General features: G+C 67.0%; 52 protein-coding genes, 1 tRNA gene, 1 other RNA gene and 1 riboswitch. Of the genes, 31 read left to right on the top strand and 23 right to left on the bottom strand.

Annotation, left to right across the window (positions count from 1 at the left end):
• The 9 genes from ACV22V_RS29895 to ACV22V_RS29855 form a co-directional block, all read left to right on the top strand.
• A partial coding sequence (locus ACV22V_RS29895; RefSeq protein ID WP_448016327.1) for a hypothetical protein occupies positions 1–288 on the top strand: 288 nt, incomplete at its 5' end.
• Positions 289–377: 89 nt separating this feature from the next.
• Entirely contained in the window at positions 378–593 is a 216-nt protein-coding gene (locus ACV22V_RS29890; RefSeq protein WP_448016326.1) for a hypothetical protein, read from the top strand.
• Between the two features lie 556 nt (positions 594–1149).
• Positions 1150–1203 carry a hypothetical protein gene (locus tag ACV22V_RS29885; RefSeq protein WP_448016328.1) on the top strand — a complete coding sequence of 18 codons (54 nt, stop codon included), beginning with the start codon at positions 1150–1152 and terminating at the stop codon, positions 1201–1203.
• Between the two features lie 338 nt (positions 1204–1541).
• Positions 1542–2090, top strand: a complete 549-nt coding sequence (locus tag ACV22V_RS29880; RefSeq protein WP_448016325.1) for a virion core protein, T7 gp14 family — start codon at positions 1542–1544, stop codon at positions 2088–2090.
• Positions 2091–2129: 39 nt separating this feature from the next.
• A complete protein-coding gene (locus ACV22V_RS29875) occupies positions 2130–4097 on the top strand; it encodes a hypothetical protein (RefSeq protein WP_448016324.1) in 1968 nt (655 codons plus the stop codon).
• The gene (locus tag ACV22V_RS29870) at positions 4019–5071 is read left to right on the top strand and encodes a hypothetical protein (RefSeq protein ID WP_448016323.1); all 1053 of its coding nucleotides are present in this window, start codon (positions 4019–4021) and stop codon (positions 5069–5071) included. Before ACV22V_RS29875 ends, ACV22V_RS29870 begins: the two co-directional genes overlap by 79 nt.
• A 79-nt stretch (positions 5072–5150) precedes the next feature.
• Positions 5151–5555 carry a hypothetical protein gene (locus ACV22V_RS29865; protein WP_448016322.1) on the top strand — a complete coding sequence of 135 codons (405 nt, stop codon included), beginning with the start codon at positions 5151–5153 and terminating at the stop codon, positions 5553–5555.
• A gap of 146 nt (positions 5556–5701) precedes the next feature.
• Positions 5702–6208: a hypothetical protein gene (locus tag ACV22V_RS29860; protein WP_448016321.1), complete on the top strand. Its 507-nt coding sequence runs from the start codon at positions 5702–5704 to the stop codon at positions 6206–6208.
• 50 nt (positions 6209–6258) lie between these two features.
• Positions 6259–7212, top strand: coding sequence for a hypothetical protein (locus tag ACV22V_RS29855; RefSeq protein ID WP_448016320.1), 954 nt, complete (start codon positions 6259–6261; stop codon positions 7210–7212).
• Between the two features lie 80 nt (positions 7213–7292).
• On the opposite strand, the gene ACV22V_RS29850 is transcribed toward ACV22V_RS29855, so the two are convergent.
• The 5 genes from ACV22V_RS29850 to ACV22V_RS29830 all read right to left on the bottom strand — a co-directional run bounded on the left by ACV22V_RS29850 (position 7293) and on the right by ACV22V_RS29830 (position 12571).
• Positions 7293–8324, bottom strand: coding sequence for a site-specific integrase (locus tag ACV22V_RS29850; RefSeq protein ID WP_448016319.1), 1032 nt, complete (start codon positions 8322–8324; stop codon positions 7293–7295).
• Positions 8325–8760: 436 nt separating this feature from the next.
• The gene (locus ACV22V_RS29845) at positions 8761–10143 is read right to left on the bottom strand and encodes a DUF6538 domain-containing protein (protein ID WP_448016317.1); all 1383 of its coding nucleotides are present in this window, start codon (positions 10141–10143) and stop codon (positions 8761–8763) included.
• Between the two features lie 84 nt (positions 10144–10227).
• Positions 10228–10312 (bottom strand) — tRNA-Leu (locus tag ACV22V_RS29840).
• A gap of 95 nt (positions 10313–10407) precedes the next feature.
• Positions 10408–11565 carry an ABC transporter substrate-binding protein gene (locus tag ACV22V_RS29835; RefSeq protein ID WP_448016316.1) on the bottom strand — a complete coding sequence of 386 codons (1158 nt, stop codon included), beginning with the start codon at positions 11563–11565 and terminating at the stop codon, positions 10408–10410.
• Between the two features lie 64 nt (positions 11566–11629).
• Positions 11630–12571, bottom strand: a complete 942-nt coding sequence (locus tag ACV22V_RS29830) for a CysB family HTH-type transcriptional regulator (protein WP_009689198.1) — start codon at positions 12569–12571, stop codon at positions 11630–11632.
• Positions 12572–12787: 216 nt separating this feature from the next.
• Between ACV22V_RS29830 and ACV22V_RS29825 the strand changes: the two genes are divergently transcribed.
• The 6 genes from ACV22V_RS29825 to cobA all read left to right on the top strand — a co-directional run bounded on the left by ACV22V_RS29825 (position 12788) and on the right by cobA (position 18977).
• On the top strand, positions 12788–14467 hold the full coding sequence (locus ACV22V_RS29825) for a nitrite/sulfite reductase (protein WP_448016315.1): 1680 nt from the start codon (positions 12788–12790) through the stop codon (positions 14465–14467).
• A 25-nt stretch (positions 14468–14492) separates the two neighbouring features.
• Entirely contained in the window at positions 14493–15035 is a 543-nt protein-coding gene (locus tag ACV22V_RS29820; RefSeq protein WP_448016314.1) for a DUF934 domain-containing protein, read from the top strand.
• Positions 15032–15775, top strand: a complete 744-nt coding sequence (locus ACV22V_RS29815) for a phosphoadenylyl-sulfate reductase (RefSeq protein WP_059692230.1) — start codon at positions 15032–15034, stop codon at positions 15773–15775. The genes ACV22V_RS29820 and ACV22V_RS29815 overlap by 4 nt, the downstream gene beginning before the upstream one ends.
• Before the next feature lie 75 nt (positions 15776–15850).
• The gene (gene cysD, locus ACV22V_RS29810) at positions 15851–16813 is read left to right on the top strand and encodes a sulfate adenylyltransferase subunit CysD (protein WP_059527653.1); all 963 of its coding nucleotides are present in this window, start codon (positions 15851–15853) and stop codon (positions 16811–16813) included.
• Between the two features lie 22 nt (positions 16814–16835).
• A complete protein-coding gene (locus tag ACV22V_RS29805; RefSeq protein WP_059527650.1) occupies positions 16836–18152 on the top strand; it encodes a sulfate adenylyltransferase subunit 1 in 1317 nt (438 codons plus the stop codon).
• A gap of 75 nt (positions 18153–18227) precedes the next feature.
• Positions 18228–18977 (top strand): uroporphyrinogen-III C-methyltransferase, encoded by a 750-nt coding sequence (gene cobA, locus ACV22V_RS29800; RefSeq protein ID WP_059527647.1) that lies wholly within the window; start codon positions 18228–18230, stop codon positions 18975–18977.
• A gap of 80 nt (positions 18978–19057) precedes the next feature.
• On the opposite strand, the gene ACV22V_RS29795 is transcribed toward cobA, so the two are convergent.
• Genes ACV22V_RS29795 through lptF form a run of 3 tightly spaced genes read right to left on the bottom strand, consistent with a single transcriptional unit; the run spans position 19058 to position 21710 of the window.
• Entirely contained in the window at positions 19058–19441 is a 384-nt protein-coding gene (locus ACV22V_RS29795) for a sirohydrochlorin chelatase (RefSeq protein WP_448016313.1), read from the bottom strand.
• Positions 19442–19466: 25 nt separating this feature from the next.
• A complete protein-coding gene (lptG, locus tag ACV22V_RS29790; protein WP_059527640.1) occupies positions 19467–20615 on the bottom strand; it encodes an LPS export ABC transporter permease LptG in 1149 nt (382 codons plus the stop codon).
• Positions 20616–20618: 3 nt separating this feature from the next.
• Positions 20619–21710 (bottom strand): LPS export ABC transporter permease LptF, encoded by a 1092-nt coding sequence (lptF, locus tag ACV22V_RS29785; RefSeq protein WP_059527638.1) that lies wholly within the window; start codon positions 21708–21710, stop codon positions 20619–20621.
• Positions 21711–21832: 122 nt separating this feature from the next.
• Between lptF and ACV22V_RS29780 the strand changes: the two genes are divergently transcribed.
• From ACV22V_RS29780 to ACV22V_RS29770, 3 genes are read left to right on the top strand one after another with little or no spacing between them, the layout of a single operon-like run.
• A complete protein-coding gene (locus ACV22V_RS29780) occupies positions 21833–23344 on the top strand; it encodes a leucyl aminopeptidase (protein ID WP_059527635.1) in 1512 nt (503 codons plus the stop codon).
• Positions 23345–23378: 34 nt separating this feature from the next.
• On the top strand, positions 23379–23795 hold the full coding sequence (locus ACV22V_RS29775; protein WP_059527631.1) for a DNA polymerase III subunit chi: 417 nt from the start codon (positions 23379–23381) through the stop codon (positions 23793–23795).
• 25 nt (positions 23796–23820) lie between these two features.
• Entirely contained in the window at positions 23821–24510 is a 690-nt protein-coding gene (locus ACV22V_RS29770; protein ID WP_448016311.1) for a DUF2486 family protein, read from the top strand.
• Between the two features lie 115 nt (positions 24511–24625).
• On the opposite strand, the gene ACV22V_RS29765 is transcribed toward ACV22V_RS29770, so the two are convergent.
• Together ACV22V_RS29765 and ilvD are read right to left on the bottom strand one after the other, a co-directional pair.
• Positions 24626–24955: a c-type cytochrome gene (locus tag ACV22V_RS29765; protein WP_059692234.1), complete on the bottom strand. Its 330-nt coding sequence runs from the start codon at positions 24953–24955 to the stop codon at positions 24626–24628.
• 125 nt (positions 24956–25080) lie between these two features.
• A complete protein-coding gene (gene ilvD / locus ACV22V_RS29760; RefSeq protein ID WP_448016310.1) occupies positions 25081–26754 on the bottom strand; it encodes a dihydroxy-acid dehydratase in 1674 nt (557 codons plus the stop codon).
• Positions 26755–26889: 135 nt separating this feature from the next.
• On the opposite strand from ilvD, the gene ACV22V_RS29755 reads away from it, so the two are divergent.
• Positions 26890–27807 carry a LysR substrate-binding domain-containing protein gene (locus ACV22V_RS29755; protein WP_059692236.1) on the top strand — a complete coding sequence of 306 codons (918 nt, stop codon included), beginning with the start codon at positions 26890–26892 and terminating at the stop codon, positions 27805–27807.
• Between the two features lie 89 nt (positions 27808–27896).
• Positions 27897–28787, top strand: coding sequence for a prolipoprotein diacylglyceryl transferase (gene lgt, locus ACV22V_RS29750; RefSeq protein WP_059527617.1), 891 nt, complete (start codon positions 27897–27899; stop codon positions 28785–28787).
• 168 nt (positions 28788–28955) lie between these two features.
• Here lgt and ACV22V_RS29745 read toward each other — a convergent pair whose 3' ends face one another.
• From ACV22V_RS29745 to ACV22V_RS29725, 5 genes are all read right to left on the bottom strand, one after another.
• Positions 28956–29696, bottom strand: coding sequence for an SIMPL domain-containing protein (locus ACV22V_RS29745; protein WP_059701886.1), 741 nt, complete (start codon positions 29694–29696; stop codon positions 28956–28958).
• A 218-nt stretch (positions 29697–29914) separates the two neighbouring features.
• On the bottom strand, positions 29915–30361 hold the full coding sequence (locus ACV22V_RS29740) for an EVE domain-containing protein (RefSeq protein WP_448016308.1): 447 nt from the start codon (positions 30359–30361) through the stop codon (positions 29915–29917).
• Between the two features lie 108 nt (positions 30362–30469).
• Positions 30470–30651: non-coding RNA, 6S RNA (gene ssrS, locus ACV22V_RS29735), on the bottom strand.
• An 80-nt stretch (positions 30652–30731) separates the two neighbouring features.
• Positions 30732–31046, bottom strand: a complete 315-nt coding sequence (locus ACV22V_RS29730) for a cell division protein ZapA (protein WP_011885730.1) — start codon at positions 31044–31046, stop codon at positions 30732–30734.
• A complete protein-coding gene (locus ACV22V_RS29725; RefSeq protein WP_059527607.1) occupies positions 31043–31393 on the bottom strand; it encodes a hypothetical protein in 351 nt (116 codons plus the stop codon). Before ACV22V_RS29725 ends, ACV22V_RS29730 begins: the two co-directional genes overlap by 4 nt.
• A gap of 176 nt (positions 31394–31569) precedes the next feature.
• A riboswitch (cobalamin riboswitch) is annotated at positions 31570–31822 on the top strand.
• 693 nt (positions 31823–32515) lie between these two features.
• On the opposite strand from ACV22V_RS29725, the gene ACV22V_RS29720 reads away from it, so the two are divergent.
• From ACV22V_RS29720 to cobC, 5 genes are read left to right on the top strand one after another with little or no spacing between them, the layout of a single operon-like run.
• Positions 32516–33514, top strand: a complete 999-nt coding sequence (locus ACV22V_RS29720) for a FecCD family ABC transporter permease (RefSeq protein WP_059528307.1) — start codon at positions 32516–32518, stop codon at positions 33512–33514.
• On the top strand, positions 33511–34323 hold the full coding sequence (locus ACV22V_RS29715; RefSeq protein WP_059692239.1) for an ABC transporter ATP-binding protein: 813 nt from the start codon (positions 33511–33513) through the stop codon (positions 34321–34323). The genes ACV22V_RS29720 and ACV22V_RS29715 overlap by 4 nt, the downstream gene beginning before the upstream one ends.
• Before the next feature lie 52 nt (positions 34324–34375).
• On the top strand, positions 34376–35431 hold the full coding sequence (cobT, locus tag ACV22V_RS29710; RefSeq protein WP_448016307.1) for a nicotinate-nucleotide--dimethylbenzimidazole phosphoribosyltransferase: 1056 nt from the start codon (positions 34376–34378) through the stop codon (positions 35429–35431).
• Complete coding sequence (locus ACV22V_RS29705) at positions 35421–36197, top strand: adenosylcobinamide-GDP ribazoletransferase (protein ID WP_059692241.1); 777 nt, start codon at positions 35421–35423, stop codon at positions 36195–36197. The genes cobT and ACV22V_RS29705 overlap by 11 nt, the downstream gene beginning before the upstream one ends.
• Entirely contained in the window at positions 36182–36766 is a 585-nt protein-coding gene (gene cobC, locus ACV22V_RS29700) for an alpha-ribazole phosphatase (protein WP_448016306.1), read from the top strand. The genes ACV22V_RS29705 and cobC overlap by 16 nt, the downstream gene beginning before the upstream one ends.
• A gap of 47 nt (positions 36767–36813) precedes the next feature.
• Here cobC and ACV22V_RS29695 read toward each other — a convergent pair whose 3' ends face one another.
• The 4 genes from ACV22V_RS29695 to cobU are packed head-to-tail and all read right to left on the bottom strand — an operon-like array spanning position 36814 to position 40238.
• Positions 36814–37731 carry a cobalamin-binding protein gene (locus tag ACV22V_RS29695; protein ID WP_448016304.1) on the bottom strand — a complete coding sequence of 306 codons (918 nt, stop codon included), beginning with the start codon at positions 37729–37731 and terminating at the stop codon, positions 36814–36816.
• Positions 37728–38747, bottom strand: coding sequence for a threonine-phosphate decarboxylase CobD (cobD, locus tag ACV22V_RS29690; RefSeq protein WP_448016303.1), 1020 nt, complete (start codon positions 38745–38747; stop codon positions 37728–37730). The genes ACV22V_RS29695 and cobD overlap by 4 nt, the downstream gene beginning before the upstream one ends.
• Positions 38740–39684: an adenosylcobinamide-phosphate synthase CbiB gene (gene cbiB, locus ACV22V_RS29685; protein WP_448016302.1), complete on the bottom strand. Its 945-nt coding sequence runs from the start codon at positions 39682–39684 to the stop codon at positions 38740–38742. Before cbiB ends, cobD begins: the two co-directional genes overlap by 8 nt.
• The gene (gene cobU / locus ACV22V_RS29680) at positions 39678–40238 is read right to left on the bottom strand and encodes a bifunctional adenosylcobinamide kinase/adenosylcobinamide-phosphate guanylyltransferase (protein ID WP_059528305.1); all 561 of its coding nucleotides are present in this window, start codon (positions 40236–40238) and stop codon (positions 39678–39680) included. Before cobU ends, cbiB begins: the two co-directional genes overlap by 7 nt.
• Before the next feature lie 75 nt (positions 40239–40313).
• On the opposite strand from cobU, the gene ACV22V_RS29675 reads away from it, so the two are divergent.
• The 4 genes from ACV22V_RS29675 (at position 40314) to ACV22V_RS29660 (ending at position 43405) form a co-directional block, all read left to right on the top strand.
• Positions 40314–41816 (top strand): cobyric acid synthase, encoded by a 1503-nt coding sequence (locus tag ACV22V_RS29675; protein ID WP_448016301.1) that lies wholly within the window; start codon positions 40314–40316, stop codon positions 41814–41816.
• Between the two features lie 82 nt (positions 41817–41898).
• Positions 41899–42039, top strand: coding sequence for a hypothetical protein (locus ACV22V_RS29670; RefSeq protein WP_175907982.1), 141 nt, complete (start codon positions 41899–41901; stop codon positions 42037–42039).
• 164 nt (positions 42040–42203) lie between these two features.
• Positions 42204–42617 carry a DoxX family protein gene (locus ACV22V_RS29665; protein WP_059528303.1) on the top strand — a complete coding sequence of 138 codons (414 nt, stop codon included), beginning with the start codon at positions 42204–42206 and terminating at the stop codon, positions 42615–42617.
• Between the two features lie 128 nt (positions 42618–42745).
• On the top strand, positions 42746–43405 hold the full coding sequence (locus ACV22V_RS29660) for a ParA family protein (protein ID WP_448016300.1): 660 nt from the start codon (positions 42746–42748) through the stop codon (positions 43403–43405).
• Between the two features lie 142 nt (positions 43406–43547).
• Here ACV22V_RS29660 and panD read toward each other — a convergent pair whose 3' ends face one another.
• The 4 genes from panD to ACV22V_RS29640 form a co-directional block, all read right to left on the bottom strand.
• A complete protein-coding gene (panD, locus tag ACV22V_RS29655) occupies positions 43548–43934 on the bottom strand; it encodes an aspartate 1-decarboxylase (protein WP_448016299.1) in 387 nt (128 codons plus the stop codon).
• Positions 43935–43975: 41 nt separating this feature from the next.
• Complete coding sequence (panC, locus tag ACV22V_RS29650) at positions 43976–44815, bottom strand: pantoate--beta-alanine ligase (protein WP_059528301.1); 840 nt, start codon at positions 44813–44815, stop codon at positions 43976–43978.
• Positions 44816–45074: 259 nt separating this feature from the next.
• Positions 45075–45947, bottom strand: coding sequence for a segregation and condensation protein A (locus tag ACV22V_RS29645; RefSeq protein ID WP_059527573.1), 873 nt, complete (start codon positions 45945–45947; stop codon positions 45075–45077).
• Positions 45948–45951: 4 nt separating this feature from the next.
• Entirely contained in the window at positions 45952–46140 is a 189-nt protein-coding gene (locus tag ACV22V_RS29640) for a DUF3460 family protein (protein WP_044849219.1), read from the bottom strand.
• Positions 46141–46393: 253 nt separating this feature from the next.
• Here ACV22V_RS29640 and ACV22V_RS29635 point away from each other — a divergent pair, with 253 nt between their 5' ends.
• Both ACV22V_RS29635 and ACV22V_RS29630 read left to right on the top strand, forming a co-directional pair.
• Entirely contained in the window at positions 46394–48220 is a 1827-nt protein-coding gene (locus ACV22V_RS29635; protein WP_448016298.1) for an autotransporter assembly complex protein TamA, read from the top strand.
• A 28-nt stretch (positions 48221–48248) separates the two neighbouring features.
• A complete protein-coding gene (locus ACV22V_RS29630) occupies positions 48249–52304 on the top strand; it encodes a translocation/assembly module TamB domain-containing protein (RefSeq protein ID WP_448016296.1) in 4056 nt (1351 codons plus the stop codon).
• Positions 52305–52386 lie beyond the last annotated feature (82 nt).

Below are 52386 nucleotides of genomic sequence, written 5' to 3'. Positions count from 1 at the left end.
CGTGACACCGGTTTACCCCGGCGCGTAAACTTTCGGTTCCACATCACGAACCGGAAAAACGCCATGACCGAAATCACCAAGCCTAGCCCTGAGCAACTTCGAGAGACCATCAAGCGGCACGGCCTAACGCGCGGGGAAGCTGCCCAGCTAGTTCACGCATCAATCACCGCTTGGCATGCCTGGAGCGCTCCTGAGGGCAGTTCGAACCACCGGCCAATGCCACTGGCAGCGTGGGAGCTGTTGCTGGTCAAGCTGGGTGAGCATCCTGACTACGGACCGCGCGCGTGATTTGACGATATGCATACAGTGTATGTACTATGAGTTTCCCGTGACGCGAAGCAGACCGCCAAGCGCACTTGCTCCCAGGAGTGTTTTGCATGTTCCAGATCACCATCAGCACCCGCCGTTTCTCCCTCAGCATCGACCAGGGCACCGCGTCCGTCCGCATCGGCTCCCGTGAATTCCTGCTGCTCCGTGACTACGTTGAGCGCAGCCGTAAGCCCCGTCTGTTGGAAACCATCCGAGACACTGAAGCCCGTAGCTGGGAGGCCCTGGTGATGCGCCGCTGGTTGGTCTCCAGCTCACCCGCCTGAGCACCCTGAGCACGGCTGATAGGTCAGCCAGCAGTGCCCCTAGAAGCGCCTCCCGGAAACGGCTGGCGCTTTTTTGTTTCCATTCGGCTGAATCGTAAGCGGGGTAAGGGTTTCAGGGCGATGCACCCGTCTATCCCCCGACTCTCGCTCTACGCGCCGCTCTAGCCCTTGCCTGATGGGGCAGTGCGGGGATTCGCAGGCTTAAACCCGCACGGGAGCTAAGCCCACACTCTCGCCCTACACGTTGGAGGGGCGCGACATGCCAGGGCCTAAACCCTGACTCTCGCAGGTAGCCAGCTTGGATGTTCAAGCGCGCGGCTGAGCACACCTATTTTTTGAACCTCCATCCCTCTCGCTTCCATGCCCACCGGGCAGGGCTGGTCGCGTCCATCCTCCGCCCACCGTAAGGACTCTCTATGACCCCCTCCACGCCTCCATCCGGCTGGCCTCCGGTTTCCCCATACGGCCGCATCACGTACCGCCCAGCGACTCCCGAAGACGCCACCGAGCTGGCCCCTAAGCTGCGCCAGTCGGACATCGCTGAGATGGCCCTGACCTGGGCCGGTTCGCCCGAAACCCGTCTTGCGGAATCTGTCCGGGTATCAGATGAGTCCTGGACGCTGCGTATCGACGGCCAGATTGAGGCTCTGTTTGGTCTCGTTCGTTATCCGATGGCCAACGTTCCGTGGATGCGCTGTTCCGCTGCCGTTGCTGGTCACACCCGCGAGCTTCTGTCGCATGCGCGCGTTTGGCTCGATAGCGTTCGTGGTGCTGACGTGCCGTTAGCCAACACCGTGGCTTCGAACAACGCGGAGGCAATGACGATGCTGGAACACCTGGGCTTTGTCATTGGCGATGTAGCGCCAAACCAGGGGCCTCCGGGCAGCTTCCGATTCTTCTATGAGGCACCGCGCCATGTGTGAGCCCACAAGCCTCACGCTCTCGACCATGACCATCGCGAGCATGGCCATGAGCGCGGCCACTGCGGCAGCTACCTACGTGAGTCAGAGCCAAGCGGCAAAGCGACAGGGAGACGCCGCCCAGGCTGCTTACGACTCTCAGGTAACCCAGACGAAGAACGAGATGACCCAGCAGAACCAGGCAGCGGCCGAGCAGATGTCTGAGCGAGCTCGCCAGGCGATGATCGAAACGGGTCACCTCCAGGCCCTTGCGGCTGACTCTGGGACGAACGGCGGGGGCAGCAATGACCGCGTGACGAACGAAGCCAACTTCAACGCTGGGCAGGACATCGCGGCCATGCAGGCCAACGCATCATCGCAACAGCGTCAGGCGGTCTCCGCGCTTCGTGGCGACTACGCGCAAGCATCCTCGCGCACGGCAAGTATCCAACAGCCGAGCCTCATCGGGACTGGCCTCCAGATTGCTGGCGGAGCACTCAACGCATACACATCCCAGGAATCCATCAAGAACCGCGTTACCGGCGGAGTCCCAGGCTCCAACGCCTACGGTTTCAAGATGCCTGGGTCATCGACCTGACAACCTCACACCACCATGCCTCAATCTCCGAATTCCCCTGTGTCCATCACCGGTCGCCCTGAGGTTCCCGTTACGGGCCGTCAGGTCACCTTCCAGCCCCAAGAGCGTCCCGTCGATACCTATGCAGCACCGCAGCAGGATGCAACCCTTCACGGGCTCCTTACGGGGCTCCAGACGTTCAATCCCGCACTCCAGGAGTACGTCAACCTGGATAACCAAAAGAACGCCACGCAGGCGTTTAAGGCGGGCACAGCAGCAGGCCAGCTCAGTGATGCTGGGCTCATCGACGCGCAGACCGGGGGCATCAAGGTTCCGCCTCCGTCTGCGGACTCCCGCGTGGACCCTGCGTTCAACGATACGTTCGCCCAGGGCTATCGCAACGCGGTGGGCCTGAAGATTGGCAACCAGGTTCAGACGGACATCCTTAGCGCCTACCAGCAGTCGAAGAACCAGGACGGGTTCGACCCGGAGAAGTTCCTCCACGAGCAGGTAGCGCAGCACACGGCTGGCCTCACGGACCCCGCGATTGTCGACCACGTATCGAAGAGTGTCGCGACGACAGCCGATAGTGTCCGTAAGGACTATGCTCAGGTCCAGTTCCAGCGCCTGAAGGAAACAGCATTCGGCAACTTCTCCGCTGTCGCTGATGGCATCCTGGACCCGACCAAGAGTCTCCAGCAGATGTGGGATGGGGTTCAGCAGACGCTTGAGCCGATGCGTGGTCAGATGGGCATGATGACCCGCCCGGAGATGGCTGACATGCTCCTGGACAAGATCAACAATTTGTCCTCGCAAGCTGGTGGTCGCCCGGAACTGTTCGACCTGTTCACGCAGTTCAAGGACCCGCACACGGGACTGACGCTCCAGCAGATGAACCCGAAGATTCAGTCGGAGGCCACACGGCTCCAGCATCGGGCTCTCGAAGAGCAGAACCAGCGCATCGAGCAGGCTCAGCAAACGGACTTCTTCAAGCGGACCGTAGCGGATGAAGAGGCAGCGAGCCAGGGCAAACAGCCGGACATCAATGACTTCGTTAACCGCATCGGGCCGCTGAACCAGTTCAAGAGTGCCGGGGCCGCTCTCGCGGAGTACAGGCGTATCCAGGGCATCGCAGATAGCGCGCTACAGGCCCGACAGGCGATGTATTTGGTCAGTAGCGGGACGGCTTGGGCGCTCGGTAAGAAGGAGGCCCAGACTGCGCTGGATGCCATTCAAGAGCCCGCAGTACAGGCAATGATGGGCGCTGCCAGTGGCATGCAGTCCGGGGATTATTCGCGACACCCAACTGTGCAGCAGGCCTTAGCCGCGATTGTCCAGTCAACAGCTCAGTCTGGGCGCAGCGACTTGGCTAACACCAAGTTGAAGGGGCTGATTGATGGGGCTGTAAACGCTGCACCTGCGAAGGATGGCCAGCCATCCAGTCAGTTCCGTCTCGCAGCAATGCTGTTCAAGAACCTCCCTGATCAAATCCAGTCCCTCTACTTTGATGAGAAGGCCAGTGACCTGTTCAGGACGTACACGAAGCAGGTAGACACTGGAATCTCAGATGGAATCGCATACGAGACGGCGTATCGTGCAATTTCGCCTGAGGCCCAGAAGCTTGCACAAAAGCTAACCAGTGACCCGCAGTGGCAAGAGAAGGTGACCAAGGAAGTCTCTGGGCTGACCACGAGCTGGTATCAGCGGATTCCTGTAGTGGGCCGGCTGTTTGGCGGCTCTCCGCAGAATGAAGATGCTGCCAGTACATGGGCACAGCTTGAGCTCCGTGACTATTACTTGCGCAATCCGAATGCCACCCCCGACCAAGCGAAGACCTGGATTCAGCACCAGGTACAGTCCAATTTCGTGTATGACCCGGTGAACAAGATTGATGTGCGGGTTCCCCGTACAGAGCAAGTGAACAAGCCCAGGAGGCAATCCAGAATTACTTGGAGAAGGCGCGCGCGAAGTATGGCGAAGAAGTTAGCCCCGGCCTCGTCTACAGCAAGAATGGCCAATACCAGCTAACCGCGTTCATCAACGGCAACCCTGTCCACGGCTTGGGCTATGTGACGTTCGATCAAATTATGCAGGAGACCGCAGATACCAAGCTCCTGACAAAGGATGAACGCGCGGCGATGTCTGGCCTGCATCAGAAACTTGTGTCCAAAACGGCCACTACTCAGGACCTCATTGATAACGCGGAGGTGCTCGCCAAGGCATACAACCTTAATCAAATCAACGACACCATGCGCGGCCAGATTGATAAGGTACGTGAAGGGGCGTTTAATGGGGCACTGGGCAACGTGTTCAGCGCGCCCAACATGCCGGTCACTTTCGCAGGCCTTTCGGGCTCTCGACTCACCGGGCAGGGCTCTAAGATTCAGGTGAGTCAAGCTAAGAACTTTCTTACCAGCGCCAACCTTACTGAGCCCATCAGTTCCACCGGCTTGGCCGCGTCACTCACCGCGATGGGCGAAGGTCTCGTGCTCAAGGCCACGCCCGACCCGAATCCGAAAGCTGGCAACAACATCGGCTATGGCTACAACCTGAACGCCAATGCTGAGACCATCGAAGAGGACTTTCGGCGGTCTGGTATCCCCCACAAGTCCATTGATGGGATCAAGAACGGCTCCGTGCAGATCACCCCTGAGCAAGCCGCTCGCCTCCTTGAGGTGTCGTTACCCCGTTACGAGGCGCGCGCGAAGCAGGCCGTGGAGGTGGCGAGTCCCGGATTGTGGCGGAGGATCAGCGCGGGTCAACGAGCAGTGTTCACGGACGTGGCGTATCAGGTGGGCGACGTTGGCCAGTTCCACAAGGCCATCGGCGCACTCGCTCGGAAGGACATCGCAGGCTTCAACGATGCACTGAAGGTGACCTACCTGGACAAGGACGGGAACCGCAGGGAAGACATTCGCCGTAACAACCTCCGTTCTCTCATGATTAACGGCGTCTCAGCTTGGTCACAGGGTCTCACGGAAGCGAACCGCACTGCGCAGTAGTCCCGCCCATCCGTTCCACCCCATGCCGCCCCGCCAGTGATGGTGAGGGCGGCTTTTCTTTTTCCACATCAGGAAACTTATGAACCAACGTAACGAAACCCTCAAGGCTCTCGATGGAGCCCTTGCGCCGCTGCTGGCTGTAGTCGCTATGGCCACGGACGGGGCCGCAGTGTTCAACGATGACGGCACAACCATTCAAGCCCAGAGTCCCTTCGAACTCGCATCAATCATTCGCAGCTCGTCGCCCGTGGCCATCGCGAAACGTGAAGGCACAGCGCGGTGGGCGTGGGGCTTCCCTGGCTGGGAGAAGCATCGGGATGAGCTTCAAGTGGCCGGGTTCGGGGAGCAGGCGGGAATCTCTGATGAGTTCCTAGCGCTGGCTGGGTTTGAGCGGCAGGAGCTGGCCAAGGAGCTGGCGGTGCTGGAGAGCCTGGGACACGTTGCATTCGTCGTGCGCAGTGGCAACGCAAAGGAGGGCGCGTGAGTAACGTGGAGCTTCTTCCCTGGGAAGGAGAGGATGAGCTGGCAGAGGTAAAGGCTCAGGCACTGGCTGCGCAACATGCTTGCCTAGCGAATGGCGGCAGACCGGTAGAGACCGAGGCTCAGCCTGAGGTCCCCGCGAGTGAGCACATGCCCGATGACCAGGGCGACTCATACATCGATACAGCAGCGGCGGACCTCCCAGAAATCGGTGCATTCGTGCGAAGCCTGGGCGGGCTCAACAGCGTCGCCATCTTTAAGGACCTTGTAGCGGTGGACCTGATGACCCACCGAGCTGGCCGCTATCAGCAGCGCTCACGGCGTTCCGGCGATGTGGAGTGGTTCCGCAGCGTAAAGCTAGGACGGGGCCATACGGTGTACGTCACGCCCGCTGGTCAGGGCCTCATCGTGCAGCTCAAGAGGGACGGAAAGCTGACCAAGGCGCTGACCAAACAGCCACTCACGCCGCAGCAGAAGAAGGCAAGAGAGAAGGCGCGCAAGGTGGCGAGGGATAAGCGGGAAGCAGAGAGGACAGCGCTGGCGGCTAATCAGCCTGCCGTCCTGGCCAAGCTCGAACAGACCATCGAAGAGTGCATTCAGCGACGCGGCGCGCTTCGTGAACGGCTGTCGCTGCGTAGCCTGCCGGTAGCAGGCTAGTCGAGATTCGACCGAAGTTCAAGGAAAGATGCGCGCGCAACCAATGCTCAATGATGATGAGCAACAACAAAGAGAGGTACGCATTGAGTGATGTAGCAGGGACAGGCCCGCACAAGCCAAAACAGTCAGGGAAGCTGGGAGGGCCGCTAGGGCTCACCCATGCCCTCCTGACGGCTCCTCATCGGGTCCCGCTCGGCAGCCTGAAGGTGGATGAGGGGCGGTTTCAGGTGCGGGACCACAACAGTAACCAGTATGTCCAGGGCATCCTCAAGAAGCAGGAATCAGCAGCGGTCAGCGCCTCATTGAAGGAAGTAGTGGAGCGGGGGGACCCGCTAGACCCCGTGGTCTACTGGCAGGACCCAGCGGAGCCGGACGGCCCCTTGTGGGTCATCGACGGCCACCATCGGATGGAGGCGTATGAGGCCGCTGAGGTGAGCCCTGAGGCCAGAGTGTGGGGGCAGCGGTTCACGGGAGCGACAGAGGCGGAGGCGCGTGCATTCGCCCTACACGTCAATTCCCGCGAGCACCTGAACATGACCCAAGCGGAGCGTCATCAGGCCTTTTGGCTGATGCTGCTGGCGGGTGAGGTATCCGGCAGCGCGCGGGAGCTGGAGCAACGATTCAACGTTCCTAAGTCCACCGTGAGCCGAATGAGGCAACAGGTGCCCGCAGTCTGGGAGCGGCTGCGGCTCATGGCCACGGCTGAAGGTGCGGAGCTGGACGTGGGGTATATCCGCGAGAACGCGCCGCAGTGGCGCAAGCTGTCCGAGTGGCAAGCCAATGATACGGAGGTGGAAAAGATGGCCGCTGAGGCCCTGGAGCAAAGAGCAATTGATGGCGTGGTCCGTGGGATGGCCGTCAAGTTCGGGAAGGTGGTACAGGCTCAGCCGGACATCGTGCTGAAGGCATTCGAACAGTTCTTTCAGGAGGCCACTGGGCAGGCGCTGGATGTTCGTCGGCTGAGTCCTGAAGAGGCCACGGAGCGGGACTCGTGGGAGTTCTAGCGGAGTCCCATGGGATGGGCTTCAGGTGTCCCATATGGGAGCATGGTTTGGGACAGCGGGAACTGTCCCGATGGGACACCTCACCCCAGCCGTGTGAGCAGGCTCTTGGGGTCCAGGTGCGTATACCGTTTGAGCATCTGGAGTGTCTTGTGCCCGCTGATGGCGGCAGCCTCCATCATGTTGAATCCCTTCTCAAATAGACGAGATACCGCCTCATGTCGGAAGTCGTGGAACTTGAAATCCTCCATGTCACAAGCAATGCGAGCCTGCTTGAAGCGCCGCGCTATGCTGCCCTTTAGGATGTCGAACACGTACCGGTCGGGATTCACCGGGAGCATTCGGAGGGCTGCCACTGCTGCACGAGATAGGGGGACCATGCGGGGTGTGCCGTTCTTGGTATCAGGGAGATACGCGAGCTGACCGTCTAGGTTGAGATTTGGCCAAGTGAGTGCGGCTATCTCACCGCTTCTCATCGCCGTTTCCACTGCAACGATTACGGCGACCTTGAGCCATTGGTCTCCGTTCCGGTCGCACCATGCCATGAGCTTGTCGAACTCCCCAGGCCGGAGCCGTCGGTCTCTAACGTTTCCCTGCTTGATTCTGCGCATGGCTTTCCTTGGGTTTTGCAGGTCCTCATAGCCCCAGTCGGTACGCGCAACTTCGTATAAGTGGGAGATCAATGCAATCTCGGTGCGTATGGTGGCAATTGCGATGCCCCGCGCTAAGCGCTGATTCATATACGCGGTCAAATCGGCACCCCGAATGCTGTAGAGCGGGAGGCCAGCAAGTGGGTTTTTAAGCCATCGACCGAGCACGCTCAGCTCAGTTCTCGCGCTTTTCTTGAGCGGGGTTACCTCTTGCGCATACTTCTCGAGGGCCTCCCTTAGCGTGAGGTCGCGGCTACGGACTGGAGGCTGCACGACAGGCACTGCCGCCTTCGCTCCCAGCTTGATTGACGCGCTGATGGGGAGCACCTTCCCGGCAGGGAGGTGGCCTTGTAACCATTGCTCGGCCTCTTCAAGACTGGCAAAGCTCCGGGTCTTTATCTTCCTGTCTGAATAGGAGATGCGGACCTGAAACCGCCCGCTAGGAAGTGTGATGATGCTTTCCACTGATGCCCCTCTGATTGATTGCCAGGGGACGCACGGTAGCAACGGGAGGGGGGCTTGCGTAAGCCCGTGGGGTATAGTGGAAAAGCGCCCTTAGCGCGTGAGCGCTCCACTAGAAGTTGTCATTTACTAGAGGATTCCTTGCACCGAGACTGACGCAACTAGGAAGCCGCTTGAGGGCGTCACCTCAGTTCATACACAGGCTGCGTCGCTCGCATGTACTCATGCACGTAGCGGCCTCCGCGAATTTCGTACACCGGCTGCGAGGCAGACATGTACTTGTGAATGTAGTCACCTCGAATTTCGTACACGGGCTGAGACGCGCTCATGTACTTGTAGATGTAGCTCCCCCGCACCTCAAATTCTGCCTGCGCGGCAGACATGTACTTGTGCAGCTTCTTACCGTTGTATGACATCGCTCACCCCGTAAGTCTTGTTGTTACCGGCTATCGGCTGCCGTCTGATGCAGCGCCTTACCTAACCACTCGCGCTTGATGGGGAGGCTATACCCCTTGCCGTACCCCGCAGCTTCGCCCTTGGTCGCCCACCCGCCAATCGAGTGGCGAACCTCCGTAGGGCAGCCAACATCACGTAGACGGTCAGCCATCGTATGCCGGAACTCATGTGCCGTGTGCTCCCACTTGTTCGCCCGTAGCCAGCCCGCAACGGTGGCCGATGCGCTGTCAGCGTTGCAGCCTTTGGCGTCTGACGTGTAACGCGGAAATGCGAACTTCTGCCCAGGCTTCGCTGACGCCTTCACCCGCTGAGCCGCCCAGAGCGAATGACCAAGGAGGGGGACCTCCCGCTCACTCGGACCACCAGCGCCACCCTTTACTGTTCTCCAGGGCTGGTCCTTGATGACGATATGCGGCACCGGACCATCCAGCACAATCTCATCCAGCGTGAGCCCAGTGACCTCCGCGATGCGCGCGCCTGTGTCTGACAGCAGAGCCACCAACCAGCGGATGTCATCGTCCATTTCCACGCACTTCGTTTGTACAGTGGCGAGCTCGCCGGGGGTGAAGGGCACCCTGCCTTTCGTGTCCTTGCCTTCACCGGCAATCTGAAGGGACTCAAAGGGGTTCGTCCGCATCAGTTCTTTTTCCCTGATGTAGGACGCAAAGACCGCGCTGATAGTGCTGATGCGGCGGCGCACTGTCCCAGTCTTCAGGCCCGTGGCGAGTTGGCTGTCAACGTACTTGCGGGCGTCTTCCCGCGTGGCCTTGGCAAACGGTTTATCGCCAACAACATCGGTCAGGGTCTTGAACGCAGCCCGAGAGAACCCCGTGAACTTCCCGTCGTCACGCTTCTTGTGATGGCTGATGTACAACTCCAGGGCATCGCTGAGCGAATCCTCTAAGGTCCCGGCCACCATCTGCGCAGCCGTCGACTCCACCGCCGTGAGGTATTCCGCCCCGCTGGCTTCCCGGTATACCTGTTCATCACCGTCAGCGTGGGCGGTGCGTTTCTTCTCAAGGTGGTCGTGGAAGAGCTGCACGGCCATCTCCGTGGTCTCGTCCCGCTCCGCGCTGGGAACGATGCCCCAGGATGCTAGAAACGCCTCAGCGTGCTTCCTGGTGGCTTTCAGGGACGATTCCGGATCAGCCCGCAGCATCCGCCACTCTTCCTCATATCGCTTGTTGAGGGCGTCAATCATGTGCGCCGCTTGGCCAACGTCAGAGGTCTTGAGGTTGATCTTTACGGTTTTCTTACCGTAGTGGCGGTGGAGGTCGCGGGGGATAGGGCGCTGGAAATAGTAGATGTCCCCGCGCAGATAGCTGTTCTTCAAGGTGAAGGTGAGCGCGCCTAGGCGTAGCTTCATAGGATGGTAACCACAGAAGTTACCACAGAAACACGCCGGGAATTACTGGAGGGCCTTACTGGATAAGGCTTTGAAGGAATTTGATGGTGCCCAGGGCCGGAATCGAACCGGCACGCCTTGCGGCGGGGGATTTTGAGTCCCCTGCGTCTACCAATTTCACCACCTGGGCTTTGATCCTGGCCGCGCATGCGATTGTGCGCGGCGAAACGCGAATTATGGCGGAAAACGGGGCACCGGGCAAGCTGTCCGGCGATCGTCCTTGCGTTACTGGCTCAGATAGACGAACTGGCCGTGTTTCACGATTCCCATCACGCTCGCGCGTTGATCGAGCCCCACGTGATCCTTGTCGCTGGTGTTGACAACGCCGTTCGGCACGACGAGCTCGTGCGCACGCTCGAGCTCGCGCCGCAGCGCCGCGCGGAAGGCCGGCGTGCCGGGCTGCGCGGCCTTGAGCGCGCGGCCGACCGCGTCGGCGAGGCGCGGATAGACACCCGCCGCGTCGCCCGCGAACTGCGTGACGGTGCCGGCGCCGTATTTCGCCTCGTACGCATCGACGAACGCGAGCGCGGCCTTGCGGGCCGGATGGTCGGCGGGCAGCGTGCGCGCGACGACGACCGGCTGGGTCGGGAACAGCGTCCCGTCGATGTCCTTGCCGCCGAGCTTGATGAATTCGGGCGTCGCGATCCCGTGCGTCTGGTAGATCGCGCCCTTGTAGCTGCGCTCGATCAGCGTGCGCTGCGGCAGCACGGCCGGCGTGCCCGAGCCCGCGATCAGGATCGCGTCCGGCTTCGCCGCGATCAGCTTCAGCGCCTGGCCGGTGACGCTGGCGTCGGTGCGGTTGAAGCGCTCCGTCGCGATCACGCGGATCTTGCGGACTTCCGCGAAGCGTGTGAATTCATTCAGCCAGCTGTCGCCGTAGCTGTCCGCGAAGCCGATGAAGCCGACCGTCTTCACGCCGTGGTTGGCCATGTAGCGTGTCATCACGTCGGCCATCGCGCTGTCGCTCTGCGCCATCTTGAATGCCCAGGTCCGCGCGCCTTCCTGCGGCTCGACGATCGCGCCGGAGCCGACCAGCGTGATCATCGGCGTCTGCGCGGCCGCCACCGCGTCGAGTGCTGCGAGCGCGGCCGGCGTGATGTTCGGCCCGACCACGACGTCGACGTGATCCTCGTCGACCAGCTTGCGGATGTTGCGCACGGCGGCGCCCGGGTCGGACGCGTCGTCGAGCACCGTCACCTGCAGCGGCTGCCCGGCGATCGTCTTCGGCCACATCAGGATCGCGTTCTTGCTGGTGATGCCGATCGCGGCGGCCGGGCCGGTCGACGACAGGTCGACGCCGACCTTCAGGTCGGCATGCGCGGCCGCGCAGGCGAGCACGAGGGCGGTGCCGGCGGCGCGGCGCAACAGGGCGGGAAGCGTCATGCGGGAATCTCCGTCGGGCAATAAAAAGGGGCGCGATTTGCGCCCCTGTGTTTATACCTGTCCTTCAAAGCTCGTACGATTCGGATTCGCCCTTGAGCGCCTGTTCGATCAGCTTGCGGTTCAGCGTCGGCGACAGCAACTCCACGAGCGTATACACATAGCTGCGCAGGTAGGCGCCTTGCTTGAGCGCGACGCGCGTCACGTTGCTGCCGAACAGGTGGCCGACCGGAATCAGCCGCAGGTTGCGGTCGCGCTCCGGGTTGAACGCGATGTCGGCCATGATCCCGACGCCGAGACCGAGCTCGACGTAGGTCTTGATCACGTCGGCGTCGATCGCCTCCAGCACGATGTCCGGCGACAGCCCGCGCAGCGCGAACGCATGGTTGATCTTCTTGCGGCCGGCGAACGCGTCGTCGTACGTGATCAGCGGGTATTGCGCGAGATCGTCCAGCGTGACCGGCTTGCGTTCGAGCAGCGGATGGTCGGCCGGGACCACGGCCGCGTGGTGCCACTGGAAGCAGGGCAGCGACACGAGTTCCTTGTAGTCGGCGATTGCCTCGGTCGCGATCGCGAGATCGGCCTGGTCGTGGATCACCATCTCGGCGACCTGCGTCGGGCTGCCTTGCAGGATCGACAGGTGCACCTTCGGGAAGCGCTTCTTGAATTCGGCGATCGCGGCCGGCAGCGAATAGCGGGCCTGCGTGTGGGTGGCGGCGATCGTCAGGTTGCCCTGATCCTGCGCCGCATAGTCTTTTCCGACCCTTTTCAGGCTTTCAACTTCCTGCAGGATCCGCTCGACCGACGCGAGGATGATCCTGCCCGGCTCGGTGAGCGAGCGCACGCGCTTGCCGTGCCGCGTGAAGATCTCCACGCCGAGCTCGTCCTCGAGCTCGATGATCGCCTTCGACACCCCCGGTTGCGACGTATAGAGCGCCTTGGCGGCCTCGGTGAGGTTGAAATTCTGCCGGACGGCCTCGCGCACGAAGCGAAATTGGTGCAGGTTCATTTATAACCCTTCCGCATATCAACAGAATTTTTTAGTCGTTTGAAATATAAGGCGAGTTTATTACGATTCACCGGAGTTTTTCAAATATGGATATCTGTTTTCGTCATTAGCAATCCAGCCGGGCCGCGGAAGGCCGGCGGTGGCGGCGGAACGGAGATTCGGGCGCGACGTGGCTAGGACGTCGCGCGGTCACCACGAAAACCCTGGGGTCCCCGAATGTATCAGTACGACCAGTACGACCAGACGATCGTCGACGAGCGAGTCGCGCAGTACCGCGATCAGGTGCGCCGCCGCCTGTCGGGCGAGTTGAGCGAAGACGAGTTCCGTCCGCTGCGCCTGCAGAATGGCCTGTACATGCAGCGCCACGCGTACATGCACCGCATCGCGATTCCGTACGGCAACCTGCGCAGCGAGCAGCTCCGCATGCTGGCGCGCATCGCCCGCGAACACGACCGCGGCTACGGCCACTTCTCGACGCGCTCGAACATCCAGTTCAACTGGGTCCAGCTCGAGGAAACGCCCGAAATCCTCGCGAAGCTCGCGTCGGTGCAGATGCACGCGATCCAGACGTCGGGCAACTGCATCCGCAACATCACGGCCGACCAGTTCGCCGGCGTCGCTCAGGACGAGGAGATCGATCCGCGTCCGTGGTCGGAAATCCTGCGCCAGTGGTCGACGTTCCATCCCGAGTTCGCATGGCTGCCGCGCAAGTTCAAGATCGCGGTGTCCGGCTCGAAGCACGACCGCGCGGCCGTGCAGATCCACGACCTCGGCGTGTACCTGAAGAAGAACGCGCAGGGCGAAGTGGTCGCGAGCATCCTCGCGGGCGGCGGTCTCGGCCGCACGCCGATCGTCGGCGCGGTGATCAAGGAAGACCTGCCGTGGCAGCACCTGCTGACCTACTGCGAAGCCGTGCTGCGCGTGTACAACCGCTACGGTCGCCGTGACAACCTGTACAAGGCGCGTATCAAGATCCTCGTGAAGGCGCTGTCGCCCGCGAAGTTCGCGCAGCAGGTCGAGGAAGAGTGGCAGCACCTGAAGGACGGCCCGTCGACGCTCACGCAGGCGGAAGTCGACCGCGTGTCGCAGTACTTCTTGCCGCCCGTCTACGAGAAGCTCGCCGACACCGACGCGTCGTTCGAACAGCACCTGCTCGAGAACAAGGCGTTCGCGCGCTGGGTCGAGCGCAACGTCGCGCCGCACAAGGTGCCGGGCTATGCCGCCGTCACGCTGTCGCTGAAGGATCACCGCGTGGCCCCGGGCGACGCGACCGACACGCAGATGGACCTGGTGGCCGACTGGGCCGACGCGTACTCGCTCGGCGAACTGCGCGTGTCGCACGAGCAGAACCTGATTCTCGCGAACGTGAAGAAGCGCGACCTGTTCGCGGTGTGGGAAAAGGCGAAGGCGGCCGGTTTCGCGACGCCGAACGTCGGCCTGCTGACCGACATCATCGCGTGCCCGGGCGGCGACTTCTGCTCGCTCGCGAACGCGAAGTCGATCCCGATCGCGCTGGCGATCCAGCAGCGTTTCGACGATCTGGACTACGTGTACGACCTCGGCGACCTGTCGCTGAACATTTCCGGTTGCATGAACTCGTGCGGTCATCATCACGTGGGCAACATCGGCATCCTCGGCGTCGACAAGGACGGCGCCGAGTGGTACCAGGTGTCGCTCGGCGGCGAGCAGGGCACGGGCCGCAACGGCGCGCGCCTCGGCCGCGTGATCGGGCCGTCGTTCTCCGCGGAGGAAGTGCCGGACGTGATCGCGAAGCTGATCGACACGTTCGTCGAGGCGCGCATCGACGGCGAGCGCTTCATCGACACGTACGACCGCATCGGCATCGCACCGTTCAAGGAGCGCGTGTATGCGGCGCGCCAGGCAGTGAACGCGTAACCAACCGGGTAGAAGGAATTTGCAGATGGCTTCGATTATCAAGAACCGCGCAGTGATCGACGACGCATGGCAGGTCGTGCGCGCGGCGGAAGACGGTGCGCTGCCCGCGGTCGACGCGTTGCCGGCCGGCAAGGTGCTGGTGCCGTTCGCCCAGTGGCAGGCCGAGCGCGCGGCGCTCGTCGCCGCGAAGACGAAGGGCGAACTCGGCGTGTGGCTCGCGCCGGACAGCGAGCCGGCCGATCTCGTGGCCGACTTCGGTGCGATCTCGCTGATCGCCGTCGATTTCCCGCGCTTCGCGGACGGCCGCGGCTACAGCATCGCGCGCCTGCTGCGCGAGCGCCACGGCTGGACCGGCGAGCTGCGCGCGATTGGCGACGTGCTGCGCGACCAGCTGCTGTACATGTCGCGTTGCGGCTTCGACGCGTTCGCGGTGCGTGCCGACAAGGACATCCGCGACGCGCTGAACGCGTTCGGCGAATTCACGCAGCGTTACCAGGGCGCGTTCGACGAGCCGGCGCCGCTGTTCCGCCGCCGCGATGCCGCGGCCGACGCCAAGGTGAGCGCATGAGCACCGCGACCGCACTGACGCCGGAACTCGCCGCGAAGGTCGAGCGCCTCGACGCGCTGCTCGCGCAGATCGGCGCGCGCCACGAGAAGGTGAAGTTCGCGAGCAGCCTCGCCGCGGAAGACATGCTGCTCACGCACGCGATCCTGTCGAAGGGCGTGTCGATCGGCATCTTCTCGCTGAACACCGGCCGCCTGCACGCGGAAACGCTGGGCATGATCGACCGCGTGCGCGAGCGCTACGGCTACGAGATCGAGCAGTTTCACCCGCGCCAGGACGCGGTCGACCAGTACGTCGCCGAGCACGGCCTGAACGCGTTCTACGAAAGCGTCGAGCTGCGCAAGTCGTGCTGCCACATCCGCAAGGTCGAGCCGCTGAACCGCGCGCTGGCCGACGTCGGCGCGTGGGTCACGGGCCAGCGCCGCGAGCAGTCGGTCACGCGTGCGGAACTGCACGAGGAAGAACAGGACGAAGCGCGCGGGATCGCGAAGTACAACCCGCTCGCAGACTGGACGGAAGCGGACGTGTGGGCGTACCTGAAGGCGTTCGACGTGCCGGTCAACCCGCTGCATGCGCGCGGCTACCCGAGCATCGGCTGCGAGCCGTGTACGCGCGCGATCCGCCCCGGCGAGGACAGCCGGGCGGGCCGCTGGTGGTGGGAGTCGCGCGACACGAAGGAATGCGGGCTGCACATCACGATCACGCCGATTCCCGCGAACGCCGAAGCCGGCGCCGCGCACTGAAAGCCGACAAGAAACCGAATATTGCGCCGCCCGCGACAGCGGGCGGCACGAACCCAGAAGAGAAGGACTGAAATCATGAGCACGACGCTCGAGCAATCCGCCTTTGCCCCGCCCACCGGCGCCGACGACCGCATGGGCCACCTCGACTGGCTCGAAGCCGAGTCGATCCACATCCTGCGCGAACTCGTTGCCGAATGCAGCAAGCCGGCGCTGTTGTTCTCGGGCGGCAAGGACTCGGTCGTCGTGCTGCACCTCGCGCTGAAGGCGTTCGGCCTCGGCGCGAACCGCAAGACGACGCTGCCGTTCCCGCTCGTGCACATCGATACGGGCCACAACTACGAGGAAGTGATCGACTTCCGCGACCGCCGTGCGCAAGAGCTCGGCGCCGAACTGGTGGTCGGCCACGTCGAGGATTCGATCAAGCGCGGCACGGTCGTGCTGCGCCGCGAAACCGATTCGCGCAACGCCGCGCAGGCCGTCACGCTGCTCGAGACGATCGAACAGCACGGCTACACGGCGCTGATCGGCGGCGCGCGCCGCGACGAAGAGAAGGCGCGCGCGAAGGAGCGGATCTTCTCGTTCCGCGACGAATTCGGCCAGTGGGATCCGAAGGCGCAGCGCCCGGAACTGTGGAGCCTGTTCAACGCGCGCCTGCACAAGGGCGAGCACCTGCGCGTGTTCCCGATCTCGAACTGGACCGAGCTCGACGTGTGGCAGTACATCGCGCGCGAGAATCTCGAACTGCCGTCGATCTACTACGCGCACCAGCGCGAGATCGTGCGCCGCAACGGTTTGCTCGTGCCGGTCACGCCGCTCACGCCGATGCGTGACGGCGAGACGAGCGAACTCGCGCAGGTGCGCTTCCGCACGGTCGGCGACATCAGCTGCACGTGCCCGGTCGAGAGCGACGCGGACGACGTCGAGAAGATCATCGCCGAAACGGCGGTGACCGAGATCACCGAACGCGGCGCGACCCGGATGGACGATCAGGCATCCGAAGCCGCGATGGAACAGCGCAAGAAGCAAGGTTATTTCTGAAGCACACGAGGACATTCACATCATGAGCATCATCGAGAACACCGAAGACCTCGGCGTGTTGCGCTTCATCACCGCGGGCAGCGTCGACGACGGCAAGAGCACGCTGATCGGCCGCCTGCTGTACGACAGCAAGGCCGTGCTGTCCGACCAGCTGTCCGCGCTGTCGCGCGCGAAGAACAAGCGCACGGTCGGCGACGAGATCGACCTCGCGCTGCTGACGGACGGGCTCGAAGCCGAGCGCGAGCAGGGCATCACGATCGACGTCGCATACCGCTACTTCGCGACCGCGAAGCGCAAGTTCATCATCGCCGACACGCCGGGCCACGAGCAGTACACGCGCAACATGGTGACGGGCGCATCGACCGCGCATGCGGCGATCATCCTGGTCGACGCGACGCGCGTGACGGTCGAGAACGGCGTTGCGGAACTGCTGCCGCAAACGAAGCGCCACAGCGCGATCGTGAAGCTGCTCGCGCTGCAGCACGTGATCGTCGCGATCAACAAGATGGACCTCGTCGACTACAGCGAAGCGCGCTTCAACGAGATCCGCGATGCGTACGTCGCGCTCGCGAAGCAGCTCGGCCTGAAGGACGTGCGTTTCGTGCCGGTGTCGGCGCTGAAGGGCGACAACATCGTCGGCGCGAGCGAGCGCATGCCGTGGTACGCGGGCGAGCCGCTGCTCGACGTGCTCGAATCGCTGCCGGTCGAGACGCAGGCGCATGACGCGCTGCGCTTCCCGGTGCAGTGGGTCGCACGCCAGGACGGCAGCTCGGCCGACGATTTCCGCGGCTACATGGGCCGGATCGAATCGGGCGAGGTGAAGGTCGGCGACGAGATCGTCGTGCTGCCGTCGAACCGTACCGCGACGATCGCCGAGATCGTCGCGCCGGTGCCGGGCGGCACCGCGTCGGTTGCGCACGCATTCGCGGGCCAGACGGTGACGATTCGCCTCGAACAGGACGTCGACGTGTCGCGCGGCGACATGTTCGTCACGACCGCCGAGACGGTCGCGCCGGCGAAGAAGCTCGAGGCGGACCTGTGCTGGTTCGACGAGACGCCGCTGTCGCCGCAGCGCAAATACCTGCTGAAGCAGACCACGAGCACGGTGTTCGCGAAGATCGGCGCGGTCAAGGAAGTGCTCGACGTGCATACGCTGTCGCACGCGACCGACCGCCAGGAGCTGAAGATGAACGACATCGGCCGCGTGGCGCTGACGCTGCAGAAGCCGATCGTCTGCGACACGTACGACGCGCATCCGGGCACGGGCGCGTTCGTGCTGATCGACGAGGCGACGCATCATACGGTCGCCGCCGGCATGATCCGGGCGTTCTCGGCGTAACCGGCGTTTAGCGCCGCCCGTGCGGGCGGCGCGCGCCGGTCGCCGTTCACGGGCAGGACAAGCGAAGCGACAAACATGGGCAAGGTGTATCTGATCGGAGCAGGGCCGGGCGCGGCGGACCTCATCACGGTGCGTGGCGCGCGGCTGCTCGAGCAAGCCGACGTCGTGCTGCACGACGCGCTCGTCGAGCCGGCGATGCTCGACTATGCGCCGAACGCGCGGAAAATCGCGGTCGGCAAGCGCTGCGGGCAGCGTTCGACCGCGCAGCACTTCATCAACAAGCAGATCGTCGACGCGGCGCGCGAGCATGCGTGCGTCGTGCGCCTGAAGGGCGGCGATCCGATGCTGTTCGGGCGCGCCGAAGAGGAAATGCGCGCGCTCGAGGCGGCCGGCATCGATTACGAGGTCGTGCCGGGCATCACCGCGGCGCTGGCCGGCGCGGCGACGCTGAAGCGCTCGCTGACGTTGCGCGGCGTGTCGCGCAGCGTCGCGTTCGCGACGCACAGCCGCGCACCGGGCAGCGACGAGATTCGCGAGGCCGCGCGCGCCGATTCGATCGTCTACTACATGGGCCGCGACAGCGCGCCGGGCATCGCCCGCGAACTGATCGACGCGGGACGTGCGCCCGCGACGCCGGTCGCGATCGTCGAGGCGTGCAGCACCGCGCGCGAACGCACGCTGACGCTCACGCTTGCGCAGATGGCGGCGGGCGACGCACAGGCGTGGCTCGACCCGGCGGAGCCGAGCCTGCTGATGATCGGCGATGCGTTCGCCGAACGCGTGCGGCGCGTGAAAGAGGGCGATGCGCTGCAGGATGCCGCCTGAGTCGAGCGCGTGGTTCGCAGGCATAAAAAAAGCGCTGGCTTCCGAAGCCAGCGCTTTTTTGTTTGGGCTCGCCGATTCGCTTACGCGTCGCGGTCGACCTGGTCGATGCAGTAGCGTGCGATCGCATCGAGCACGCCGTCGTCTTCCCCGACGGCCGTCGCGCAGCGGATCTCGATGCCCGGATGCACGGCGCGGCACGCGTCGACGAGCTGCGGCAGGTCGCGGCGCACATGGCCGCCCTGGCCGAAGAACACGGGCACCACGGTGATGCGCGTGCAGCCGGCCGCGACCTGCGCGGCAACGGCCGTATCGAGCGACGGCGTCATCAGTTCGAGAAACGCGAGCGACACGTGCGGGGCAGGGGAGCCGGCCGCGCGCAGCCGCGCGGCGAGCCGCTCGAACGGCTCGGCCCAGCGCGGATCGCGTGCGCCGTGGCCGAACAGGACGATGCCGTGCGAACTCATGTCGAAGCCTCCGTCGTGACGGCGCTCAGTGCCGGTCGACCCACTTGAGCGCGAACAGGCCGAGCGCGAGATAGATCAGGCCCGGTGTCGCCGCGGTCAGCGGCGCGGGCCACGTGTTCAGCGTACCGATGTGCGAGAACAGCGTGTTGAGCAGCTGGAAGCTCATGCCGAGCATGATGCCGCCGAACACCTTCACGCCGACCACGCCGGCCCGCGTATGCAGGTACGCGAACGGCAGCGACAGCACGAGCATCACGAACACCGCGAACGGGTAGAGCAGCTTGCGCCACAACGCGATGTCGTAGCGCTGCGTGTCCTGCTGGTTTTCGCGCAAGTGCTGGATGTAGCGGAACAGGTTGATGAGCGACATCCGTTCCGGCGACACGAGCAGCACCGACAGGATCTGCGGCGTCAGGTCCGAGCGCAACCGGTATTCGGGCAGCGTCACCTGCTGCGACCGGTACACGGGGTTCAGCGCGTCGGCCGGTTCGCCGCTGATCGGCTTGATCGGCGTCAGTTCGGTTTCCGTCACGCCCGTGAGCAGCCAGTGGCCGGGCGGTTCGTAGCGGCCCGTCTGCGCGATCCGCACGTTCTGCAGCTGGAATTTCGAGTCGAATTCGTAGATGCGCACGTTGCTGATCGTCGAATCGGGCGACAGGCTGCCGACGTTGACGAAGCGCGTGACCTGCTCGCCGTTCTCGCGGGCCGCGAGCGTGTCCTTCACCCACACGCCCGACTGGAAGTTCGACGACACCGACGCGCCGAGCGCCTGCAGGCGCACGCGTTCGGACAGCTGGTCGGCGTACGGGCCGACGAATTCGCCGATCAGGTAGGTGATGATCACGAGCGGAATGCCGATCTTCAGCAGCGAGCGCAGCGCCTGGTTGGTCGCGAGGCCCGACACGCGGAAGATCGTGAATTCCGAGTTCGCGGCCATTTGCGCGAACACGTAGATCGCGCTGATCAGCGCGGCGACCGGGATGATCTCGTAGAAGCGCGACGGGGTCTGCAGCGCGACGCGCAGCACCGCGTAGCCGAACTTGTAGTTGCCGTGCCCGACCGAGTTCAGTTCGCTGATCAGGTCGAAGAAGAAGAACAGGCCTGAGAACGCGAACAGGATGAAGATGAACGTGACGTAGATCTGCCGCGCGAAGTATTTTTCATAGAGCCGCATCGATCATGCTCCCGAGCGGCCGAACAGCGCGCGTGTAAACAGCGGACGATTGCGCACGCGCAACCAGAAGATGAACGCGACGATCGCCGCGACCACCAGGTGCAGGCCGACGAGACCGACACCGAACGACATCTTGCCCTGCTCGATCTGCGCCTGCACGACGTTCAGCAGGTTCGAATACGTGAGGTAGATCAGCACGGCCATCACGAGGTTGATCGTGCGGCTGCGGCGCGGGTTCTGGTACGACAGCGGAATGCCGAGCACCATCAGGTTGATGGCGATCAGCGGCAGCCCCGCGCGCCACGCGAATTCCGCGAGGTTGTCGCGCGTCGGGTTGCGCAGCAGGTCGGGTGTCGGCGTGCTGTTGGTGGTCTGCACGTTGGTGACCGGCGTGCTCGTGATCTTCACGCCGTAGCGCTGGAACTCCATGATCTTGAAGTTCGGCTGGCCGGGCGTGCCGTCGTAGCGGCGGCCGTCCTCCAGCACGACGAAGCGATCGCCGTCCTTCGTTTCCGTGTGGCCCGTGTGCGAGACCACGACGTTGACCTTGCCGTTCTCGGTCGACGTGACGAACACGTTCTGCACCTTGCTCTGGTCCGGCGACATCTTCTCGATGAAGAACACGCGATGGTTCGACGCCGATTCGCGGAACTGGCCGGGCGCGAGCAGCGAGATTTCGTCGCGCTGCTGGAAGCGCGCCTTGATCATCTTGCTCTGCTGGTTCGACCACGGCCAGCCGACGAACGCGAAGAACGCGATCAGCAGGACGATCGGCGTGGCGAACACGCCGATCGGCTTGATCAGGCGCGTGAGGCTTACACCCGACGCGAGCCAGACGACCATTTCGGAATCCCGGTACCACCGGGTCAGCACGAACAGGATCGACACGAACAGCGTGACGACGAGCATCACGGCGAGATAGCCGATCACGGTCAGGCCGATCAGCACGAGCACGTCGCGCGGATCGATTTCGCCGGACGCGGCATAGCCGACGATGCGGATCATCATCGTCGTGAGCATGATCGTGAGCAGCACCATGAACACGGCGCCAGCCGTATACGCAAGCTCGCGCTGGAGGGAGCGTTCGAAGATCATTCTTGATGAGAAGAGGGCGGGAGGCTGCGCACGCGTGGTGGAGCGCTCGCGCCGCCACGGGAAAAATAGCGGATAATTGCGGCTTTCATCCTTAGCCCAGATTTTATCCGAGGACAAGCGCGATGGACTTTAGCATAAAAGGCTGTGATTGGAGCAAAGGCGAGGCCAAGGGGTTCCTGACCGGGAAGTCCGACTGCATCGTGCTCGGCATCTTCGAGGCGCAGACTCTCTCGGGCGCGGCGCTCGACATCGACACGGCCACCAAGGGGCTGATCTCGCGCGTGGTGAAGGCCGGCGACATGGACGGCAAGCGCGGCAAGACGCTGTTCCTGCACGAGGTATCGGGCATCGGTGCATCGCGCGTGCTGCTCGTCGGCCTCGGCAAGCAGGATGCTTTCAATCAGAAAGCCTACAACGACGCGGCGACGGCCGCATGGCGCGCGCTGCTGGCGACCAAGGTCGTCCAGGTCACGTTCTCGCTCGCTCAACTGCCGGTCGACGAGCGCGGCTCCGACTGGGGCGTGCGTGCGGCGATTCTCGCGCTGCGCAACGAGACCTATCGCTTCACGCAGATGAAGAGCAAGCCGGAACCGGCGTCGCATACGCTCAAGCGCGTCGTATTCAGCGTCGATCCGGCCGATGAAAAGGCGGCGAAGCTGGCGGCCAAGCAGGCCGTCGCGCTGGCGAACGGGATGGACCTTACGCGCGACCTGGGCAACCTGCCCGGCAACGTGTGCACGCCGACCTATCTCGGCAACACCGCGAAGAAGATCGCGAAGGATTGGGGTCTGAAGGTCGAGGTGCTCGGCCTGAAGCAGATCCAGGCGCTCAAGATGGGCTCGTTCCTGTCGGTCGCGCGCGCGTCGGTCGAGCCGCCGCAGTTCATCGTGCTGCATTACCAGGGCGCCGCCGCGAAGGCCGCGCCGGTCGTGCTGGTCGGCAAGGGCATCACGTTCGACACGGGCGGCATCTCGCTGAAGCCGGGCGAGGGCATGGACGAGATGAAGTACGACATGTGCGGCGCGGGCTCGGTGCTCGGCACGATGCGTGCGGTCGCCGAAATGGGCCTGAAGATCAACGTCGTCGCGATCGTGCCGACCTGCGAGAACATGCCGGGCGGCAATGCGACGAAGCCGGGCGACATCGTCACCAGCATGAAGGGGCTGACGATCGAGGTGCTCAACACCGACGCCGAGGGCCGCCTGATCCTGTGCGACGCGCTCACTTATGCGGAACGCTTCAAGCCGGCGGCCGTGATCGACGTGGCGACGCTGACGGGCGCTTGCGTGATCGCGCTCGGCGGCCACAACAGCGGCCTGTTCTCGAAGGACGATGCGCTCGCGGGCGAGCTGCTCGACGCCTCGCGCGAAGCGAACGATCCGGCGTGGCGCATGCCGCTCGACGACGAATACCAGGAACAGCTGAAGTCGAATTTCGCGGACATCGCGAACATCGGCGGACGTCCGGCAGGCGCCGTGACGGCGGCGTGCTTCCTGTCGCGCTTCACCGACAGCTATCCGTGGGCGCACCTGGACATCGCCGGCACGGCGTGGAAGGGCGGCGCGGCGAAGGGCGCGACCGGCCGTCCGGTGCCGCTGCTCGCGCAGTTCCTGATCGACCGCGCCGGCCAGTGATGGCGGGTCTCACGACGATGCGGGTGCGCGGGCAATGACGCGAATCGATTTCCATTCGAACGTCGGCGATTCGCTCGCGTACGCATGCCGGCTGCTGCGCAAGGCCTATCTGGCCGGGCAGCCGGTCGTCGTGCTCGCGGAACCCGCGCGCCTGCGCGCGCTCGACGAGCGGCTCTGGACGTTCTCGCCGCTCGATTTCATTCCGCACTGCGGCGTCGACAGCGCGCACGCGGCCGGCACGCCGATCGTGCTGACCGCTGATCTCGACCAGGCGCCGCATCACCACGTGCTGCTGAACCTCGGCGCGGCCGTGCCCGCGCAGTTCGCCCGCTTCGAGCGCCTGCTCGAGGTGGTCGGCAATGCGCCGGACGAGCTGGCCGCGGGCCGCGACCGCTATCGCTTCTACCGCGATCGCGGATACGCGCTGAACAACTACAAGCAAGGCAGCTAGCCGAAACCGTCGACGGAGCGTCCCCGTGACACAAGCCGAATCCTCTTCGATCCCGACGCTGACCGACGTGCTGGTGCCGGGCAAGCCGGTGCCGGCGCGTTCGTCCGCGACCGATGCGCCGCCGCGCGACGATGTCGCCGTGCCGGAACACGCGGGAATCGACCCCGAATTCGTGGTGATCGAGCCGGTGCCGACGCCGGATGTCTCGGCCGTCGAACTGCCGGGCGACAGCGATGCGCCGGCGCAACCCGGTGCCGCCGGGCACGTCGTCGCCGAGGAGTCGGCTGTGGCACAGGCGCCGTTGCGCTCCGCGCTGGCCGACGACGAAGGCCAGCAGGCCGGCGTCGCCGCGACGCCGCGCGACGCCGGCGAAGCGATGCCGTCTCACGCGGTCGCACCGGCTGGCGACGAACTGGCCACCGATCATCTGGCTCGCGCGGTGCACCCGGAGTCGCATGCGGCTGCCGCGGTGACGCCGGAGGACGCGCAACATATCGCCGAGCGTCTGCGTAATCGGCTGACGAATTATCTGACCGGGGAAGGGCGCGAGGCCATCGAGGCACGCTGCCGCGACGCGCTGCACGACCATACGGCCTGGCTGGTCGGCCAGATCACGCGCGAAGTGGCGCTGGCGCTCGAAACCGAAGTGATGGAATGGGTTCGCGACGCGGTCGACGAAGAGATCGCTCGCCACCGGACCGGACGGTCAGGCTGAGCGCACGGCGCGTTTCATGCGCGGGTGCCGCGGGCGCGGCTCCTGTCGCAACGAGAAGCATGGCGCCGTGCCGGGCGCACAGCGCGGCGCGCGTGCGCGCGCCCGGTCATCCGGTTCAGCGCAGCGACAGCACCCATTGAGCGAGCGTGTGTGCTTCGCCGCTCGTCAGCTGCGTATTGGCGGGCATCGGCACGCCGCCCCACACCCCGACGCTGCCCTTCACGATCGATTGCGCGAGGTAATCGACGGCGTCGGCACGTGCGGTGTACTTGCCGGCGATGTCGTGGAACGACGGGCCCATCAGCGGCTTGCCGACCGCATGGCAGGCCATGCAGTTCTTGCGCTGCGCGAGCACGAGTCCGTCGCCGGCCTGGTCGGCGTGTGCCGCTGCCGCGCTGCCGGTCAGCAGCGCCACGAGCAGCGCACGCGATATCGTCTGTTTCATGCGGTTCTCCGCCGGCGGGAACGGCCGGCTTCACGGTCCGCGCATTATAAAAGCAAAGGGAGAGCGCGTTTTGCGCGTTTCTCCGGCGGCCATCCGCAATGGGGTCGTATGACCTGCGTGCCGCATCAGCCGGTCACGGCACCCTTGTTCGCCGGGCGCGCGAGGGCCGCGTACTTGGCGAGCACGCCGCGCGTGTAGCGCGGCGCCGGCTGCTTCCACGCAGCGCGCCGGCGCGCGAGCTCGGCGTCGTCGACGTTCAGCTGCAGCACCAGCCGGTGCGCATCGATCGTGATCGAGTCGCCTTCCTGCACGAGCGCGATCGTGCCGCCGACGAAGGCCTCGGGTGCGACGTGCCCGACCACCATCCCCCAGGTGCCGCCCGAGAAGCGGCCGTCGGTGATGAAGCCGACCGATTCGCCGAGCCCCTTGCCGATGATCGCCGACGTCGGCGCGAGCATTTCCGGCATGCCGGGGCCGCCTTGCGGGCCGAGATAGCGCAGCACCAGCACGTCGCCCGCGCGGATCCGGTCGCCGAGGATCGCGTCCATCGCGCTTTGCTCGTCGTCGAACACGCGCGCCGGGCCCGTGATCACCGGGTTCTTCAGGCCGGTGATCTTCGCGACCGCGCCGTCTTCCGCGAGGTTGCCCTTCAGGATCGCGAGATGCCCTTCCTTGTACAGCGCGCGATCGATCGGGAAGATCACCTTCTGGTCCGCGCGCGGCACGCCCGGCACATCCTTCAGCTCCTCGGCGATCGTGCGGCCGGTGATCGTCATGCAGTCGCCGTGCAGCAGCCCCGCATCGAGCAGGATCCGCAGCACCTGCGGGATGCCGCCGGCCTGGTGCAGGTCGGTCGCGACGTACTGGCCCGACGGCTTCAGGTCGCAGATCACCGGCACGCGCGTGCGGATGCGTTCGAAGTCGTCGATCGTCCAGTCGACCTCGGCCGCGTGGGCGATCGCGAGATAGTGCAGCACCGCGTTGGTCGAGCCGCCGGTCGCCATGATCAGCGACACCGCGTTCTCGATCGACGCCTTCGTGATGATGTCGCGCGGCTTCAGGTCGCGCTTCACGGCCTCGACCAGCACGCGCGCCGATTCGGCGGCCGAGTCGACCTTCTCCTGATCGGGGTTCGCCATCGTCGACGAGTACATCAGCGACATGCCGAGCGCCTCGAACGACGAGCTCATCGTGTTCGCGGTGTACATCCCGCCGCACGACCCCGACGTCGGGCACGCGTTCTGCTCGACTCCTTCGAAATCTTCCTGCGACATCCGGCCCGCAGTGAACTCGCCGACCGCCTCGAACGACGACACGATCGTCAGGTCGCGGCCCTTCCAGTGGCCGGGGCGGATCGTGCCGCCGTACACGTAGATGCCCGGCACGTTCAGGCGCGCGAGCGCGATCATCCCGCCGGGCATGTTCTTGTCGCAGCCGCCGACCACCACCACGCCGTCCATCCACTGGCCCTGCACGCAGGTCTCGATGCAGTCGGCGATCACTTCGCGCGACACGAGCGAGTACTTCATGCCCTCGGTGCCCATCGACATGCCGTCCGAGATCGTCGGCGTGCCGAAGATCTGCGGGTTCGCATCGGCCGCCTTCACCGCCGCGACGGCCGCGTCCGACAGCCGCTGCAGGCCCGAGTTGCACGGCGTGATCGTCGAATGGCCGTTCGCGATGCCGATCATCGGCTTGTCGAAATCGTCCTTCCGGTAGCCGAGGGCGTAATACATCGAGCGGTTCGGCGAGCGGGCCACGCCTTGCGTGATGTGCTTCGAGCGACGGTTGTACGGCATGGGGGACTCCATCGTTGTATTGGCGACGCCAGCGAACGGCGCGCCGGTTCGGATCAGTCAAGAATGGAGTTTCCGGTTTGGGATGTCCAATATATTATTTGTCGCCTATTAAGTCGTTTTGCGAATGAGTGAAATATGGCTGACCCGACGCCTGATCTGCGCCAGTGGCGCTATTTCGTGACCGTTGCCGACGAGCGCCATTTCGGCCGTGCGGCCGAGCGCCTGTCGATGACGCAGCCGCCGCTGTCGCAAGCGATTCGGGCGCTGGAGGACGCGCTCGGCGTCGCGCTGTTCGCGCGTACCAAGCGCTCGGTCGCGCTGACGGCGGTCGGTGCGGCGCTGCTGCCCGACGTCCGCCGGCTGCTCGCGTCGGCCGACGCGCTGCCGCCGCTCGCGCGGCGTCTCGCGCGCGGCGAAGCCGGCTCGCTGTCGCTTGCGTTCGTGTCGACCGCCGATTACGGGCTGCTGCCGTCGCTGCTGCGCGCGTTCGGCGCACGCTATCCGCAGGTGCGGCTGCAACTCGCGGAGGCGACGAGCGACGTGCAGATCGACGAACTCGTCGCGGGCCGCATCGACGCGGGGCTCGTGATTCCGCCGGTGCCGCCGCGCCACGCGGCCGGGCTGTCGTACCTGCCGGTCGTGCGCGAGCCGCTGGTGGTCGCGATGCCGGCGGCCGCGGCGTCCGGCGTGCCCGAAGACGAACCCGTGCATCTGGCCGAGCTGGCCGCGCTGCCGCTCGTCATCTTCCCGCGTCGTTTGGCGCCCGGCTTTTATGACATCATTACGGGCTGCTACGGCGCGGCGGGGGAAACCCCGCGCATCGGCCAGGAGGCGATCCAGATGCAGACGATCGTCAGCCTCGTGTCGGCCGGCATGGGCGTCGCACTGGTGCCGCAGTCGTTGCGTAACCTGCGGCGCACCGGCGTGGTCTACCGGCCGCTCGCCGGCGACGCGCCGGTCGTCGAGACGGGCCTCGTGTGGCGCACGGGCGATGTCAGCCCCGTGCTCGCCGGCTTCATCGACGTCGTGCGCGCGCACGGTCTCGCCGCATGATGCGAACGATGGCGCGCCGGCGCCGTCCAATGCGCGGAGCGGCGCCGGTGCGAGCGCCGTACCGCATTCGAAAACTTCATCGCTAACCCATGATCATTCACCCGAATTTCGACCCCGTAGCGATCCATCTCGGGCCGCTGGCCGTGCGCTGGTACGGCCTCATGTATCTCGTCGGCTTCATCGCGGCGATCGTCGTCGGCCGGATCCGTCTGAAGCTGCCGCACGTCGCGGCGCAGGGCTGGACCGCCAAGGACATCGACGACATGATGTTCTACGGCGTGCTCGGCACCGTGCTCGGCGGCCGGCTCGGCTACGTGCTGTTCTACAAGGCCGACTTCTACTTCTCGCATCCGCTCGACGTGTTCAAGGTGTGGGAAGGCGGGATGTCGTTCCACGGCGGCTTCCTCGGCGTGACGCTCGCGATGGCGCTGTTCGCGTGGCAGCGCAAGCGCCACTGGCTGCAGGTCACCGATTTCGTCGCGCCGATGGTGCCGACGGGGCTCGCGGCCGGGCGGCTCGGCAACTTCATCAACGGCGAGCTGTGGGGCCGCGTGACCGATCCGAACGCGCCGTGGGCGATGTTGTTCCCGGGCGCGATGCGCGACGACGCGGCATGGCTGCCGAAGCATCCGGCGCTCGTCGAGCAGTGGCATCTTGCCGACGTGTTCATGCAGTACCAGATGCTGCCGCGCCATCCTTCGCAGCTCTACGAAATCGCGCTCGAAGGCATTGCGCTGTTCTTCGTGCTGTTCTTCTTCTCGCGCAAGCCGCGGCCGATGGGCGCGATATCCGCGCTGTTCCTGATCGGCTACGGGCTCGCGCGCTTCACGGTCGAATTCGCGCGCGAACCGGACGACTTCCTCGGCCTGCTCGCCCTCGGGCTGTCGATGGGGCAGTGGCTGTCGTTGCCGATGATTCTCGCGGGCATCGCGCTGCTGGTGTGGGCGTATCGTCGCCGCGCGGCGAGCGTGGCGGCGTGATGTTGCATGCGTCATGCGGTCGCGTCATGCGCGAGCTGTGTGACGCATGACGCGTGATGCGATGCGGATGCGCACGATCGGCGTGCGCATCGATCGCAGGATCCCGAATGAAAAACGCCGGCCCGAAGGCCGGCGTTTTCACATCTGCCGCGCGTTGCGCGACGTGCGTTACTTCATCTGTACGGAGCCGTTGACCGTGACCGACACGGTCGCCTTGCCGCCTTCGACCGCGATCGGCGCGCTCATCTTCGCGCTGTCCATCGGTGCCGCGGCCATCGCCATCATGCGCGGGTACGGCTGCACGTTGCGACTGCCGCCGACGTTCACGTCTCGGATCGAGTAGCTGTTGTAGCCGAAGGCCTTCGCGGCTTCGTCCGCGCGCGCGCGGAACGACTTGATCGCTTCGGTCGTGAGCTTCTGCTCGGCCGCGCGTTGCGCTTCGGGCGACAGCGAGAACTCGACGTTCGCGATCTGCATCTGGTTCGACAGCTGGCCCGCGAGCTTCGACGCCGCCGCGAAATCGCGCGATTCGAGCACGACTTCCGTACGGCCGCGCCATGCGGAGATCTTGCCGTCGCGATCGGTGCTCGGATACACGGAGAACGCGCCGGTGTGCGCGGTGACGCCCGATACGCCCTTCGCCTGCGCGAGCGCCGCGTCGGCGCGCTGGTTGAGCGCGGACGTCAGGCTGCCCGGGTCCTTCGCCTGCTGTTCGTAGAACAGCGTGATGTGGATGATGTCTTGCGGCACGTCGGCGCTGGCCTGCGACGACAGCGACAGCACGCCCGCCGGTTCCGGAAAGTGCGGGTTCGCGGTTTGCGCGTGCGCGGCCGGCGATGCGAGCGTCAGCGCGACGGGCACGGCGGCGGCGAGGGCGAGCGACAGCGCGAGTGCGGATTTCTTGGTCATTGTTGGACTCCTTGTGCGAGGGCGCGCATGCGGATCACGCGTGCGCGACGCGGGCGTACCGCGCGACGAAAAAACGGCCGTCGTCCCGATCGGGCGACAGCGGTTGCTTAGGCTGCACGAACGCGCCGCGAGTTCCGTGGCGGCGGCGCGTATTGACCGGATTTGACCTTTGGCGTGTGTCTGTTGCTTGGACTGACGCGTGCGCCGACTGTGTGCGCCTACTTCATCAGCTTTTCGGTGATGAAGCGCCACTCGGCGCGCGTGACGGGTGTGATCGACAGCCGGTTGCCGCGCGCGAGCACGCGCATGTCGGCGAGTTCGTCATGCTCGCGCAGCGCAGCGAGCGGCACGAGCGGCGACTTCTTCACGAAGCGCACGTCGACGAGCAGCCAGCGCGGCGATTCCTGCGTCGACTTCGGATCGTAATACGGGCTTTTCGGATCGAACTGGGTGGGGTCGGGGTAGGGCGTCGACGAGACTTCGGCGAGGCCCGCGATGCCCGGCTCAGGGCAGCTCGAGTGATAGAACAGCACGCCGTCGCCGATCTTCATCGTGTCGCGCATGAAATTGCGCACACCGGTCCACGGCAGCGAGTGCTGCGGCGCGTGCGCGAGATCGTCAATGCTTGCTTCGTCCGGTTCGGACTTCATGAGCCAGTATTGCATGGATCGTAATCGACGCAGAAAGGGCATGAAGGTCTGTTTGCATGCGCGTTTCGCATGCAAACAGACCCTGAAAAAGGAAACGGCATCGGGGACCCCGATGCCGTTGGATAGGCCCCCGCCTTGGCCGCTAGGCCGGCATCCTGAACCTGAGGTTCAGAATTGGTCGCAGTTAGCAGCACTTCGGGTACATCAGACAGAGTGACGCGCGCGCCCGTGCTACAAATTTCCGCAACCGTGCACATGGCATTGGTTCAAGGAATATATGACCTTGGCGAACCAGGCAGGGAAGCTGACTGAACTGTGTTTCGTTGCGCCAATTTGACCACCGTTGATCGCCGAGATCAAGGGGAATCGACGCATCGATCAAACGTTACTGCGTCTCGTGCTGTGCGAGCACCGCGCCGAGCTGTTCGTTCATCTGGTGCATTGTACGACGGATTTCTTCCGCCGGAAATGCTTCACCGTGACGCACGCTCGTTTGCAGTCGCAGCAATTCGGATGCGAGCGACAGGGCCGCCATCACCGCGATACGGTCGGTGCCGCGCACCGAACTGTTCGCGCGGATCTTCGACATTTCGGCGTCGACGCGTGCGACGGCCTCGAGCAGCGCCGCTTCGGTCTCGGCCGAACAGGCGAGCCGATAGGGCTGACCGAGAATCGAGACTTCGATCTGCTTGGTGCTCATGCATGTTCTCCGTGGCTGGCCGCGTCGTCGCCATCCGTGCGCGCCTGCGCATCCAGCAGGTCGAGCTGGTTGTCGGCTTGCTCCGCGCTCTTCGTACGCGGCAGTTTTTCGAGAATCGCGTTCAGTTTGACCTGGGCGTCATCGATCTTTGCCGACAGCGTGTCGCGCTCGGCCGCGAGCGCATTGCGTTCGTCGCGCAGTTGCGCGAGTTCCGCGCGGACCGTGTCCGCTTCCGCGCGCATTTGCGCGACTTGCTCCTCGAGCGCGAGCCGTTCCGAGTGATAGCGCTTGTTCAGCGAGATCAGACGGCCAATATTTTGAGATAAGGTTTCGAGTTCGTTGAGCATTTGCTGCGTCCTCTAAAGACCCAGCATTTTAGCGCGGAATAACGCGCATTCCGACATCTGTAACGTTTCCAGTCGTAACACCCCGGCTTCTTGCCGCGAATACGCGGCTGCGGCGCGTTCGCCGCGCGCTCCCGGCATACGTTCGGCCGCTTTCTTGACGCTCGCGCGACCCGCTCCTAAACTGGCGCCGCCTCGGTGCTCGCGCGTGCGTCGCGCGGTTAAACGGGAAGCAGGGCGCGTGCTCCGCATGGAGATCGCCAACCTGCGCTGCCCCCGCAACGGTAAGCGGCCGCGTCGGACGACGCAGGCCGGCTCGGGCGCGTTTCGCGTGCAGGTCGCACGCGGACGCGGGCCACTGCGCGTGATCCGCGCGGGAAGGCGAGCCGGTACGCCGCCAGCCCGGATACCGGCCGAGGTGAGGAGCCTGCACGGCTTCATGACGCGCGACCTGCGGGGAAGCGGGGCGCGCAGCGCTTCACGGGACTTGTCTTCGATGCTGACCCCAATCGTCCGCACGGCCTTCGGCGCACGCCGCGGCGTGCCGCATCCCGCCGTCGTGCGCGTCGCGGCGGCGGCTGGTTCGCCCGGATCGACGACGCAGGTCGTTGCGGCGCCCGGACCGGTCGCGCCGCGCGCCGACGCACCGCTGCCGCCGGAAGTCGCGATCACCGCGCCGATCATGCGTGACGGCAACGCAAGCGCGATGCCGATCGACCCGACGCGGCGGCTTCCACTATATTGCGCAAAATGTCGGCCGCACGCAGGTGCGGCTCGATGGGTCGTGGTCGTGTCACGCCGGTGCGACCGACGTTCGGCCGGCCGATCGCTTGCGGGATACGATCGGCGAAACGCGGGAATCGGGGTGCCGTTCGTGGCGCGCGCAATTGTCCGCCATCGGCCGCGCATCGCTCGCTGTGCCGCACACGGGCACGGCATCCGCACCGTGCGCGCGACGACATCACCGGGTCGCGGTTCGCCCGTGCATGCATCAACAACCTGTTCGACGAGGATGACGAGCTTGCGTATACCTGCCACACGCCGGAGCGCGACGCCGGTGCCGCGCCCGGCCGGCCACGACGGTCAGCGGAAGCGTCGTGCGTCGTGCGCGACGCCGCGCGGCGCATGAGCGCCGCGCGTGCCGCCGCGATCTGGGCCGCGCTCGCGGCCGTGGTCGCGTTGCTGTTCGTCGCATCGCTGTCGATCGGCAGCGTGCCGATGTCGCCGTGGCAGGCGCTCGCGTCGCTCGTGCCGCACGGCGGCGACGCATTGTTCGCCGACATCGTGCGCACGCTGCGGCTGCCGCGTGCGCTCGCGGGGTTCGCGTGCGGCGCGTTGCTTGCGCTGGCCGGTGCACTGCTGCAGGTGCTGTTGCGCAATCCGCTCGCGGAGCCGTATGTGCTCGGCGTGTCCGGCGGCGCGGCCGGCTTCGCGCTCGTCGCGATGATCGCGGGCGGCGCGTGGTGGCTCGTCGATGCATCCGCATTCGCCGGCGCGCTCGTATCGGTCGCGCTCGTGCTCGGCCTTGCTCGCCGCGAGCTGTGGCGCGGCGACTCGCGCGACGCGTCGCCGCGGCTGCTCCTCACGGGTGTCGTGATCGCGGCCGGGTGGGGCGCGCTCGTCACGCTGCTGCTGTCGCTCGCACCCGATGCGCGACTGCGCGGCATCATCTTCTGGCTGACGGGCGACCTGAACGGCGTGACGGCGCCGTGGTTCGCATGGGGGGCGCTGCTGGTGGCGGCATGCGTCGCGCTGCCGGCCGCGCCGCAGCTCAACGTGCTGCTGCGCGGCGACGCGACCGCACTCGCGCTCGGCGTGCCGGTCGCGCGAGTTCGCGTGCGGATCTACCTCGTCGCGTCGCTGGCCGCCGCGGCCGCGGTGACGACGGCCGGCACGATCGGTTTCGTCGGCCTCGTCGTGCCGCACGCGCTGCGGCTCGCATTCGGCAACGACCAGCGCATGCTGCTGCCGGCCGCAATGCTCGCGGGCGGCGGCGGAGTGATGGCCGCCGACCTGCTCGCGCGCACCGCGATCGCGCCCGCGCAATTGCCGGTCGGCGTGATGACCGCGTTGATCGGCGTGCCGGTGTTCCTGTGGATGTTGCTGAGGAGACCGATGCGATGACGCACGCCGCACCGCGCACTGCCGGCGAAATGACCTATGCGGCGATCGATCTCACGCTGACGGCCGGCGAACGGACGCTGCTCGACGGCTTCACGCAGGCGTTCCGTCCCGGCGAGATCTGGTGCATCGCGGGGCCGAACGGCGCGGGCAAGACGACGCTGCTCGCGACGCTCGCGGGCTTGCAGCGACCGGCCCGCGGCCACGTCGAGATCGACGGCCGGCCGCTCGCCGCATGGCCGCCCGAACAGCTCGCCCGGCGCCGCGCACTGATGCCGCAGCAATTGCACGACGCGTTCAGCGCGACGGTATTCGACACGGTGCTGCTCAACCGCTTTCCGTATCTCGGCGGCTGGGGCTGGGAGCGCGACGGCGACCGCGCGGCCGCGCGCGACGCGCTCGCGACGTTCGGGCTGACCGCACTCGCGTCGCGCGACGTGCTGTCGCTGTCGGGCGGCGAGCGACAGCGCGTCGCGCTGGCCGCGACGCTGTGCCAGGACGCGCCGCTGATGCTGCTCGACGAACCGCTCGCCCACCTTGACCTGCATCATCAGATCGATGGCCTGACCGCGCTGAGCGCATGGCTCGACGCGGGTCCGCGCACGGTGCTGTTCTCGTGCCACGACCTGAATCTCGCGCGGCGTTACGCGACGCATGCGCTGTTGCTCGACGGCCGCGGCCATGCGTGGGCGGGCCCCGTGCACGACGTGCTGACGCCGGCGCGTGCGAGCGATGCGTTCGGCTATCCGCTCGTGCTGATCCGCGAGAACGGCCGCGACGCGCTGCTGCCCGCGTGGCCCGAGCGACGATGAACTTCCTTCTTTCGATGCGCGGCACCGGCCGCGCCAACGAGGCAACCTTCCGATGACGAATCCGACCGACTTCCCGCCCGCGATCGCGCCGCTCGACGAGACGCTGCGCAAGCGCCTGCAGCATGTGATCGATCACAAGACCAAGCCGCCCGGCAGTCTCGGCCAGCTCGAGGCGCTCGCGCTGCAGGTCGGCCTGATCCAGCGCACCGAGACGCCGCACGTACAGCGTCCGGTGACGATCGTGTTCGCGGGCGACCACGGGATCGCGGCCGAGGGCGTGAGTCCGTATCCGCAGGCGGTCACCGCGCAGATGGTCGCCAACTTCCTGGCCGGCGGCGCGGCGATCAACGCGTTCTCGGGTGTCGCGCAGAGCGTGCTCGAGATCGTCGATGCGGGCGTCGCGTCGCCGCTGCCGGTGTCCGACCGGCTCGTGTCGCTGCCGGTCGCGCGCGGCACGCGCAACTTCGCGGCCGAACCGGCGATGACGCCCGACGAGGCGCAGACGGCGCTCGCCGCCGGTGCGGCGCGCGTGCGCCTGCACGCCTCGCTCGGCACGAACGTGATCGGCTTCGGCGAAATGGGGATTGCGAACACGTCGTCGGCTGCATGCCTGATGAGCCGGCTGCTCGACGTGCCGATCGACGCGTGCGTCGGGCGCGGCACGGGCCTCGACGACCAGGGGCTCGCGCACAAGCGCGCGGTGCTCGGCCGCGCGCTCGTCCGGCATTCGCATGCGATCGCGCCGCTCGACGTGCTCGCGACGTTCGGCGGTTTCGAGATCGCGATGATGACGGGCGCGTATCTCGCGGCCGCGAGCGAGCGGATGACGATCCTCGTCGACGGCTTCATCGCCACGGCCGCGCTGCTGGTCGCCGAGCGCATCGCGCCCGGCGTGCGCGACTACTGCGTGTTCTCGCATGCGTCGCACGAGGCAGGGCACCGGCGCATGCTCGAGCATTTCGGCGCGAAGCCGCTGCTCGCGCTCGACCTGCGCCTCGGCGAAGGCACGGGCGCCGCGCTTGCGCTGCCGCTGGTGCGCGCGGCGGTCGCGTTCCTCGCCGAGATGGCGAGCTTCGAATCCGCAGGCGTCGACAATCGTGACGCCTGAGCGCGCGAACGGTATACGCGCCGAACTGCGCTATTTCTTCGTCGCGCTCGGCTATTTCACGCGCGTGCCGGTGCCGCGCGCGATCGGCTACGCCGCTGGCGATCTCGACCAGGCCGCACGTTACTTCCCGCTGGTCGGCGCGTGCGTCGGCGCGTGGGGCGCGCTCGTCTATCTCGCGGCACTGCGCGTGTTGCCCGCGTCGATCGCGGTCGGATTGTCGATGGCCGCGACGCTGCTCGCGACCGGCGCGTTCCACGAGGATGGCCTGGCCGACAGCTGCGATGCGTTCGGCGGCGGCTACGCGCGAGACGACGTGCTGCGCATCATGCACGATTCGCGAATCGGCACGTTCGGCGCGGTCGCGCTCGTGATCGCGCTCGGCCTGAAATGGCAGGCGCTTGCGGCCATGCCGCCGCTGCGCGCCGCGTGGACGATGATCGCCGCGCATGCGGCGAGCCGCGCGGGGGCCGTGAGCTTGCTGATGTCGCTCGACTATGTCCGGCCGGAAGGCAAGGCGAAGCCGGTCGCGCAACGCATGGGCGCACGCGCGGCCTGGATCGCGGCCGCATTCGGGCTGCCGTGGCTGTTCTGGCCGGACTGGCGCGCGGGCCTCGCGGCGCTCGTCGCGCTCGCGCTCGTGCGCGCATGGGCGGCCCGCTATTTCGTGAAGCGGATCGGCGGGTATACGGGCGACTGCCTCGGTTTCGCGCAGCAGTTGAGCGAACTGGCGATCTATCTCGTGGTGCTCGGATGGATCTCGTCCTGATTCGCCATCCGGCCGTCGATGTCGAACCGGGCGTTTGCTACGGACGCAGCGACGTGCCGCTCGCCGCATCGGCCGAGGCGGGGGCGCGGGCCGTGCGTGAGCGTCTGGCGGCGCTCGGGGCGCCGTTGCCAGGGCAGGTCTGGACGAGCCCGCTGACGCGTTGCGCGTCGGTCGCCGAGCGGCTTGCGCAGGCGTTCGACGTGCCGCTGCGGCGTGATGCGGGCTGGCAGGAAATGGACTTCGGCGCGTGGGAGCTGCGTCGCTGGGACGATATCGACCGCGCGGCGCTCGATGCGTGGGCGGCCGACCTGATGCATGCGTGCGCGCATGGCGGCGAAAGCGTCGCACGGTTCGCCGCTCGCGTCGCACGGATCGCGGACGCGGTTGCGCGGGCCGACGCGCCGCAATGGGCGCTCACGCACGCAGGCGTGATTCGCGCATTCGCGTCGCATGCGTTGCGCGTGCCGCTCGATACGCTGCTGTCGCGACCGGTGCCGACGGGCGGCGTCGTCTGGTTGCGGATGGAGGATGCCGCCCGCACATGGGACGTCGTCCACTGGGACGCTTAGCCGACCGCTTGCTCGCCTGACGCGCGGAAGGGCATCGAAGCCCGAAATCAGCGCACTGGCCGCCGCGCCCGCGCGGCGTCGAGATCCTCGCACAGCGCGGCCGCGCCTTGCGCGATCCGCGGCGATGGCCGGGTCAGCAGATCGCCGTCGATCGCGAACAGGTTGTTGTGCGCCACGGCCGTCAGCGCGGGCCACGCACGCCAGCGCGCGAGGCTCGGCAGCGGTGCGTCCGAACGTGTCGCGCCGGCACTCGTCGTCACGATCGCTTCCGGATTTGCCGCGAGCACGGCCTCGTCGGTGACGGTCGGCGCGAGCGGCTTCAGCGCCGCGAACACGTTGCGGCCGCCGCACAGCGAGATGACTTCGTTGAACAGATGCGCGCCGTTGAGCGTCGTCAGCGGGCGGTCCCATACCTGGAAGAACATCGTGACCGGCGGGCGTGCCGCGTAACGCGCGCGCAGCGCCGCGATGTCGCGCGAGAACGATACCGCTGCCGCGTCGGCGACCGGCTCGGTGCCGAGCAGCGTGCCGAGCCGGCGCAGCGACGTGGCCACGTCGTCGAGATGTTTCGGTTCACTGAAGAACAGCGGAATGTGCAGCGCACGCAGCGCATCGGTTTGCCGCTCGGCGTTGCCGTGTCGCCAGACGACGATCAGGTCGGGCTTCAGCGCGGCGATTCGCTCGAGGTCGAGCGCCTTGTTGTCGCCGACACGCGGCACGGCCTGCGCGGCGGGCGGGTAGTCGCTGTACGTGACCGTGCCGACCAGTTTCGCACCGCCGCCGGCCGCGTAGACCAGCTCGGTCGCATGCGGCGCGAGGCTGATCACGCGTTGCGCCGGTGCGGGCAGCGTGACGGTATTGCCGGCATCGTCGCGGGTCGTCACGTCGGCGTGAGCGAAGGACGCGTGCGCGAGCGCGATTAGCGACGCGAGGACCGGCAGCCGGCGGAGCAGGCAAGCGGTCATGCGGCTGCCTGTGGCAGTGTCGGGACACACTGCGAGAGTGCGTCTGCGAAGCGCCGCCATTCGGCTTCGTTGCCCGGCAGGCCGACGCGCACGCTCGACGGTCGTGCAAAGTACCGCGTCCAGATCCCGTGTGCGGCGAGCGCCGCGTGCAGTGCGGCGGCGCGCGGGTCGTCGGTCCAGCTGAACAGCGGCGTCGCGTGCACCGCGAAGCCGTGCATGCGCAGCAGCGCGGCGAGGCGCTCGCCGTCGGCCGCGAGCCGCATGCGCGCGGCGGCCTGCCATGCGTGGTCGGCGAATGCGGCGGCGACCGCGTGACGCGCGGGGCCGCTGACGGTCCACGCGCCGAGCATGTCGCGCAGCGCGGCGACCAGCTCGGGACGGGCGAGCACGAAGCCGGCTCGAATGCCGGCGAGTCCGAAGAACTTGCCGACCGAGCGCAGCACGACGAGGCCCGGACGATCGGTGAACTGCGCGAGCGACGGCGTGGCGCCCGTATCCGCGAATGCCTCGTCGACGATGAGCGTGCCGCCGCGTGCCGACAGCTGCGCATGCCAGCCGAGCAGCCGTTCGGCCGGAACGAATTCAGCAGTCGGATTATTCGGATTCCCGACGATGACGTGACGCAGCGACGCGGGCAACACCTCCGCGCCGATGTCGAGCGCGACGACGCGATGGCCGTGGCGCGCGAACGCAGGGGCGTATTCGCCATACGCGAGCGCGGCGACACCGGCGTCGCCGGTCGGCAGCAGTGCGGGCAACGCGCGGATCGCGGCCTGGCTGCCGGCGACCGGCAGCACGTGCGCGGCATCGGGTGCGTGGTAGTAGCCGGACGCGCATGCGGCGAGCGTATCGCCGTCGTCGGGCAGCCGGCGCCATGCGTCGGCCGGGACCGGCGGCACCGGATAGCCGACCGGATTGATGCCGGTCGACAGGTCGAGCCACGCGTCGTACGGAATGCCGTGGCGGCGCGCGGCTTCGTGCAGGTTGCCGCCGTGCGGGATGCGTGCGTCAGACATGATGGGTAGCGAGGATGAGTGCGCCGCTCGCGACGAGCAGCGCGAGCCACAGCGCGAGCGTGCGCGTGACGAGCGACAGCGCGGCGACGACGTGCACGGCCGTCGCCGGCGCGCCGGTGCCGAGCGCGGGACGGTCTTCGATTTCGCCGTGATAGACGGCCGGGCCGCCGAGCCGCACGTTCAGGCTGCCGGCGCCCGCGGCCATCACGGGGCCCGCGTTCGGGCTGTCCCAGTGGCGCGCCTGCGTGCGCCAGCAGCGCCATGCTGCGGCCGTGTCGCCGAGCAGCGCGTAGCTCGCGGCGGTGAGGCGCGCGGGAATCCAGTTGAGCGCGTCGTCGAGGCGCGCGGCGGCCCAGCCGAACGTCAGGAAGCGCGGCGTGCGGTAGCCCCACATCGCGTCGAGCGTGTTCGCGAGCCGGAACAGCAGCGCGCCGGGGCCGCCCGCGACGACGAACCAGAAGAGCGCGCCGAAGATCGCGTCGTTGCCGTTCTCGAGCGCCGATTCGACGGCCGCGCGCGACAGCGCGCCTTCGTCGGCTTCGCTGGTGTCGCGCGATACGATGCGCGCGGTCAGCGCGCGCGCGGCGTCGAGGTCGTGCCGCAGCAGCGCGGCGGCGATCGGGGCGACGTGGTCGGCGAGGCTTTTCGCGCCGAGCGCGAACCACAGCAGCGCGACGTGCAGCGCGGCCGCGAGCGGCCAGGGCAGCACGGCCGCGAGCCACGCGGCGACGGCAACCGGCGGCACCACCGCCGCGAGCCAGGCGGCGACGCCGACCATGCGGCCGCGCCGCCCCGTGTTCAGCGCGCCTTCGATGCGCGCGGCGAGCCGGCCGAACGCGACGAGCGGATGCCAGCCGGCCGGTTCGCCGACGATGCGATCGACGATCGCGGCCGCGACCGCGAGCATCGCGACGACCGGCAGCGACAGCATCAGCATGACGGCGCTCCCGCCTTGAGTTCGAGCGGCAACCCGGCGACCAGCAGCGTCACGCGCGTCGCGAGCGCGGCGATGCGCTGGTTCAGGCGCCCGAGTTCGTCGACGTAGCGGCGCGTGACCGATCCGAGCGGCACGACGCCGAGCCCGATTTCGTTGCTGACGACGATCACCTTCGCGCGCGCACCGCGCAACGCGTGCTCGAGCCGCTCGACCTGCGCCGCATACTGCGCGTCGTCGAGCGGTTCGCCGTCGAGCGGGCACAGCAGGTTCGTGAGCCAGAGCGTGAGGCAGTCGACGAGCAGGCACGCGCGCGGATCGTCGAGCCGCGCGAGCGTGCCGGCGAGGTCGACGGGCGCGTCGGCGAAGCCCCAGTCGGCCGGCCGGCGCGCGCGGTGATGCGCGATGCGCCGTTCGAATTCGGCATCGGCGGCCGTCGCGGCCGCGGTTGCGATATAGGTGACGGGGCGGCCGCTGTCGGCGGCGAGCCGCTCGGCGTGCGCGCTCTTGCCCGAGCGCGCGCCGCCGAGGACGAAAGTGAGGTCGTGCGGAATCATCGCGTGATTGTAACGGCGCGCGCGTGGCGGCGCGGGCGATAATGCGGCCTTTGCTTCGCCACGACCTTGCATACGATGAATGCACCCGAACCGCAGCCGCGCGGCACGTTGATGATCCAGGGCACGACGTCCGACGCCGGCAAGAGCACGCTCGTCGCGGGCCTGTGCCGCCTCGCGCGTCGCGCGGGCGCGCGCGTCGCGCCGTTCAAGCCGCAGAACATGGCGCTGAACAGCGCGGTGACGGCCGATGGCGGCGAGATCGGCCGCGCGCAGGCGTTGCAGGCGCTCGCCGCGGGTGTCGCGCCGCATACCGATTTCAACCCGGTGCTGCTGAAGCCGACGAGCGATCGCGGCGCGCAGGTGATCATCCACGGCAAGGCGCGCATGAACCTCGATGCGCGTGCGTACCACGACTACAAGCCGGTCGCGTTCGACGCAGTGCTCGAATCGTACGCGCGGCTGCGTGCCGGCTACGACACGGTGCTCGTCGAAGGCGCGGGCAGCCCCGCCGAAATCAACCTGCGCGAAGGCGACATTGCGAACATGGGCTTCGCGGAACGCGTGGACTGCCCGGTCGTGCTGGTGGCCGATATCGACCGCGGCGGCGTGTTCGCGCATCTGGTCGGCACGCTCGCGTGCCTGTCGGACAGCGAGCGCGCGCGCGTGCGCGGCTTCGTGATCAACCGCTTTCGCGGCGACATCAAGCTGCTCGAACCGGGCCTCGACTGGCTGCGCGCGCAGACGGGCAAGCCGGTGTTCGGCGTGCTGCCGTACCTGCACGGATTGACGCTCGATGCCGAGGACATGCTGCCGTCGCAGGGGCGCAGCGCCGCCTTGCGCGGCGACGCCGGCGTGTTGCGCGTGGTGGTGCCCGCGCTGCCGCGAATCAGCAACCATACCGATTTCGACCCGCTGCGCGCGCATCCGCAGGTCGAGTTCACGTACTGGAAGAGCGGGCCGATGCCGGATGCCGACCTGCTGATCCTGCCCGGCTCGAAGAGCGTGCAGCGCGATCTCGCGTGGTTGCGCGACACGGGCTGGGACGCGGTAATCCGCCGGCACCTGCGCTATGGCGGCAAGGTGATCGGCATCTGCGGCGGGATGCAGATGCTTGGCCGCACGCTGGACGATCCGCTCGGCCTCGAAGGCGCGCCCGGCAGCGTGCCGGGGCTCGGGCTGCTCGATTTCGACACGACGCTGCAGCCGGACAAGACGCTGAAGAACGTGACCGGGCATCTCGCGCTGCCCGGCGCGGCCGCCGTGCACGGCTACGAGATCCACATGGGCGATACGCGCGGGCCCGCGCTCGCGACGCCCGCGCTGGAACTGGCGGCGGGCGACGCAGCGGGCGGCGTGCGCGCGGACGGCGCACGGTCGGCCGACGGGCAGATCCTCGCGACCTACGTGCACGGGCTGTTCGACGCGCCCGACGCGTGCGCGGCACTGCTCGCGTGGGCGGGGCTCGACGGCGCGGAGCGCATCGACTACCCGGCGCTGCGCGAGGCGTCGCTGGAGCGGCTGGCCGATTCGTTCGCCGAGCATCTCGATTTGCGCGCGCTGTACGCCGAGTTCCGTTGACGCAGGGCGTGCCCGGCCTGGCATTTTGCGGCGGATCGCGTACAACTCAGATGGGCGGAGGTCCGCCCGAAGGAGCGCGACGATGAAGGCTCGATGGTGGTTGGGCGTGCTGCTCGCGGCGCTGCTGGGCGCGTCGGCGGCGGCGCACGCATGTGACTCGTACGCACCGGGCGGCGGGCCGGCCGGTTCGGGTGACGCCACGCAAGGCAAAAGCGGCGGCTGAGGTCCGTAGCCGGGTACGGGCAGCGGGGCATGATCGGTCATGCCCTTTTTTACCACCCGATTCGTTCTTTTTGGGAATCAGTTAAAGCCGTATCGCGTGTTTATTGGTCGAATCGATTCGAATAGAGTGCGATCCATTCTCATCCACTCATGAAGGAATTCGCCATGAACCCCCAACGCCTCAACGATCTCGGCGCGACGCTGCTGCGCGTCGCACTCGGCGTACTGTACCTCGCGCACGTCGCGCAGAAGGTGTTCGTCTTCACGCTGCCCGGCACCGCGCAGTTCTTCGCGTCGATCGGCCTGCCGGGCTGGCTCGCGTACGTGACGACGTTCGTCGAGCTGGCCGGCGGCCTTGCGCTGCTCGCGGGCTTCCGCGTGCGGATCGCCGCGCTGGTGCTGCTGCCGTTCATGCTCGGCGCGGTGTCCGCGCATCTGCCCAACGGCTGGAGCTTCGCGTCGCCGAACGGCGGCTGGGAATATCCGGCGTTCTGGGCCGTCACGCTGGCCGTGCAGGCGCTGCTGGGCGGCGGCGCGTTCGCGCTCGGCGCACCGCGCGCCGCGACGCGAACCGCATAAAAGAGGGCGGGCATCGGCGCAACCCGTTCCGGTGACACCCCGTTTGCCGATATCATCGCTCCCTGTATCCGCAATCGAGCGGCGCTTGCCAGGGCGGCAGGCGCCGCGTGGCTTTTTCGGGGGAATTCATGACGGTCATCGTGGTGGCGAATCCGAAGGGCGGCGTGGGGAAAAGCACGCTGTCCACCAATCTTGCCGGCTATTTCGCGGCGCAGGGCGCATGGGTCGCGCTCGCCGATCTGGACCGGCAGCAGTCCGCGCATGCGTGGCTCGACCTGCGGCCGGCCGGCCTGCCGACGATCGAGGCGTGGGATCTCGATCCGGACGCGCCGTCGAAGCCGCCGCGCGGCCTCGAATACGCGGTGATCGACACGCCGGCCGGCCTGCACGGCAACCGGCTCAACGTCGCGCTGCAGCTCGCCGACAAGGTGATCGTGCCGCTGCAGCCGTCGATGTTCGATATTCTCGCGACCCAGCAGTTTCTGGAGCGCCTCGCCGCCGAGAAGGCGGTGCGCAAGGGCAGCGTGGAGGTCGGGATCGTCGGGATGCGGGTCGACGCGCGCACGCGCTCGTCCGATCAGCTGCACCGTTTCGTCGAAGGGCTCGGGCTGCCGGTGCTCGGCTACGTGCGCGACACGCAGAACTACGTGCAGATCGCCGCGCACGGCCTGACGCTGTGGGACGTCGCGAAAAGCCGCGTCGAGAAGGATCTCGAACAGTGGCGGCCGATCGTCGAATGGGCCGAGCGTCGCGCGCCGAAAGCGGAGAAGGTCGCCAAGGCGTCTTGATCGCCGAGGGCCGGACATCGGCGAGGCCAATCCAGCAGTGTGAATGAAGAAGGGCCTGATCCGGCATCGTGACGGATCAGGCCCTTCCCGCATCGGCGGCTGCGCGGTGCCGGCCGTCATGGCGCGCCGGCCGCCGCGTGAATCAGGTCCAGTTCTGCGTCGGCACGTGATCGCGGTGGCCCTTGATCTTGTTGCCTTCGTCGATGAACACGAGCTTCGGCTTCCAGCCGGCCTGCAGCTCGGCTTCATCGACCATCGCGAACGCTGCGATGATCACGAGGTCGCCGAGTTGCGCGCGGCGCGCCGCCGAGCCGTTCAGCGAAATCATCCCGCTGCCGCGCTCGCCCTTGATCGCGTACGTCGAGAAGCGCTCGCCGTTGTTGACGTTCCAGATGTCGATCCGTTCGTTTTCGATGAGGCCCGCCGCTTCGAGCAGGTCTTCGTCGATCGCGCACGAGCCTTCGTAATGCAGCTCGCAGTGCGTGACGACCGCGCGGTGGATCTTCGATTTGAGCATATGGCGCTGCATGGTATCTCCGTGATGCGTGAGAGGCGAGGGCGGGCGGCCCGTCAGATTTCCAGGTTGTCGATCAGGCGCGTCGCGCCGAGTTTCGCGGCCGCGAGCACGACGAGCGGCTCGCCGGCTTCGAGTTCGGCGGCGCTCGGCGCGATCAGGTTCGCGCGGCGGCGGATCGAGATGTAGTCGGGCGCCCAGCCGCGCTCGGCCAGGTGCGTGCGCGCGGTCTGCTCGAGCTTGCCGAGGTCGCGTTCGCCGCCGAGCACGCTGTCGCGTACGCGCTGCAGCGTCTTCGCGAGTTCCGGCGCCTCCTTGCGCTCGTCGGTCGTCAGATAGCGATTGCGCGACGACAGCGCGAGGCCGTCCTCGTCGCGCACCGTCTCGGCCGCGATGATCTCGACCGGCAGCGCGAGCTGCTGGCACATCCGGCGCACGATCATCAACTGCTGGTAATCCTTCTTGCCGAACACCGCGACGCGCGGCTGCACGCAGGACATCAGCTTCGCGACGACCGTGCACACGCCGGTGAAGAAGCCCGGGCGGAACTCGCCCTCGAGGATCCCGCCGAGGTCGTCGGGCGGCAGCACGCGGTACTCCTGCGGCTCCGGATACATGTCGCGCTCGGTCGGCGCGAACAGCACGTAGACGTTTTCCTTCTGCAGCTTCTCGATGTCGTCCTGGAGCGTGCGCGGATATTTGTCGAAATCCTCGTTCGGGCCGAACTGCAGCCGGTTGACGAAGATGCTCGCCACGACCGGGTCGCCGTGCTGGCGCGCGAGGCGCATCAACGACAGGTGACCTTCGTGCAGGTTGCCCATCGTCGGCACGAACGCCGTGCGGTTCTGGCCGCGCAACTGGTCGCGCAGTTCCTGGATCGAGCTGATGACTTTCATGATCGGGTAGCGGGTTCCTCGCGCAGGCGCGCGTTGGCGCCGCAACAGCGGCGTCGGGGTCGAAGCGGAGAACGCCGGCGCGCGGGCGGCGCATCGGGCGTCGGCGGATTGTAGAGGATTTGGCCGCCGGACGCATCGAAAAAAGTACGATCGTTCACTTTTTAGCCGGGCGCACCGCGAGCGAGCCGCGCGGGCGGGCCCGGCGGCGGGATGCGGTGTGTTCCGGCGTGCGGGGGTGATGCGGGCGCGGCGGCGCGCGTTACGCGGGCAGGTACGCGAGGCGCACGTAGATCGGCGCGAACGGTTCGGCCTGCGTGATCTCGACGAGCGATTCGCGCGCGAGTTCGAGCATCGCGATGAAGTTCACGACGACGACGGGCACGCCGCGCGACGTGTCGAACAGATCGGCGAACTCCATGAAGCGTGCGTTCTGCAGCCGTCGCAGGATCAGGCTCATGTGTTCGCGCACCGACAGCTCCTCGCGGGAGATCTTGTGGTGCTGGACGAGCTTCGCGCGCTTGAGCACGTCGGCCCACGCGGCGCGCAGGTCGTCCGAATCGACGTCCGGGAAGCGCGGCGTGATGCTCTGCTCGATGTAGACCTCGGCGCGCAGGAAGTCGCGGCCGAGCTGCGGCAACTGGTCGAGGCGTTGCGCGGCGAGCTTCATCTGCTCGTATTCGAGCAGGCGGCGCACGAGTTCCGCGCGCGGATCCTCGGCTTCCTCGCCGGTATCGGCCTTCTTGACCGGCAGCAGCATCCGCGACTTGATCTCGATCAGCATCGCGGCCATCAGCAGGTATTCGGCCGCCAGCTCGAGGTTCGACGTGCGGATCTGGTCGACGTAGCCCAGATATTGCGCGGTGACCTGCGCCATCGGGATGTCGAGCACGTTGAAGTTCTGCTTGCGGATCAGGTACAGCAGCAAGTCGAGCGGGCCTTCGAACGTCTCGAGGAACACCTCGAGCGCATCGGGCGGGATGTAGAGATCCTGCGGCAGCTTGAAGAGCGGCTCGCCGTACAGGCGTGCGAACGCCGCGACACCGTCGACCGTGTCGGGCGTCGAATCGGCGCCCGCGGGCGCGGCGATCGCGTCGTCCTGCCGGGCGGCGCTGGCCTCGTCGGCGGCGCTCACGTCGTCAGAAGTTCTGGTAGTAGACGTAGGACGTTTGCTTCACGCGCGATTCCTGCTGCTCGGCGCGCTCGTCGAGGTCGATCGGCTGCTTGTCCCACAGCAGCGAGCGGCCCTTGCGCTGCTCTTCTTCGAGCGTCGGCTTCTGTTGCTTGAGCTGATTCAGGAATTGCGTGACGTCGGACTGATACGGCATGGCTTGGCTTTCCGTTTCGGGCGGCGCACGATGCGCCGGGTTCGCGATGGCGGGATTTTACCGCATAGCGGGGAACAGCCGGCGGCAATCGCGCGTCGAATCCGCTGGCGCGACACCCGCGGCGCGTCCGGCCGGCCCCGCGCGCGTCGCGTTGCGTCCAGGCGTCAAAGCGGCGCCCGTGCGGGCAGCGCCGCCGCCCTGTGGTCAAATACGGGGTTTTCCGCAAAATCACCAACCGAGGACGAGGTCATATTTGGCGGGTCAGGTGAACCAGCAGGCACATACGGCGCATGAGGCGAGCCCGCGCGCGGCGCGTCACCGCGGTCGTCGCGCGCGGCGCGGCGCCGGTGCGGCGGCCCGGGCGGCCCTCGCGGGCTGTCTCGCCGCGTGCTTCGTGCTGCCGGCGTATGCGAAGTACGACGTCGAGATCGACTCGCCGCGCGCGATCCGCAAGCTCCTCGAGGCCCATCTCGACATCGCGCGCTTCGCCAAGCGCGACGACATCAGCGACGACCAGTTCGACTTCCTCGTGACCGCCACGCCGCAGCAGGTGCGCGACCTGACCGCGACGGCCGGCTATTTCTCGCCGGTCGTGCGCACGGACGTGCGCACGCGCGACGGCAAGCGCGACGTGCGCGTCGCGGTCGATCCGGGGCCGCAGACCGTCGTGTCGACGGTCGACCTGGCGTTCAAGGGCCCGGTCGAGACCGAGGATCCGAAGCAGGAGGCCGCGACCCGTTTCGCGTTCTCGCTGAAGCCGGGCGACCCGTTCACGCAGTCCGACTGGGACGGCGCGAAGGGCGCGGCGCTCAAGCAACTGCAGTCGCGCCGCTATCTCGGCGCGAAGATCGCGTCGTCGGAAGCGCGCGTCGATCCGCGCATGCAGCGCGCGACGCTGGCCGTCACGTTCGACAGCGGCCCGACGTTTACGATCGGCAAGGTCGACGTCGACGGCGTGCGCCGCTATCCGGAAAAAATCGTCACGAACGTCAATCCGCTGTCGGAAGGCGAGATCTACGACGTGCAGCGGATCACCGAGCTGCAGCGGCAGCTGCAGAACACGCCGTACTACGCGAGCGTCGCGATCGACGTCGGCGACGATACGGCGAAGCCCGAGCGCACGCCCGTGCACGTGAAGGTCAGCGAGTTTCCGTACAACAACATTCGCGGCGGCGTCGGCTACGCGACCGATACGGGCCCGCATGTGCAGGGCTCCTACACGTATCTCGACACGTTCGGCGCAGCTTGGCCGCTCACCGTGTCGGGCCGGCTCGACCAGATCCAGCAGTACGGCCAGGTCCAGCTGTCGATGCCGCCCGGCGAAAAAGGCTGGACCAACAGCGTGCTCGCGTCGTACACGAACACCAACGTGTCCGACACGCGGATCTACAGCGCGCGGATCGGCGCGCAGCGCACCCGCACCGGTCAGTTCATCGACTACGCGTATTCGCTGATGTTCTATCAGGACCGGCTCGACCAGAACGGCGCCGGCCCGACCACCAGCCGTGCGCTGGTGCCGCAGTGGGCATGGACGCGCCGCAACGTCGACGATCCGCTGTTCCCGCGCTCGGGCAACCTGATCCACGCGGAGGCCGGCTTCGCGATCAAGGGCGTGTTGACGGACCAGACCTTCATCCGCGGCTACGCGCGCGGCCAGCAGTACGTGCCGATCGGCAAGCGCGACCTGTTCGTGTTCCGCGCGGAGCTCGGCGGCGTGTTCACGAGCGGCAGCTCGGCCGGTGTGCCGGCGTCGCTGCTGTTTCGCGCGGGCGGCTCGAATTCGGTGCGCGGCTACGGCTACCAGAGCATCGGCAACAGCGTCGACGGCTCCGTGCTGCCGACCAAGTACCTGATGACGGGCACCGCCGAATACCAGCACTGGTTCAACCGCGACTGGGGCGCCGCGACCTTCTTCGACATCGGCACCGCGACCGATGCGTGGGGCGAGAAGGTGTTCTACCCGGGCGTCGGCATCGGCGCGCGCTGGCGCAGCCCCGTCGGCCCGATCAACGTCGACGTCGCGTACGGACTGCGCAACCACAGCGTGCGCCCGTACCTGACGCTCGGCATCGCTTTCTGACCTTGTTGCACGAGCCACGACGAACCGCATGACGAAGGATCCGAACGACACGCCGCCGCCTCACGATCCGGACTCGCCCGAGCGCGCGCCCGACGCGCCGCCGCGCGCGCGGCGCCGCGTGCGTGCGGGCCGGCTCGTCGCGTGGACGCTCGTGACGGTCGTGCTGCTCGCCGTGCTGGCGGCCGGGCTCGTGCTGGCCGCGGCGACGACCGAGCGCGGCACGCGGCTCGCGTGGCAGACGGCCGTGCGCGTGCTGGGCGGTCGGCTGGCGGGCACGCTGGAAGGCGGCGCCCTCGCGACGGGCGTGCGGTTGCGCGGCTTCGCGTGGACGAGCCCCGGCGGCGCCGGCACCGAAGTGCGGATCGACCGGCTCGACGGCCGCTGGGCGCTGACCCGCGCGCCGTGGCGGCTGTCCGTCGACTACCTTCGCGCGGGCACGATCGACGTGCGGATCGCGCCGGGGCCATCGACGCCGAGCACGACGCCGCAGGACTTGAGCCTGCCGCTGCAGTTGCGGATCGACGATCTGCGCGTCGATCACCTGGCGATTCACGAAGGCGGGTCGACGACGCAGCTCGACCATCTCGCGCTGAACGGCCGCAGCGACGGCCGCCACCATGAACTTGCGCTCGACGGCGTCGACACGCCGTACGGCGCGCTGACCGCACGCGTGAAGCTCGACGGCGTGAAGCCGTTCGCGCTGACGGGCAACGCGACTTACGTGGGCAAGCTCTCGAACGAACCGGTCAACGCGAGCGCGAACGTATCGGGTTCGCTCGAAGCGCTCGTCGCCGACGTCGCCGCGAGCGGGATGAAGCTGAACGGGCGCGCGCACGTCGAGGCCGCGCCGTTCGGCGCGGTGCCGCTCACGCGCGCGTCGCTCGTGTTCGATCACGTGAACCCGCAGGCGCTCGCGCCGGGCGCGCCGGCCGCCGATCTCGCGGTGCGCGCGGAGCTGGCGCCCGTGACCGCGCCGGCGGGCGCCACAGCGGCGAAGGGTTTCGCGGTGACCGGCCCGGTGTCGATCGTCAACGCGAAGCCCGGCACGCTGGGCGAGCACCTGCTGCCCGTCGTCGACGCACATGCGACCGTCAATCTCGACGCACACGCGCAGCGGATCGACGGCCTCGCGCTGAAACTGATCCGCGACGGCAGCGTGACCGGCAACGGCGCGCTGACCGGCGGCAAGGGCCGCTTCGACCTGAAGGTCGCGAACCTCGACCTCAATGCATTCGTCGCCGAGTTGCGGCCGATGCGCCTCGGCGGCCCGCTCGGCGTGACGCTCGCAGGCGACGTGACGACCGTCGACTTCAACCTGAACGATCCGAAGCTCGCGCTCGGCGCGCGCGCGAAGGTCGCGCTGACGCAGCAGCAGACGGTGCTGACCGATGCGCGCGTGACGGCGGGCAAGGGACGTATCGACCTGACCGGCGTGTTCCGTCACGACGCGCATTCGAGCTACGACGCGAAGGCGACGCTGACCGCGTTCGATCCGCTGCTGCTCGCCGCGATGCGCGCGCCGGCCGCGGGCGGCGGCAAACCGGCCGCCAAAGCGGCGAAGGCAACCGCGAAGGCGCCGGCCAGGCGCGGCGAGACGCGCGTATCGGGCACGCTGACGGCCTCCGGCGCGTTCGCGCCGCAGGTGTCGACGAAGGCGACCTTCAAGCTCGGCGACAGCCTCTACGACGGCGTGCCGCTGACCGGCGCGGGCGTCGTGCAGCTCGTCGGCGCGCGGATCCTGCCGAGCAACGCGACCCTGTCGATCGCGGGCAACCACGTCGACCTGCGCGGCAGTTTCGGCGCGCCGGGCGACCGGCTGCGCTTCGTCGTCGACGCGCCGGAGCTCGACCGGCTCGGCTTCGGCGTGCAGGGGCTCGTGCAGGCGCAGGGCGAGCTGACCGGCAGCTTCGCGCACCCGAACGTGACGGGCACCTACAAGGCCCAGCACGTCGTGGTCGGCTCGAACCGGATCGGTGCCGCGCAGGGGCGCGCCGACATCCGCGACGGCGCGCACGGCGCGCTCGTGTTCACGGCCGACGCGACCGACATCGCGCTCGGCTCGCTGCAATTGAAATCGCTGCGCGCGAACCTCGACGGCACGCGCGCGAAGCACACGCTCGACGCGTCGGCGATCGGGACCGCCGGCGGCCGCGTGATCGACCTGACGCTCGCGGCGAACGGCGGCGTGGTCGAGAATCGCGACGGGATGCGCTGGGGCGGCACCGTCACGCGCCTCGCGAACCGCGGCACGCCGTCGGTGGCGCTGCAGGCGCCGCTTGCCGTGTCGGCCGGCGCCGGCCGCGTGACGCTCGGCGCGACGCGACTCACGCTCGAAGGCGCGGCGATCGACCTGAAGTCGTTCGTGTTCGATCACGGGCAGATGCGCTCGGCCGGCGCCGTGCGCGGCGCGTCGGTCGCGCGCTTCCTCGAGATCCGCCAGGAGCTGACGGGCCAGCGGCCGCCGGTGCGCACCGACGTCGTGCTCGATGCCGACTGGGATTTCTCGCTCGGCGCGAACGCGACGGGCTACGTGCAGGTGAAGCGGCGCGGCGGCGACGTGACGATCGAGACCGGGCGCGGCATCGCGTCGCTCGGGCTGACCGACCTGTCGGCGCGCGCGAGCTTTGCACCGGGCAACCGGCTCAACGTGGTGGCGCTCGCGAAGGCGAACCGGGTCGGCACGCTCGACGCGAACGTCACCGTGCCGTTCGCGCTGCGCGACGGCGTGTTCGGCGTCGTCGACGACGGCCCGCTGGCGGGCCGCATCGACGCCGACATCCCGTCGCTGAAGTCGACCGGCAACCTGTTCGGGCCGAGCTACCTGCTCGGCGGGCGCGCGGCGCTGAAGCTGACGATCGCGGGCACGCCGGTGAAGCCGAACGTGTCGGGCATGCTGACGGGCGACGATCTGTCCGCGACGCTCGTCGACCAGGGCGTGCAGCTGAAGGACGGCATCGTGCGCGTGAAGCTCGCGGAGAACCTCGTCGAATTCCAGCAGGTCGAGTTCCACGGCGGCGACGGCACGCTGCGCGCGATCGGCCGCGTGCGTCTCGACGGCGAGGCGCCTGACCTGACCGCGAGCATCGTCGCGGACAAGCTCGAGCTGTTCGCGGCGCCGGACCGCAAGCTGTCGCTGTCGGGCAAGGCGACCGTCGCGAACGACGGGCCGCGCGGCGCGCTGTCGATCGACGGCAAGTTCGTCGTCGACCGTGCGTTGTTCGACCTGCCGGAGGACGCGGCGCCGCACTTGTCCGACGATGTCGTCGTGGTGCGGCCGGACGGAACCGTGCGCGGCGAGACGCCGACCGGCACGGCGGTCGCGAAGCCGCAGAAGGTCGAGGACAAGCCGGCGCCGTCGCTCGCGCCGCGCGCGAACATCGACATCGGCCTCGGCAACAACTTCCGCTTCAAGGGGCACGGCGCGGATCTCGGGCTGCGCGGCACGATCACCGTGATGAGCGCGCCGGGCGTGCCGCTGCGCGCGGTCGGCAACGTGCGCGTGACGGAAGGGTCGACGTATACGTCGTTCGGCCGCAAGCTCGCGGTCGAGAACGGCTTCTTCACGTTCAACGGCCCCGTGTCGAATCCGGGCGTGAACATCCTCGCGATGCGGCGCAACCAGGAGGTCGAGGCCGGCGTGCAGGTCGTCGGCACGATTCAGTCGCCGACGGTCAAGCTCGTGTCCGAGCCGAACGTCACCGACAACGAAAAGCTGTCGTGGCTGCTGTTCGGGCACGGCACCGACCAGGGCAACAACGTCGGCCAGCAGAACGCGATGACCGCCGCGCTCGGGCTGCTTGGCAGCGCGACCGGCAGGCGCGTCGCGCAGAGCATCGGTCTCGACGAATTCTCGATCGGCCGCAGCGACGTCGGCCTCACCGACGCACAGGTCGTGCAGATCTCGAAGGCGATCAACGAGCGTTTCGTGCTCGGTTACGAGCAAGGGCTGCAATCGGCGAGCAACGCGTTCAAGGCGACGATCAACCTGACGCGCTTCTGGTCGGTGTCCGCGTATGGCGGCACGTTCCAGGGCGTCGACCTGAACTACACGCGGCGCTTCGATCGCTGGTTCGGCCAGCGGTGACGATGCCGCGCGCCGGCTCGCATCGCCGTCGCGCGGTCCCCGTTGCGAACATAAAAAAAGCCCCGCACGCATCTGAACTGAC

The organism is Burkholderia sp. AW33-5, from assembly GCF_053427615.1.
Note: the sequence above shows the minus strand (reverse complement) of the source record. Positions and strands in the feature narration are given on the sequence as shown.

Excerpts from the sequence above, each read along its gene's own strand:
- ACV22V_RS29890 (WP_448016326.1), top strand. The coding sequence starts at position 378 with ATGTTCCAGATCACCATCAGCACCCGCCGTTTCTCCCTCAGCATCGAC.
- ACV22V_RS29880 (WP_448016325.1), top strand. The coding sequence starts at position 1,542 with ATGACCATCGCGAGCATGGCCATGAGCGCGGCCACTGCGGCAGCTACC.
- ACV22V_RS29865 (WP_448016322.1), top strand. The coding sequence starts at position 5,151 with ATGAACCAACGTAACGAAACCCTCAAGGCTCTCGATGGAGCCCTTGCG.
- ACV22V_RS29860 (WP_448016321.1), top strand. The coding sequence starts at position 5,702 with ATGCCCGATGACCAGGGCGACTCATACATCGATACAGCAGCGGCGGAC.
- ACV22V_RS29855 (WP_448016320.1), top strand. The coding sequence starts at position 6,259 with ATGATGATGAGCAACAACAAAGAGAGGTACGCATTGAGTGATGTAGCA.
- ACV22V_RS29845 (WP_448016317.1), bottom strand. The coding sequence starts at position 10,143 with ATGAAGCTACGCCTAGGCGCGCTCACCTTCACCTTGAAGAACAGCTAT.
- ACV22V_RS29835 (WP_448016316.1), bottom strand. The coding sequence starts at position 11,565 with ATGACGCTTCCCGCCCTGTTGCGCCGCGCCGCCGGCACCGCCCTCGTG.
- ACV22V_RS29830 (WP_009689198.1), bottom strand. The coding sequence starts at position 12,571 with ATGAACCTGCACCAATTTCGCTTCGTGCGCGAGGCCGTCCGGCAGAAT.
- ACV22V_RS29825 (WP_448016315.1), top strand. The coding sequence starts at position 12,788 with ATGTATCAGTACGACCAGTACGACCAGACGATCGTCGACGAGCGAGTC.
- ACV22V_RS29820 (WP_448016314.1), top strand. The coding sequence starts at position 14,493 with ATGGCTTCGATTATCAAGAACCGCGCAGTGATCGACGACGCATGGCAG.
- ACV22V_RS29815 (WP_059692230.1), top strand. The coding sequence starts at position 15,032 with ATGAGCACCGCGACCGCACTGACGCCGGAACTCGCCGCGAAGGTCGAG.
- cysD (WP_059527653.1), top strand. The coding sequence starts at position 15,851 with ATGAGCACGACGCTCGAGCAATCCGCCTTTGCCCCGCCCACCGGCGCC.
- ACV22V_RS29805 (WP_059527650.1), top strand. The coding sequence starts at position 16,836 with ATGAGCATCATCGAGAACACCGAAGACCTCGGCGTGTTGCGCTTCATC.
- cobA (WP_059527647.1), top strand. The coding sequence starts at position 18,228 with ATGGGCAAGGTGTATCTGATCGGAGCAGGGCCGGGCGCGGCGGACCTC.
- ACV22V_RS29795 (WP_448016313.1), bottom strand. The coding sequence starts at position 19,441 with ATGAGTTCGCACGGCATCGTCCTGTTCGGCCACGGCGCACGCGATCCG.
- lptG (WP_059527640.1), bottom strand. The coding sequence starts at position 20,615 with ATGCGGCTCTATGAAAAATACTTCGCGCGGCAGATCTACGTCACGTTC.
- lptF (WP_059527638.1), bottom strand. The coding sequence starts at position 21,710 with ATGATCTTCGAACGCTCCCTCCAGCGCGAGCTTGCGTATACGGCTGGC.
- ACV22V_RS29780 (WP_059527635.1), top strand. The coding sequence starts at position 21,833 with ATGGACTTTAGCATAAAAGGCTGTGATTGGAGCAAAGGCGAGGCCAAG.
- ACV22V_RS29775 (WP_059527631.1), top strand. The coding sequence starts at position 23,379 with ATGACGCGAATCGATTTCCATTCGAACGTCGGCGATTCGCTCGCGTAC.
- ACV22V_RS29765 (WP_059692234.1), bottom strand. The coding sequence starts at position 24,955 with ATGAAACAGACGATATCGCGTGCGCTGCTCGTGGCGCTGCTGACCGGC.
- ilvD (WP_448016310.1), bottom strand. The coding sequence starts at position 26,754 with ATGCCGTACAACCGTCGCTCGAAGCACATCACGCAAGGCGTGGCCCGC.
- ACV22V_RS29755 (WP_059692236.1), top strand. The coding sequence starts at position 26,890 with ATGGCTGACCCGACGCCTGATCTGCGCCAGTGGCGCTATTTCGTGACC.
- lgt (WP_059527617.1), top strand. The coding sequence starts at position 27,897 with ATGATCATTCACCCGAATTTCGACCCCGTAGCGATCCATCTCGGGCCG.
- ACV22V_RS29745 (WP_059701886.1), bottom strand. The coding sequence starts at position 29,696 with ATGACCAAGAAATCCGCACTCGCGCTGTCGCTCGCCCTCGCCGCCGCC.
- ACV22V_RS29740 (WP_448016308.1), bottom strand. The coding sequence starts at position 30,361 with ATGCAATACTGGCTCATGAAGTCCGAACCGGACGAAGCAAGCATTGAC.
- ACV22V_RS29730 (WP_011885730.1), bottom strand. The coding sequence starts at position 31,046 with ATGAGCACCAAGCAGATCGAAGTCTCGATTCTCGGTCAGCCCTATCGG.
- ACV22V_RS29725 (WP_059527607.1), bottom strand. The coding sequence starts at position 31,393 with ATGCTCAACGAACTCGAAACCTTATCTCAAAATATTGGCCGTCTGATC.
- ACV22V_RS29720 (WP_059528307.1), top strand. The coding sequence starts at position 32,516 with ATGAGCGCCGCGCGTGCCGCCGCGATCTGGGCCGCGCTCGCGGCCGTG.
- ACV22V_RS29715 (WP_059692239.1), top strand. The coding sequence starts at position 33,511 with ATGACGCACGCCGCACCGCGCACTGCCGGCGAAATGACCTATGCGGCG.
- cobT (WP_448016307.1), top strand. The coding sequence starts at position 34,376 with ATGACGAATCCGACCGACTTCCCGCCCGCGATCGCGCCGCTCGACGAG.
- cobC (WP_448016306.1), top strand. The coding sequence starts at position 36,182 with ATGGATCTCGTCCTGATTCGCCATCCGGCCGTCGATGTCGAACCGGGC.
- ACV22V_RS29695 (WP_448016304.1), bottom strand. The coding sequence starts at position 37,731 with ATGACCGCTTGCCTGCTCCGCCGGCTGCCGGTCCTCGCGTCGCTAATC.
- cobD (WP_448016303.1), bottom strand. The coding sequence starts at position 38,747 with ATGTCTGACGCACGCATCCCGCACGGCGGCAACCTGCACGAAGCCGCG.
- cbiB (WP_448016302.1), bottom strand. The coding sequence starts at position 39,684 with ATGCTGATGCTGTCGCTGCCGGTCGTCGCGATGCTCGCGGTCGCGGCC.
- cobU (WP_059528305.1), bottom strand. The coding sequence starts at position 40,238 with ATGATTCCGCACGACCTCACTTTCGTCCTCGGCGGCGCGCGCTCGGGC.
- ACV22V_RS29675 (WP_448016301.1), top strand. The coding sequence starts at position 40,314 with ATGAATGCACCCGAACCGCAGCCGCGCGGCACGTTGATGATCCAGGGC.
- ACV22V_RS29670 (WP_175907982.1), top strand. The coding sequence starts at position 41,899 with ATGAAGGCTCGATGGTGGTTGGGCGTGCTGCTCGCGGCGCTGCTGGGC.
- ACV22V_RS29665 (WP_059528303.1), top strand. The coding sequence starts at position 42,204 with ATGAACCCCCAACGCCTCAACGATCTCGGCGCGACGCTGCTGCGCGTC.
- ACV22V_RS29660 (WP_448016300.1), top strand. The coding sequence starts at position 42,746 with ATGACGGTCATCGTGGTGGCGAATCCGAAGGGCGGCGTGGGGAAAAGC.
- panD (WP_448016299.1), bottom strand. The coding sequence starts at position 43,934 with ATGCAGCGCCATATGCTCAAATCGAAGATCCACCGCGCGGTCGTCACG.
- panC (WP_059528301.1), bottom strand. The coding sequence starts at position 44,815 with ATGAAAGTCATCAGCTCGATCCAGGAACTGCGCGACCAGTTGCGCGGC.
- ACV22V_RS29640 (WP_044849219.1), bottom strand. The coding sequence starts at position 46,140 with ATGCCGTATCAGTCCGACGTCACGCAATTCCTGAATCAGCTCAAGCAA.
- ACV22V_RS29630 (WP_448016296.1), top strand. The coding sequence starts at position 48,249 with ATGACGAAGGATCCGAACGACACGCCGCCGCCTCACGATCCGGACTCG.